This is a genomic window from Arenicella chitinivorans (genome assembly GCF_014651515.1).
GTDB classification, from domain to species: domain Bacteria; phylum Pseudomonadota; class Gammaproteobacteria; order Arenicellales; family Arenicellaceae; genus Arenicella; species Arenicella chitinivorans.
In genome coordinates this window covers 519,042-576,712 of sequence record NZ_BMXA01000001.1, presented here as the reverse complement: position 1 = coordinate 576,712, position 57,671 = coordinate 519,042, and the positions used below count along the sequence as shown (strand labels likewise).

The following is a 57,671-nucleotide window of genomic DNA, read 5'->3' as shown; positions in this document are numbered from 1 at the left end:
GGTGGTATTGATAACCAAGTTTGCCTGACCGTCGATGATCATGTCCACGATGTGCGGACGGCCTTCTTTCACCTTATTCACTACTTTGGTTTCAATGCCCGCGTCGCGGAACACTTGTGCTGTTCCTCGAGTAGCAACAATATCAAACCCCGCACCCGAGAGATAGCTTGCTAACTCAGTTGCAATCTTTTTATCGCTGTTGCGGACGCTGAACAAGACCGTCCCAGTATGGGGAATATTGGAGCCCGTACCTTGCTGGGCCTTATCGTAAGCCTCGCCAAAGCTACGCCCGACGCCCATCACCTCGCCCGTAGATTTCATCTCTGGACCCAACAACGTGTCGACACCAGGGAACTTGACGAAAGGGAATACTGCCTCTTTGACAGAATAGTACTCCGGAATAATTTCTCCCTGAATGCCCTGCTCTGCCAACGATTTGCCCGCCATGCATAATGCCGCCACCTTAGCCAATGGGCGAGATGTCGCTTTAGATACGAATGGCACCGTACGTGATGCGCGAGGATTCACTTCCAGTACAAATATGTCCTCACCTTTGATCGCGAATTGCACATTCATCAGACCAACCACATTCAGGGCGAGCGCCATTTTTGCAGTCTGTTCACGCAGATCCGCCTTGATGGCTTCCGTAAGGCTAAATGGGGGCAACGAACACGCTGAATCACCTGAGTGCACACCGGCCTGCTCGATATGCTCCATGATACCACCGATAACGACCTGTTCTCCGTCGCAAATTGCATCCACGTCGACTTCGATCGCATCATTGAGGAACCGATCCAACAATACTGGCGACTCATTGGACACTTGAATCGCTGACGCCATATAGTTTTTCAACGCTGCCGTATCGTGCACAATCTCCATGGCACGACCGCCTAATACATAAGAGGGGCGCACGACCAAGGGGTAACCAACTTCTTCGGCCATCTCGAGCGCATCTTCTTCGCTCGAAGCAATACGATTAGGTGGCTGCTTTAGGTTCAATCGATTAAGCAAGGCTTGAAATTGTTCTCGGTCTTCCGCATCGTGAATCGCTGTTGGAGACGTACCGATGATCGGTGTGCCTTGCGCTTCCAGTGGACGTGCCAGTTTTAATGGCGTCTGTCCGCCGTACTGCACAATAACACCCGTAGGATTCTCTTTGTGTACGATCTCGAGCACGTCTTCCAACGTTAGGGGCTCGAAATACAACCGATCTGAGGTGTCGTAATCAGTGGATACGGTCTCCGGGTTGCAGTTAACCATGATGGTTTGATAGCCGTTGTCACGTAACGCCATGGCCGCGTGCACACAACAATAGTCAAACTCAATCCCCTGGCCAATTCGGTTTGGACCGCCCCCCAACACCATAATTTTATCCGTGGTTACGGGTTCAGCCTCACACTCCTGCTCGTAACTTGAATACATATAGGCCGTTGCCGTGGCAAACTCGGCTGCGCAGGAATCGACCCGCTTATAAACTGGTCGAACAGATAAAGCGTGTCGCTGCGCGCGGAAATCATCCTCGCTACAAGCCAGCAACTGACTTAAGCGGACATCGGAAAATCCTTTGCGCTTCCAAGAGAATACTTGCTCCTTGGTCAGTTCAGCCAGCGTTGCCTCAGCGACGTCAGTCTCAGTTTGCATTAAATCAGCAATTTCCGCCAAAAACCATGGTTCAATGCCAGTGGCTTCGTGCACCGCTTGAACGCTCATGCCTTCACGGAACGCATCACCGATGTACCATAAGCGCTCAGCCTTTGGCACACGCAGCGCCTGACTTAAGCGTGTCTCACGCATGGTGCCCTCGAGGTCGCCGAGCTGCGGCTCAAAACCATGACTTCCAATTTCCAGACTACGCATGGCTTTTTGCAGTGATTCTTGGAAAGTTCGACCAATCGCCATTGCCTCACCAACCGACTTCATCTGCGTGGTCAGGGTGTCGTCAGCTTGCGGAAACTTGACAAAATCAAAGCGTGGAATTTTGGTTACCACGTAATCAATGCTTGGCTCAAACGATGCCGGTGTTAACCCGCCAGTGATTTCGTTGCGTAGTTCATCCAGCGTATAGCCAACCGCCAGCTTTGCGGCCACTTTAGCGATTGGGAAACCAGTCGCTTTGGAAGCCAGTGCCGACGAACGTGATACACGAGGATTCATTTCAATAATGATCATGCGACCGGTTTTGGGGTCGACCGCGAACTGCACGTTGGAACCACCGGTGTCGACACCAATCTCGCGCAGTACCGCCAAACTGGCATCGCGCATGATCTGGTATTCTTTATCTGTCAAGGTCTGCGCCGGCGCGACCGTGATGGAGTCACCGGTGTGTACACCCATGGCATCGAAGTTCTCAATGGAACAGATAATGATGCAGTTGTCCTCACGGTCACGCACCACTTCCATCTCATACTCTTTCCAGCCAAAGATGCACTCTTCGATCAATAATTCATTGGTTGGTGACGCATCCAAGCCGCGCTGACAGATTTCAACGAACTCTGCTTTGTTATACGCAATACCACCGCCGGTGCCTCCCATGGTGAACGACGGACGAATAATGACCGGCAGACCTAAGTCTTCAAGAATTTCAAAGGCCTGATCCATACTGTGTGCAATATCGCCCCGCACTGTCTCCAGGCCGATCTTCGTCATCGCCGATTTAAACTTCTCACGGTCTTCGGCTTTGTCGATGGCTTCTTTGGTTGCCCCAATCATCTCGACGCCATGCTTGGCCAGTACGCCTTCGCGCTCCAGATCCAGCGCACAGTTCAGCGCGGTTTGCCCCCCCATCGTTGGCAGCAACACATCGGGCTTCTCAGCCTCGATAATCTTTTCTACCGCTTGCCAGCTAATCGGTTCAATATAGGTCGCATCAGCGAAACCGGGGTCAGTCATAATGGTGGCGGGATTCGAATTGACCAGCACCACACGAAAGCCTTCCTCTTTTAGCGCTTTACACGCCTGCACACCGGAATAATCAAATTCACATGCCTGACCGATAATAATCGGGCCGGCACCAATAATCAGTACGGTTTGAATATCACTGCGTTTGGGCATGCTTAGTTCTCCTCGGCTACGCTGGCCTTTTGTGCCTGCATCATCTGGATAAATTGTTCAAACAAAGGGGCGACATCGCGCGGTCCGGGACTCGCTTCGGGATGACCTTGAAACGAAAACGCAGGCACATCGGTTCTACGAATACCTTGAATAGTGTTATCAAACAACGACCTATGTGTCACTGTGAGTGTGTCTGGCAGGCTGTTTTCCGCTACCGCAAAACCATGATTTTGACTGGTAATCATGACCTTTTTACTGGCCAGGTCCTGGACCGGGTGGTTAGCGCCATGATGACCAAACTTCATTTTCTCGGTCTGTGCCCCCGATGCCAGCGCCAGAATCTGATGACCTAGACAGATTCCAAAAATTGGTTTACCGGCTTCAATAATGGCTTGAGTCGCGTCGATGGCATAATCACATGGTTCCGGGTCACCGGGGCCGTTGGACAAAAACACACCGTCCGGGTGCATTGCCAACACTTCTGCCGCAGGGGTCTGCGCTGGCACAACGGTGACATCGCAACCTAAGTCAACCAGAATGCGCAGGATGTTATGCTTGACCCCAAAATCATAGGCAACAACTTTATAGTCAGACTTCGCCTGCTGTTGATAACCTTGCGTCAGTGACCACACCGATTGCGACCATTCGTACGCTTCATCGGTGGTGACTTCTTTAGCTAGGTCCATCCCCTTCAAGCCTGGGAAACCTTGCGCCGCCGCGATCGCCTGTTCAGGGTCAATATCGTCGCCCGCCACAATACACCCATTCTGAGCACCTTTCTCACGCAGCATTCGCGTTAACTGACGCGTATCAATGTCAGCGATAGCAACCAAATTATTTTCTGCCAGATACTCGTCTAGGTTTTGCGAGTTTCGCCAATTATTGGCCATGCGCGGCAGATCACGAATGATAAGTCCTGCTGCACTGACTGAGTCGGACTCGATGTCTTCGCCATTCGTGCCGGTGTTGCCAATGTGTGGATAGGTCAATGTGACCAATTGTTTGGAATAGGAAGGGTCAGTCAGAATTTCCTGGTAGCCGGTCATTGCGGTATTGAAAACAACCTCACCGACAGTTTGCCCGGTGGCGCCAATCGACTGCCCCCAAAACAAAGTTCCATCTGCTAATGCCAATAATGCGCTGTGTTTCATTGGGTGCCCTGGTCATGTTGAATTACATATGTAACTCAAAATTTGCTTAAAAAAAGGGAGAAGCCCTATTGGTGGCTTCTCCCTTTTTGGGTTACTTTTTCGGCTTTTGTGGTGGCCTTTTCATCGCGCGGTATTTTAGCCGAAGCAATGAGCGGCTTGCAATGTGATTAGACGCTAAAAATGTAATTAGTTTCCTGCATCACGCATTCAGGTTAAGTCTCGCAATCCCAGCACATCGTGCATATCGTACAAGCCGGGCGCCTGCCCACCGAGCCAGCCCGCCGCTCGCACCGCACCTTTGGCAAAGGTCATCCGCGAAGAGGCCTTGTGTGTCAATTCGATCCGCTCACCCTCACTGGCGAACAGTACCGTATGATCGCCAACCACGTCTCCTGCACGCACGGTCGCAAAGCCGATGGTGTCCCGATCTCGCGGTTCGGAAATCCCTTGTCGCCCATACACGGCACACGCATCCAAGTCGCGCCCTAAAGACTGCGCTATCAACTCACCAAGCCGCATAGCCGTGCCGGAAGGCGAGTCCACCTTATGCCGGTGATGCGTTTCAATAATTTCGATATCGGAATCGGCTGCCAGAATTGGTGCCATTTGCTGGACTAAATGAAAACAGAGCGTCATACCAACGCTCATATTGGCGGCAAACACCAACGGAATCGTAGTACCTGCCGCATGTATTTCAGCTTCCTGAGCACGCTCAAATCCGGTAGTGCCAATAACAGCGGACTTCTGATTCGCGACACAGTAACGCAAATTACGCAAACAAGGCTCAATGGGGCTGAAATCAATCAGCACATCAAACTCGGCCCGCTCAATACGGGACACGATGGGCACATCAACTTTGCCTACGCCGGCCACTTCGCCAACATCCGCGTTCAGCAAACTGCTGTCCGGGCGATGGATGGCTGCAGTCAAAACCAGTTTTTCATCATTAGAAGCCTGCAGGGCCTGAACAATGGCACGCCCCATCCGGCCGGTGGCACCGGCTACCGCAATTTTCAACAAACCAACCTCGTATGCGTATCAAATAGACTATGGAAGATTAACGAAACACATCCTTAATTTTTCCGAACATGCCGTCTTCATTACTCGCTTCCGAAAACGCTTCAATCTTAACGTCTTCAGGGCGACGCAGGATACCGAGTTTATGACATGCGTTCATCAAACCAAAAACCACGTGGCGACTGTAGCCCGATTTCTGCATCAAACTATAAGCACTCTCTGGATTAACAAACAACAAGGTGCACAACTTGAGCAACACATTGTCTAATTCCAGCAAATCAAACTGGGGCCATCGCTCGAGTATGTACTCACTGGTCTCATCCAGTCCGCGCGCTAGTGATTTGGTGTGCGTCGCAAGGGTATGAGCAAAAATGAGTCGACTGGTTGGGTAGGCTTTCAGTCCTTCGGTTGGGTGCCAGTCACTGCCGATCGGAATCTTAGTAACTTGCTCGACACTCAACGCTTTAGCCCATTTAGCGGGCTCTTTGTGTGAATAGACCATGTCGCGACCAGGCTTAATAAACAACAGGCTTTCACGTTCAGAATAAATTTCTAAATCGTATTCCCAAAAATCATCCCCTGGATTGACCGGTGTGCCAGTTAGCAAACGCTCAGTCAGCGCTTGCTCAGCTTGTTTATCCGGAGCATCTTCGATCTCCTCTTCTTCATCGGTAAGAATAAGGTTAGTGACAGTATGGTCTTCGTCGAGTTCAGACTCGGACATTTCCCAAGCGTCGAGCGTATTCGTCTCAATCACCAACACACTGCTAGCAGAGCCACTCTCGTCGTCGGTGGTCAGCACTACGCTCTTGGCTGTTTCGACTTCCGCAACGCCTTCGTCGCCATCGGCAAAGCCTCGCACGTCGTCGACCACCTTCATGTACTCACTATTCGTGAAACTGTGGTAATCGACGCTCATGTTGTCGAGTTCGTAGTCATATTCGGCAGCATCGGAGAAATCAGCCTCCTCCGACGCGGGCACATCCGACTCGCTTTTTTCGTCCATCTCGGCAATGACGAACTGCATTTCATCTGGCAGCACACGCTCAGCATCAGGCTGAGCTTCGCCGTTAGCACCAAACTCCAATCGTGTAAGCTCGGTCTTAAAATCACTCCATTGAACAGGTCGAGAAAGATAACCGATGCCACTTTCTTCGACATTGTTACCTACCTTAATCGATGGCAAGGCGGCAACCTCATCTTCAGCATCACCAAACTGGTAGCTGGCATCCACGATGGCAATATCGGGTTCGGTGTCATCACCGTCTTTCAGTATGACAACTTGATAGGTGAGTTCATTCTTCGCCAGATTGAGGAACGATTTAAAAAGAATCTGTTCTTTTTTCTCAATTCCTTTGAATACAAGGTGTTTAATCTCGGTGGTCACTGACTGTGTCTCATTATAATTACAGGTTATTGATCGAGCATTTGTTCGGCACGCACTGAGCCAAGGCACTCGACCTAATGAAAGCTTTCCCACTGCCCGCAGTTTGGACAATGCCAGTACATGGCTTTAGTGTCGAAACCGCACCCATTACAAGTATACTCAATCTGACGGTTTTTTTCTCTATTCAACAAACTGGTGAGCAAACTATCTTTATGCACCGAAGAAAGCCCCGCTTGTTTCAGCATTTGCAACAGGTATGCACTGACTGGCGCACTGTAACCGAATTCGGTCACACGATCACACACGGTTGTTATCGCGCTTGCCTCTCCCAGCACATCCTTTAATGCGCCAGACCAAAGCACAAAGGATAATTTATCGCGCGGCACACTGCGCTCTTCCAGTAAATACAGGGCGAGACCGTCGGCGTTACCCATCGCTTGATACCCTTCGACCAGATTCCCGATCACCCTATGCGCCAAGGCCGGATGCACTTTGCGCACACGATGCCATGCCTCCAGTGCGGCCGGATAATCGCCTTGTGCAAAATACAGCGCACCAAATAGATAATCTACTCGCCCGATCCCGGCACCCTGTTTATGGGCCGACTCAAGAGCCAATAGAGCTGGAGTAAATTTCCGCAACTCGATAAACTGCTCGGCAAGTTCACAATAATAATTCGCGATTGATTTACGCCTCGCCTGCTGTTCACTTTGTGGCAACCTAAGCAGGCTTTCGATGGCTTGTTGCCAGTCGTTTTCTTGATGATAAATCGCCACCAGGCCATCGGTGGCCAAAACTTGGTAATCGGAGATATCAAGCAACTCACGATACAAGTTTTCTGCCCGATCCAGCCAACCGACCTTATGGTAATCCTGTGCCAACTCATAGACGGCATTCGCCCGCTGAGCATCGGTTAGATGCGGTCGAGCGATCAAGTTTTGGTGAATACGTGTTGCGCGATCGAATTGCCCTGATTTTCGAAACAACCCGCCCAGCGCAAGATGCAACTCGACGGTATCTTTATCAACCTCGATGGCTTTTAAAAATAAGTCGATGGCTTTATCAGTCTCTTCGTTTAGAACGAAATTAACGCCCCTCAAATAATCCAGCGGTGGTGCAGAGGTGCGATAGCGCCGATAACCGAACCACAGATTGGCAAACAACGCCACCAACAATACGACAAACAAGACTGGCCAGAGCCAATCCATTGACGTAATCAAAACATCACCTCGTGTTTGCGAGGCCAGCCTGAATCAGGAATTATCAGAGCCTGGTAACGCAGGGCCAGAAGACACGGGCATGGCTCGGAGATTCTCGACTTCTTTTTCAACCTTAGCGAGTTGTCGCTTGCTACGCCCTGCCGCCATCTTGTTTCGAAACACTGAGATACTCATTAACAGCGCTCCCAACACCAAGCCAATGAGGAATGGCACAACTAGCACGACATACAAGTCTACTTGCGCCTGCCAGCCAAAATAATAGTTCAATGTGATCGAGCCTGGATTGCGCATATTGATGGTTAACGCAAGTACCGCGAAAAGGAGAAATATAATCGTAGTGACAATGAACTTTTTCATACAAAAAATTTGGGCATCAAAACCAGGCTCTGTGATCAGTTTAGTATAAATCCTTTTTTGACGACTCGCTGTGCGAGTTGCTTAAAATTAGGAATTGATTGAGTCAACTCGCTCCTTGAGCTCTTTGCCGGGCTTGAAATGCGGCGAAAACTTGTCTTCCACTGAAACCGATTCGCCAGTTTTTGGATTTCGGCCGACGCGCGCAGGACGATAGTGCAATGAAAAGCTACCGAACCCCCGAATCTCAATTCGCTCCCCCTCTTCGAACGCGTTACCCATTCGTTCAAGCACAGCCTTAACTGCCAGCTCGACGTCACGATGCGCTAAATGCGGTTGTTTTTCAACTAGCACCTCGATGAGTTCCGACCTCGTCATTGTTGGTGTTTTAATCATACCCTGTACCCTTTGATTAATTTTTAGCCGAGAAAGTATAGAGAGTCCCCGCGTTCCACGCAACTAATCCAGAACAAAAAAGCTGGCTAAGTGACTGATATTACTAAATTTATCGTCATAATTGACGATTGACCACCAAGTTCTGGCTGACATAAAAAAACCGCAGCCCCCGAATCGGCGGGCTGCGGCTCTTTTCAAAGATGCTTGAATAAAGGTCTATTTATTCAATTTTTCTTTCAGTTTCTCAGCCAGCAAGCTGCTACCAGATTCATCGCTGCCACGCGCATATTCTTGGATCGCCTCACTTTCGTGCTGCGCTTCCAATGCTTTAATGGACAATGAAATTCGGCGAGTCTTACGGTCGATTGACGTGACTTTTGATTCAACTTTATCGCCAACACTGAACAGGTTGGAAGCATCATCAACGTGGTCACGTGAGATCTCGCCCGCACGCAGGTAACCCTCAACGCCCTCAGTTAATTCAATGGTGACACCACGTGAATCGACTTCTTTCACGGTACCAGTGACAACCGCGCCTTTATTGTTGGCGGCAACGAAGTCACTGAATGGGTCACCAGAAATTTGCTTGACACCCAATGAAATACGCTCACGCTCTGGATCTACAGCCAAGACAACGGCTTCCAGCTCATCGCCTTTAGAGTAGTTGCGGATGACGTCTTCGCCTTCTTCGTTCCAAGACAGATCGCTAAGGTGAATCAAACCGTCAATGTTGCCCTCAAGACCAATAAACACACCGAAATCAGTGATTGATTTGATCTTACCAACAACTTTGTCGCCTTTCTTGTGTGTCGCGGCGAAGCTATCCCATGGGTTCGCACGGCACTGCTTCATACCCAGTGAAATACGACGACGCTCGGCATCGATCTCCAGCACCACAACTTCGACTTCGTCATTAACTTGGCACACTTTACTTGGATGAATGTTTTTGTTGGTCCAGTCCATTTCTGACACGTGCACCAAACCTTCAACACCATCTTCCAGCTCAACAAAGGCACCGTAGTCAGTGATGTTAGTCACTTTACCGTAATGACGCGAGTCAACGGTGAAACGACGTGCCAGATCTTTCCATGGGTCATCACCCATTTGCTTGATGCCCAAGGAAACACGTGCTTTTTCTTTGTCGAACTTCAGTACGCGTGCTTCGATATCTTGGCCAACTTCCAAAATTTCAGACGGATGCTTAACACGTTTCCATGCCATATCTGTGATGTGCAACAGACCGTCAATGCCACCCAGATTGATAAACGCACCGTAGTCAGTCAGGTTCTTAACGATACCTTTAACGATTTGACCTTCTTCGATGGTTTTCAGCAACTCTTCACGCTCAGCACCCAACTCGTTCTCAACCACAGCGCGGCGAGAAACAACAACGTTGTTACGTGCTTTATCGATCTTGATTACCTTCAACTCAAGGTCACGATTTTCAAGATACGCAGAATCTTTAACAGGACGCACATCTACCAATGAACCCGGCAGGAACGCACGAACGTTTTGCAGTGATACGGTGAAACCACCTTTTACTTTGCCAGTAATCTGACCAACCACGATATCTTCGTTTTCGTGTGCCTTCTCCAGCTCCGCCCATACGCGGACACGACGTGCTTTATCGTGTGACAACTTGGTACGGCCGTAACCGTCTTCGACGCTCTCGATAGCAACCTCTACTAGGTCGCCTGCGTGTACATTGTACTCGCCTTCGATTTTAGCAAACTGGGAAAGGGGAATTTCGGCTTCAGACTTGAGGCCCGCAGTGACGGTCACATAATCGCCGTCGACAGAAACAACTTCAGCTTTGATCACCTCACCGACGGTCATAACGGTGTTCTTTAGGCTCTCTTCAAACATTTCAGCGAATGATTCGCTCATAACTTCTTACCTTCGATACTGGCTTCCGTTGCAGAAACTGGCATCTTATCTAGCGTCACATTCGGTCCGAACGAAGATCAGCGTTGATTTACATGATCCATTATACACGCAACGACTTCATCAATAGACAGCGCTGAAGTATCAAGCACATACGCGTCATCCGCAGGTTTAAGCGGAGATTCTGCGCGGCTCGAATCTCGGACGTCACGGGCCTGGATCGACTCTAACAGGCGCGCGAGGTTAACATCGAAACCTTTTGATTTCAACTGATCGAAACGCCTTTGTGCCCGAATTTCCGCGCTTGCGGTCAAAAACACCTTAAATTCTGCATCAGGGAACACGACCGTGCCCATATCACGGCCATCCGCGACCAAACCAGGCGTGCGTCGACACCGACGTTGCATTGCCAGCAAGGCTGCTCTGACCGACCCAAGTGGCGCAATTTTACTGGCCATTTCGCCGGTCTCTTCTGTGCGCAAATCGTCTGTGACAATACGCCCATTAATTTCGATTTGAGCCACGTCGTCGGTCTGCACATGACACACCAGAGACATGCTCTCGGCAAGCGCCACGAGACCTGCAACGTCATCTGCAGCGACGGATTTGGAGTTCGCCAGCCAAGCCAGTCCACGATAAATCGCGCCACTATCTAAGTAGTGCCAACCAAATTTTAACGCACATATTTGCCCAATGGTTCCTTTTCCAGAACCGCTCGGTCCGTCCAGCGCCAGCACTGGCGGCAAAGGTGTTGTCTTACTCAATGCGCAACCCTACCGCCGTAGCGAGTTTTACAAAATTTGGGAACGACGTGGCTACTGTTTCCGCGCCATTGATAACAATTTTATCAGTACAAACGCCGCCAGCAATCGCAAACGACATGGCAATACGGTGATCGTGGTAACTCTCAACCGTGCCGCCGCGAATCGCACCGCCCTGAACCAACATACCATCCCGGCGCTCTTCGACTTCCACACCAATATTACGCAAACCTTCGACCATGCTGGAAATACGATCGGATTCTTTGTGTCGTAACTCTTCTGCACCGGATATCACGGTTTGACCATCAGCACATGCGGCAGCCACGCACAATACGGGAAACTCATCGATGGCGAGCGGCACCAAATTAGGGTCAATTTCACACCCTTTCAGCCCAACGTACTTCACTTGGATGTCCGCTACCGGCTCTCCACCGATAGCACGCGGGTTCAACAGTTTAATGTCCGCGCCCATGGCCTTAAGAATATCGATGACTCCGGTCCGAGTTGGGTTAATACACACATGCTCCAAAACAATTAATGAACCCGGCACGATGGATGCTGCCACCATAAAAAAGGCAGCAGACGAAATATCGGCTGGAATATCAATATCCGTGGCCGTTAACTTGCCACCACCAGATAAGCGAATCGTGGTGACCTGGTCATTGACCTTTTCTGAGTCACATTCGTAGCCGTATGCTTTTAACATTCGTTCGGTATGGTCACGCGTTGGCGCGGGTTCCGTGACGGAGGTTTCACCATCGGCATACAAACCGGCCAACAACACTGCAGACTTAATCTGTGCACTCGCCATAGGCAACTTGTAGCTAATCGGTTGCAAACGCTCAACACCGCGGATATGAATTGGTGGGCAACCATTATCATCGGTCGCACAACGCGCTCCCATTGAAGTCAACGGAACTGTGACGCGACGCATGGGCCGTTTTGACAGCGATGCATCACCAACCAGCTTGGAAGCAAAACTTTGTGCAGCAAGAATCCCGGTCATCAATCGCATAGCGGTACCGGAATTACCCATATCCAGATCCACTTTAGGCGCGTTAAGTCCACGCATACCGACCCCATGGATCACCAGGTCACCGTTATTTGGCCCTTCGGCTTGCACGCCCATCGCACGAAATGCTGCCAGAGTGGCCATAACATCCTCGCCTTCAAGCAACCCAGTAATATGACTCGTGCCCTCGGCCAAAGATGAAAACATCACTGCACGGTGAGACATAGACTTGTCGCCGGGTACACGCAAGGCACCGTTCAATGCATTCGCCGCCTTTTTAGACGATAATGTCGAATTCACACTCATAGTTAATCGCTCTTCTCTCTGGCGCTGGGCGCACTGTCTCAATTGTCTCGTTAATCAGTATCCTGAGCCTGCGCAATTGCCTCTGCGCGCTTTATCAGCCCGGCATCGCGTGCCGCTTTCGCCGCGCCGAAATACTCAAGGATGGCCGCCTGGTCTGCGTTGGCCACCAGATCACGAATGCCTTCAATTTGCGCATGAAAACCATCGAGCGCGGCGAGAACTTGTTCACGATTGGTAACACAGATATCACGCCACATCTCAGCATTGCTTGATGCGATGCGCGTAAAATCGTAAAAACCTGCGGCGGCCAAGTCAAATAATCGCTCACGATCGGGCTGATGACTCAAAAAATTAACCAAACTAAATGCAATCACGTGTGGCAAGTGACTGGTTTTGGCAAAAATTGCGTCATGTTCCTGCAAGCTCATGGATAACACGTGAGCGCCCAAACGCTGCCACATGTCCACCACTATCGATGTCATCTGCACATCAACTTCGGTTGTCTGCGTGATGATCACATGCTTATTTTGAAATAGCTTAAGCTTAGATGCCGATACACCAGAGTTTTCGCCACCTGCAATCGGGTGAGCCAAAACAAATTGCGGCAGAATATCCGGCACCTGCTGCTTCAATTGGTTATAAAGGTCCGTTTTAACACTACCGACGTCGGTTATGATCGCAGCGGGCGGCAAATGTGTTCTCATCTCAGTGATGACGGACAGCATCGCCTGCATCGGCGTTGCAAGCACCACCAGGTCAGCATCCTGTACCGCTTGAGTGAGCGGCAGCACCACGTCTACAACGCCTGCGTCCAATGTTTCTTGCGCGGTTTCGCTTGATCGGCATACACCGACAAGAAGCCTAGCCAACCGCTGCTCACGCAGGTCACGTGCCAGCGAACCACCAAGCAAGCCTGTTCCGACAATCGTGACTTGATTAAACATAAGAAAAAGAAACGACGACCGGGGTTATAAAACGCCGACCGGGTAAGAACCAATTAGCTTAAAGTAGGCGGATTTGGCCTTTAACTCTTCCAGAGCGGCCGACACCCCTTGGTCATCGACATGCCCAATGAGATCGATGAAAAACACATACTCCCAATTGGTTTGCCGACTCGGTCGAGACTCAATTCGACTCATATCGACGCCGGCATCGTACAAAGGCTTTAATAGTTCAAACAGGCTGCCCACTTTATTCGGTGCCGATACCATAATGGTGGTTTTATCTTCACCGCTAGCCGCATAGCTGTCGGTGCCGATAATCAAAAACCGCGTGGTATTGTTGCGCTCATCCTCAATGCCGGAAGCTAGGATATTGATATTGTATAAGCGCCCAGCAATGTCACTGGCAATGGCCGCCACTGCCGGGTCTTTAGAGGCAATAATCGCCGCCTCTGCATTACTGCTGGCGGTCAATATTTCGGCGTCCGGCAAATAACGTTCCAACCACTCACGACACTGCGCGAGCGCCTGAGGATGCGCATACACTTTCTGCACATTTGTCAGACCATCAGCATTACTCAACAATTGATGACTGATTGGCAATTGAACCTCACCACAGACCTTGAGATTGGATGAAGAAAAGCAATCCAGAGTGTGCGTGATAATACCTTCTGTTGAGTTTTCCACCGGCACAACGCCAAAATGCGCTTTGCGCTGCTCAACGACTCGGAATACATCCGGAATGGTTTTTACATCAAGACTACGCACTGCTTGACCAAAATGCTTAACCACCGCCGCTTGAGTATAGGTCCCTTCCGGCCCTAAATAGGCCACCGTCATCGGCATTTCAGCCGCCAGTGATGTCGACATGATCTCGCGCATGAGGCGCACCATTTCATCATCAGACACTAACCCATGCAGCTCCTCGCGCAACACGGCATTGCGCTCGCGAACCCGACGCAAGACCTGCGCTTCACGCTCTGGGCGATAAAACGATGCATCAGCATCACTCGCGACCTTGGCCTTGGCGATATCCGCCGCGACTAGCACGCGCTGTTGTATCAGCCGCAATATTTGCTGATCGAAAGCATCAATTTTTGCGCGCAATGCGACCAGCTCGTCGGAGTCAGTTTGTGGTTTATCACCCATGAGACGTTACGATTATCGTGCGAAGCCTAGGCTTGGATTGTGCGAGCTATCATAACACCATCAAGCTGTTTGATCGTGCTAATAACATCGCTGGGAATGGCACTGTCGACATCGACGATCGTGTAAGCCACATCACCACGCGACTGGTTGATCATGTCGTTAATATTTAAGTTAGCATCGGCCAGAATAGTCGAAATTTGACCGACCATGTTTGGCACGTTCTGATTACAGACTACCAAACGATGATCGGTACCACGCGGCATCGACACATTCGGGAAGTTAACCGAATTAGTGATATTGCCTGTTTCCAGATAGTCTCGAACCTGATTCGCCACCATCACCGCACAGTTGTCTTCTGCTTCGCCGGTCGATGCACCTAAATGTGGCAGACCAATCACTTTCGGCGTTTGCTTGGTGCGATTATTGGGGAAATCGGTGACGTAGCAACCCAATTTGCCTGCATCTATGGCATCGCACACCGCGGCATCATTGATAATACCGCCACGCGCCAGGTTAATAACGACCGCAGTCGGCTTCATTTTCTGCACATTGTCAGCGTTGATCAAATCACGAGTCGCATCAATCAAGGGAACATGTACGGTTAGAAAATCAACCTTTGATAACATTTCATCAACACTGTTAGCACGTTCAATCTGAGCTGATAACTGCCACGCACCGTCGACGGTTAAACCTGGATCAAAACCAACGACATTCATACCTAGGTTGACACAGGTATTAGCGACCATGCGTCCAATCGCGCCCAACCCGACCACACCAATGGTGCGACCGGGCAATTCAAAACCGGCGTATTTTTTCTTGCCAGCTTCCACCAACTTGCCGAGCTCGGCATCTTCACCTTGCAACCCTTCGGTGTATTTGATGGCTTCACTGATGTTTCGCGCCGACAAAAATAAGGATGCGATCACTAACTCCTTAACCGCATTGGCGTTTGCGCCTGGCGCATTGAACACCGGAATACCGGCTTTACTCATGGCATCCAACGGAATGTTATTGACCCCTGCACCGGCGCGCCCAACCGCCTTGAGGCTGGCGGGAATCGGCATATCGTGCATTTTAAATGAACGCAAGATGATGGCATCCGGCGATGCCACGTCGTCAGAAATCTGATACAAATCAGTCGGAAACTTCTCGAGCCCGACCGCTGAAATGTTATTAAGTGTAAGAATTTGATACATGTTATGTCCTGCCTCTCTCGCGCGCCACCAGACACGCGATCGGAATATTTGGTTATTGGTGCTTGGCTTTGAACTGATCCATAAAGTCGATCAATGCGGTAACACCATCTACCGACATGGCGTTGTAGATGCTGGCACGCATTCCACCGACCGAGCGATGACCTTTGAGGGCGTGTAAGCCAGCAGCGTGAGACTCCGCCAGAAAAGATGCGTCTAATTGATCATCAGCTAGGATAAAAGGCACGTTCATCCACGAGCGGCTGTCCACGGCCACCGGATTGGTATAGAAACCATTTGAATTATCAATGTAGTCGTACAACGCACTCGCTTTCTGCTGATTGGTTTGCGCCATTGACTCAACACCACCATTGGCTTTTAACCAAGCAAACACCTTACCGGCCAGATACCAAGCAAAGGTTGGCGGGGTATTATTCATACTGTCGCTCTCAGCCATGACCTGGTAATCCAATAGTCGTGGTGCATCCGCAGGGAAGTGGCCCAACAGGTCGTCACGCACAATCACGATCGTTAACCCTGCCGGGCCAATATTCTTCTGTGCACCCGCATAGATAAGCCCATATTTACGCACATCGATCGGACGCGAAAGAATGGTTGACGACAGGTCGGCGCAAATTGGCGCCTGAGTTTCAGGTAGCCAGTCAAACTCAACGCCCGCGATCGTTTCATTTGGGGTAATGTGCACATACGCAGCGTCATCACTGAGCTGCCAACTGCTGGCCTCGGGCACATGCTTGTAACCCTCTTCGGACGTGTCACACACCACATTCACATCAATAAAGCGCTTTGCGTCCGCAATTGCCTTTTTACTCCAATGCCCAGTATGTGCATAGTCGGCACGTTTACCGGCAAAACCCAGGTTTAGTGGAATTGCAGAGAACTGCATCGTGGCACCACCTTGCAGAAACAGGACTTTGTAGTTATCCGGGATGCCCATCAAATCGCGCAAATCCTGTTCTGCTTGTGCGGCAGTCTGCATAAAGGGCCCACCTCGATGTGATACTTCCATCACCGACGCACCGGTATGCCCCCATTCCAGTAGCTCAGCTTGCACTTCTTCAAGCACAGCCAATGGCAGTACAGCTGGACCTGCACTGAAGTTATAAACACGACTCATTATAAGTCTCCAAGAAAGTTAAAATCTTGTCTTGCGATCAGACACCAACCACCACCGGCTGGGCTTCATTCGCTGTCATGTCGGGCCGCAGATGGCAGAATTTGAAGCGCTGCCAGTCAATGCCATGAATAAGCAGAGTATTCTACACAAGGAAGACAAAAATCCATATGACTAGTTGGCCATAATCACTAGGTTTTATGGCCAACCATGTTGGGTATTCAAGAAATCTATACGGTGAGGCGAACCAAACTAGTCATCGTCGCTTAGTAACAGCATCAAAACGGACAGTAATGACATTTTGCGCACGGTAAGTGGCACACCACCAGAACAGTTATTGTCGGTACCTGACTCCCCGTTGACCTCAGTGACACACACACCAATCCAGTATTGCCCCTCTTCACGCGGCGCTTTAAAAGACAAATCAACAGCCAGCTCCTCACCACCGGCAAGCGCCATGACAGGCGCACTGCCAGCCACGGGATCTGCAAGTGATATCACCGAATCAGCAGACACGCGTACGGTAACCGTCGTCGACGGTGCATCCGCGCTCCCCACATTACTCACCGACGCGGAGAGACTCACATTGCCACCGACTACTGTTTTCAGATCTTCTGTCACTGTAATTGATGAAACCAGATCGACAGTTGCGGTGAACATAGGCAAAGACGGGGTATTTTCCGCAAAATACTCATGACTATCTGCATTTCGTACCGCATCAGCAGGGCGTGTTCGCGCCAAGCTTCGAGCTGCCGACTGCCCATATTCTATGTCGTCGGTTGCCGCCACCACGTTAAAGTGACTAACCTCATGGATAATCGTGCCCGCCTTGGAATCAGTGCCAGTCATCGGCGCACTCCAGAATGCTTGCCCCAGATAGACATCGTAAGGTTGACCAGGGTAAACGTAAGCAAAATATGGCACGCTGTCGTCACACTCGAACGTGATTGTACGGCCGCTGAGCGTTGAGAAAATACGATCAAAATTTCGTTGCACAGCGTTCCATCGGGTCGCTGTATACGCCCCAAACCATTCTTTGTAGCGTTGCACCGAACGACGAAACGCGACCGGCGTTGCCCGCATGTCATCGCGCGCACGTTTTGCCAAACTCTCAGCGGCACCCAAGGCGGAATCAATTTGATCTGGACGATCACCATCACAACTGTTGATAATCGGCGTTTGTTTCAGACTTACTGGGCGATCCTTGCTCAAGATCAATTTGACAGGCGGTGACTTTTGCGCCACGGCAGCGCCCTTAGGGCTAATAAGGTACTCCCCTTTGTAATCGAGGTGGTAGCCTGTATTAATATCGACGACCTGACTGCGACTTTCGCCCGGCGCTAAACTGATGTAATCGGCTGAAGTCGCCGGAGCACGCTTATAGTGACGCCCCATATAGGGCAACACGCGACCTTCATGAGTGACGGTCAAAAAATCTTCATCGACCCGCCCCTCGAACGCGGTCTCCCAGCGCAGGAGTTGCTTGGGTGTCGACCCGACATTGGTGTACGTGACTTTTACCAAGGCTTGCTCACTGGGACTGACTTTACTTTGCACCACATCCACGCTCATCGCGATGCCACTTGGCAAATCCGCGTAAACATTAGCGCAAACCAGTAAGAGTCCTAGCGCCAGGATTCGAAATACAGCCTTGTTTTTAAACACCAACATCAACTTAGACATAGTCGAAATTCTCCTGATTGGTACGCGACACAGTTCATCTACCATGCCCCGTACTGGGTAGATTAGCACTGGGGAAAACTGGGCCCAGTTGTAAAATTCAATATATTATTACGAGTCGGTACGACGTTGTTGTCACGCGACACAAATACGCCGATATACTCTAGTCGGTAAGCGCGATTGGCACAGAATGAGTACCCTTCGCTTAGACGCTGAGTATTACGTAAAACTTCGCCGGCCTTCAGCACGACATAGTCGTCCACCTCCGGTGCCGCGCGCTTCACCATTCGCCCAAGGTAGGGCAAAGCTTGCGCATCGACCGCAGCATCATGTGTAATTCGGTAGAGATCGCCTAATAAAGTCGCTTCCATTGGCGTATTCCAAGGCAACAGTTCGACAGACTCTTGACCGTTATTTTTCAGCTCTGCCTCCAGCACCACCTGCCCTGCCTCAAGTTCAGCTAGGTTGAGACTCAAGGTCAATTGCATAGATTGTGCATTGCAGGCTGCCAACAATAAAGTCGTACACGATAGTATCATGGCGAAGTAAAATTTTGAGGTCATTTATTTGCCCACGGAATAAATATCAACGTTCGTTGCCAAGCAGCAAGTCCACAATCGGCACCAGAATGCGTGGTATTGATTCCGGCTCCGGCGGAATCAATGGATCAAGCAGAGAACCAGGCTCATCGCCCTCATCACCACCTCCATTATCACCATCACCACCCTCTGTTGGCATTGGCAGGCCTGTCGGGTTGGCAGCAAAATACTGGTAATTAGAGGCAGCCCCGACGGCACGATCAGGGTTGGTTATTGCTAACCCCACAGCCGCGCCTTGGCCGTAAAGCGCACCATTAACACCATGGGGACCATCGTCAGTGTTTGCCGTATCATTGAAGTGGCTGATTTCATGGACCAGAACGGATGCCTGAGAATCCCCACCCGCTCTCGGCATGCCAAAGAATCCGTCGCATAAGAAAATTTCAGACGTACGCGCACCATACACATAGGCGATAGTGCGGTTAGTTCCAGCTTCGCAAGCACAATCAAACGTAAATCGTCGGCTGCTAGCTGCGCTGTAGATTCGAGTCATTCCGTCTTGCACGCGATTCCAGCGTGGCTGACTGTATTGCCCAAACCAATAACGGTAGCGACGCGCGTCCGACCGCGCACTTATCAATGTGTTTCTGAGGTCATCGCGGGCGTGGCGTGCGTAAGTCTCCGCGACACTCAACGCTCCGTCCGCCGCGGCCGCCTGCGCAACACTGCAAAAGCGTGCAACCGAAGCCTGCTTAGGTGCGACCTGCTGAGGTGAGGCCTGCCGAGGTAATGCGGGTTGTGCTCGCGATTCGGTTAACCAAAACTGCGCACCACCACTTTCTATAGCACCACCTTGGCCATCCCGATGGTAAACTTGATACCCTCCAACCTGTCGTACACCGTAGCTTGCCTCAATATCGACTTCGGCAGTCACTGACTGCCCGGGCACCAAAACAGTGTAATCATTGATTGACGGCGGAAACCGCATGGCAAGAATTCCTTGATACGGCTGAGGCTCGCCATTACGCACAACGATGAGAAAATCTTCCGCCACCGAACCTTCGAGCGCCGTGCCATATTGAAGCAAACGCACCACCTCAGAGGATTGATTTTGGTAAGTGACTGAGATCAATACAGAGTCCGTTCGCGCTATCTGCGTCTTCGTAGGTGAGATCGATACGGAGATATCTGGCGGCAAGCCTGCCGAAACCGACGCAAAACACCCTACGCTGAGCACTAGGCTCAGCAACAATCGAACCCAGCTTGTTTGCCGTACAATCTGAACCAATAAATGCTCTCGAAATACTGCCAATTTACTCGTTATCGTGCGTCTCCTCGTCCGATTGTACACCACCGGCATCGCCGTCAGCGAGTTCATCGTCGCCTGATTCGTCGTCGTCCGACTCCGCGACCTTCTCTATACTGATGAGCTTCTCACCACCAGAAACACCAATAATTTTCACGCCCTGCGTATTGCGACCAATCACTGACACCTCGCAGACCCGGGTGCGAACCAGCGTACCACCATTGGTAATCAACATTGCTTCGTTACCTTCTTGCACCAAAATTGCGCCAACCGCATTGCCATTCCGATCACTGGTCTGAATGGAGATCACGCCTTGGCCGCCGCGGCCTTGCGTATTGTATTCCGACAGCATCGTGCGTTTGCCAAAACCGTTTTCAGTTAGGGTCAATACCGCCGACTCTGCATCACCTGCGTCACAAATAATCATGGCATTCACTTGATGCCCATCACCGACTTTAATGCCACGTACGCCGCGCGCAGTGCGACCCATTTGGCGAACATCCTGTTCTGCAAACCGAATAGCTTTGCCCGAGCTACAGAACAACATGATTTCTTGTTCTCCACTGGTCAACCCGACACCGACCAACGAGTTACCATCCACCAGATCCAGCGCGATGATACCGTTAGCTCGAGGACGCGAAAAGTCCATCAATGATGTCTTCTTGACCGTGCCGTCGCTGGTGGCCATGAACACGAATTGACCTTCGGTAAACTCTTTCACCGGCAAAATCGCAGTGATGTGCTCACTATTTTCGAGCGGCAAGAGATTCACAATTGGCTTACCCCGCGCATTGCGCCCGGCCTGTGGCAACTCATAGACTTTCAACCAATAAACCTTGCCTTTGTCCGAAAAGCACAGAATGGTATCGTGCGAATTGGCAACAAACATACGTTCGACAAAATCTTCGTCTTTGGTTTTGGTTGCACTTTTGCCCTTACCGCCACGACGCTGCGCGCGGTAGTCACTCAGAGGCTGTGACTTGGCGTAACCTTCGTGCGACAAGGTCACCACCAAATCTTCCTCGGCGATCATGTCCTCTAGCGTAAGATCGAGCTTCTGATCAATAATCTCGGTGCGCCGCTGATCGCCATACTCTTCACGAATAGCAACAAGCTCTTCGCGAATCACTTCCATCAATCGGTCCACGTTTTCCAAGATATTTATAAATTCGGCGATTTTCTCGAGAACTTCGGCATACTCTTCACGAATCTTGTCTTGCTCGAGGCCGGTCAGACGATGCAAACGTAGATCCAAAATGGCCTGCGCCTGCTTTTCAGACAATCGGTATTCATTCCCGTGCAAACCCAGCTCAGGATCTAATCCAATCGGCTTGGAGGACACCGCACCGGCGCGCGCAATCATATCGGCCACCACACCCGGCGTCCAACTGCGCCCCAGCAGTTGCTCTTTCGCCACAGCGGGGCTGGCTGATTGTTTAATCAACTCGATCATCTCGTCGATGTTGCTCAAGGCAATGGCCAGGCCTTCCAGAGTGTGGGCCCGGGCACGCGCCTTACGCAAATTGTAGATGGTACGACGGGTTACGACTTCTCGGCGATGTTTAATAAACTCTGCCAGCAATTCCCGCAGGTTAAACAGACGCGGCTGATTGTCCAGAAGTGCAACCGTATTGATACCGAACACCGTTTGCATTTGTGTCTGTTGAAACAACTTATTGAGAATGACCTCAGCAACTTCGCCACGACGCACTGAAATAAACATGCGCATACCGCTCTTGTCAGATTCGTCGCGCAGCTCCGTAATACCGTCGATTTTTTTAGTCTTGACCAGTTCGGCGATCTTCTCCAGCAAACGTGCTTTGTTCACCATATAAGGCAGCTCGGTCACGATAATCGCCTGCCGACCATTGCTCTCATTAGTCTCAATGTGCGTACGAGCACGCATGTAGATTTTTCCACGTCCGGTGCGATACGCGTCTCGGATCCCTTTGGCACCGTTGATAAAACCTGAAGTTGGAAAATCCGGACCGGGAATATGCTCCATCAATTCATCAACGGTGATGTCCTCGTTGTCGATCATTGCGACACAGCCGTTGATAACTTCCGTAAGATTGTGCGGTGGAATATTGGTCGCCATTCCAACCGCGATACCGGAAGAACCATTAACCAACAACGTCGGAATTTTGGTCGGCATCACCGATGGCTGCATCTCGCTTTCGTCGTAGTTCGGATAAAAATCGACGGTTTCTTTATCAAGATCGGCGAGAATTTCGTGTGCGATCTTAGCCAGTCGAATCTCGGTATACCGCATTGCGGCGGGCGAATCGCCATCAATCGAACCAAAGTTACCCTGACCATCCACCAACGGGTAGCGCATAGAGAAATCCTGCGCCAATCGAACAATCGTGTCGTACACAGCTGTGTCACCGTGCGGATGGTATTTACCGATCACATCGCCCACGATACGCGCCGATTTCTTGTACGGCTTGTTGTAGTCATTATTAAGCTGCGACATGGCGAACAACGCGCGTCGATGCACCGGCTTTAGGCCGTCTCGAACGTCTGGCAACGCTCGCCCAACGATTACACTCATCGCGTAATCAAGGTAGGATTGACGCATCTCCTGCTCGAGATTAGCGGGGATGGTTTCTTTAGCAAATTGGTCGGTCATATAGAGGCAGTTGGCAGTACAAATGAACCCCAGTATTATAACGGACTAAGGGCTCATTTGCATGGCTTAGCGTAATTTGCAACGCCAATCATGGTGATCTCAGCGTCACCTCGACTGCCAAGATTATGCTTGCCCTACTCCTAGCTTCCAACGCGCCTTCAGAATTTCCTCTGCGGCGTTATAGAGCAGTAGGTCAGCTTCATTTTTCTCTAAGAATTGTGCATAGAGACTCTCTCCCAAATCATCCCTCACACGCTTGACAGAATCGGCAACACAGACAGGAGCTCCGCGCGAACTATTCTGTATTTCATAAGAAAGATCAATACCAGGAAAATCATTCTCAAGCTCACACTTAAAATACGCCATACTTGCATCAAAGTACTCCACTAGCCCTACTAATGGTGTGCACTCTATTAAATTAATGGCACTTTTCAATAATTCATTAGAAGAAAGACCCAGCCTACCCGGCACACACGCCGTCAAGTAGCTTGTATGGAAATTGCGAATCGTCTTCGGCACATCATCGCGAAGTCGCCATCGAACATACTCTGAAAACGATAACTCCTTTGCCTTAACCGCACCCGGGGTCTTTGCATTTTGTTTTCTTTCGAAATCATACACACTTCTAACACGGGCCACCGGATGCCGCAGAAAGAACAATAGATGGAATCGATAACCAGGCACATCAGCCAAAGGTAGACGAATTGAGTGACTTGAAATTGCCTTCAGCCCCTTGTTCTCTCGCAGAACCTCGCCCATGTACCCCGGCTCCATACGCATCCGGTCATCGTTTCGGTCATCTAGAAATGCCCATTTAAAATTTTTTTTTAGTATCCAGTCAATGGTTGAACCCGCGTTTTTAAACAAATGCGCGTGCACTATCACCGGGGAGTCCTCACTACTCATTTGATAACGTGCTCTTTGATTTCAGCAGCGCGTTCTTTATTCCAAGTTGAAACACAAGGAATCTTAGCCTGGTCACAACGCCCAGAATACTTTTCCGCAATATCTCGGACCTCAGACAACAAACCCTCCTTTAAAGTAACCGGTTCAAGGCCATGCGACAAAAACTTATCATTCTTAACGTGAAGCTCGTTCTCGTCCGCCTCATTTCGTGGGTTAGTCAGATACGCAACCTCACAACCAGTTAGATCAGAAATCATTTCGGCCAAGTCGCGAACTTTATGCGTCTCCGTCATTTGATTAAATATCTCTACCTTGACACCTTTTTTAGGCGGATTCCGTAAGGCTATCTCGATACATCTGACGGTATCTTGGATGTGAATAAACGCGCGCGTCTGCCCGCCAGTCCCATGCACCGTCAAAGGGTGTCCGACCGCTGACTGCATTAAAAATCGATTTAATACAGTCCCGTAGTCGCCATCGTAGTCAAACCTGTTTATTAGTCTTTGATCAAGCTCAGTTTCTTTAGTTTGAGTTCCCCAGACGATCCCTTGATGCAAATCTGTAACTCTAACGTGGTCATTCTTATTATAGAATGCGAACAACAATTGATCCTGGGTCTTTGTCATATGATAGATACTTCCTGGGTTAACTGGATAGAGTATCTCATTTTCAATAACTTGCCCTTCGTCACCTTCACACTTAATATTCAAGTAGCCTTCTGGAATTTTCATGCCTGCACTACCGTACCCATACACCCCCATAGTCCCTAGATGAACAATATGCGGATCCAACCCTGCATCCACAACCGCTGCAAGCAAATTGTGCGTGGCACCGATATTGTTCATCACCGTGTAACATTTATGCGCGGCGCTTTTCATAGAGTATGGAGCGGCTCGCTGTTCTGCAAAATGGATTACCGCATCTGGTGAAACCTGTTCCAATACCGCCTTAAGACCAGCGTAGTCTTCAGCCATATCTATATTCGCGAACTGAATCTCTTTTCCAGTTATTTCGTACCAGGCTTTTAAGCGTGCATCCATAGACGCAATTGGAGTCAGCGAAGAACACCCCAGCTCATTATCAATATTTCGGCGAGAGAGGTTGTCAACAATCGTGACATTGAAACCAAGATTGGATAAGTGAAGAGCGGTGGGCCATCCACAAAACCCATCCCCCCCAAAAACAATAACATTCATAAGCTTGCTAAAACAGAATTAATTAATTAGTTAAAATGAGAACGTGGAGTATACCCAAGCGGCGAGTGAATAACCAAAGGAGTTGAACAAACATAAACGTTAAAATCATAAGAGTGATCAAGCTTTGTAAGAATCGACTCCACAATACCCCCCACCCGACCACTCAATTCGCCAAGAGCATCACTCAAACCCAGTGCGTACATTTGCCAATCCACACTATGCACGACCCCATCACGAGCAACCAACCCTAATAGCTTCCTAGCGCCTTTTGGTGACAACAAGTAGCCGTCGCCGCCAATAGCACGACAATCATCAGACAACTTCCGATTCGCATATTGCGCTTTCTCGAATTGATATTTGCTCAAGTCATTGGACGTCCATCCCCCAGCCGCGCGATCGTTGACAAAGCAATAATCCATATCGCTCGGCAGCGAAGCTAGAAGCTCTGAAACATTATATTGATGAGACGGAAGCGCATCATCCTCCAAAACCAAGACAACCTGTTCATCATCTAACTTAGCCACTTTATCCCAAACAGAAATATGGGACATTGTGCAGCCAATCGCATTCAAGGGCCTCTTTGATTTAAATATTGAGTCCACGGCTATTTGGGGAACGCTTGCACCAAATATTCCCGGGTGGCGCTCAGGCTGAATTCCAATCTCCTTATAAAGTGCTCTCAGAAGCAGAAATCGTTGCGCATCCCGATCGAGGTTGATACAGACAACAGAAAAAACACCTGAATCAGCGCCTCGCGCGATCTCAAGCGGGGAATGACGCTGCATATTCTTACCACCGGAACCCTGAAAACCTAGCAACGCCTTCGCAAGGACCATTTTACCTTTCAGCGCTTTTTGACCCACCATCGATAAACCCGCAGCCTCGATACCCAGAGGCACATTATTGACCAAAAGATCTAATAACGCGTAATGACGTGTAGCCGATGCCATTTCCAGCACGGCGTTTGCTACCCACGGGTCTGTCGCCTGCGAGTATCTATCCAACTCACCCCTCACCTCATCAACACGCCCCTGCCTGAGCTTCACACGGCATTGACACAAATGGAGTGCTGTAACCTCGGGAAATTTGCTTGACAGCCCAACAGCGAGCTCTAAAGCTTCCCGCAGCCGACCTCTTTTTATAAACGAATTTGCCAACTGATTTGCCAAAAGGGCTACCTTCGAAGAAGGCAAATCCCCTACGGCACCACATAAACCCGACACGACCTGCCATAGCTCATCATACGCGACACAATCGTCACACAAGAATTGCCCAATCGAGGCCCAGTCATCCTTGGTTCCAATTAGGTCTCCGGAAGAAACCCAAGAAAAATCACCTGAAATTAGCAGCTTACTCCCTTGCTCAGGAGTAATCTCTTGAGGTAATGCCCTGCGATTGAAAAACATTTACATAAACTCCAGCACAAACTAAAACAGCGCTGGCACCCTCTGGCACCAACGCTGCTGTATTTATAGCAGAAGTTAACACTCCTGCCATCTGCTCAACTACTATTAAGAGGCAGACATAAACACGCTTTGGATGGGAGTACCAAATCCTTCGCAGTCAGCGCCACCAGATGGCACTTCTAACTGTACAGACTGTTCCAACGCATACGCTGTCAAAAGAGAAGCGATAACAGTTTTAGCGCCAGCGCCATCAGAGTTTACACGATAAGTAGTAGTGCAAGCCGCGCCGCCAAGCAAATTTGAGTCCAAAGTTACGAAGTATGCACCCGTGCTATATGGACGCATTTTAACAATTTTAGCAACTGCAGTACGAGGCTCAGCGTTAGCCGTACCTGCGAACAATGTCATACCCAACGCAGCAATCGCTAACGATTTAACTTTAGTTTTGATATTCATCATAATTTCCTTTTTTAGAAATGGTTAGTATCGATACAAGCAATATACCTGATATCCAACTCCTGACACAAGAAATTAGCCTGATTTTGTCAAGTTAAGTTTCCAATGCATGAGGCTGAATATACCGGCACTGCGTTAGCTTAACATGTTTATCTCGCAAAAACGCTATCGATTAACCTTTTAATTGTCGGAGCAGAATCGTAATAAACCCTGTATGCCAACAGCAACATGCCATCACGGCTCAGAGGTGGAACACACAAATTCTTTTGTTTGGACACGCAAAACTCAAGCACCTTTTGCTTTACCTCATCTACATTAAAACGAGGTTCTGAACTAAAGGGATAACCTGAAAAATCAGTCGAGAATAACTGCTCATTTGATAAAAACCGCTCAGCTACTCGTCTGTTACCTGCATTGTATCGACGAAGAAATGATTCCGCATCTGATCTCGCCGGCAGCAGCTGAGGCCCATCAAAGCACGCGACCAAATACTCAGACAACTGCCTTTTTAGCCATATATGATATCCAGATTGGACAGAAAAGATCCGATTAAACCAGACAAGACCATACTGCGCTTGGCCCGGCAGCCCGCGATTAAACATCTCCGGATATTGATATCTAACATCCGAAGGCAAGCCCGCCGCATCACAAAAATCGAGCAGCAATGCATTGGCCCCTCGCCGGGGTCCTTCGAAACGTCGTATCACGAGGGCTTCTTCACCAAAAACCTCTGACCACCGCTCAAGAAGAGCATAATAGTCATAGTAAGAGTCCACGTTTGAAGATGCCTCAGGCAGAATTTGCAATGAAGAATTTGTTTCTTTACATCGAGTACTAAAGAGACTTACCGCTACCTTATCTTGTCGCCTCAGGTAAACCACCACCGAGACCTTAGAGGCATACGGTGAAAGCAAGTCAGCCAACGCCTTCACCTCCTCAACGCTCTTTAAGCGAGAGTGGAAATGCTCAGAAGAAATTACAACTGTATTGCTGCTCTGTTTCAACCAGGCTAACTCAGAATTCAACCTCCGACACAGTGTTCTCTTCCACCGAATTCGTTTCGCCACGTCGTCAATCCCATTCGTTCGGGTGTAGACATCTGACCTAGAATTGCTCATGCAATAAGCGACTAAAGCTCTAGCATTCTCCCTGCCCAAACATGACAAGTGCCGCACACCTGCTGCACCAATGACCCTTCGGTTTGTGCGCAGGAATTTTTGAATTGTGGTACTGCCAGTTTTCTCAGTCCCGATGTGAATGATTACGCGCATTCTAGTTGCTAACGCAGCCTTCCTCGTTGCCACTCAGTTTTAGCGGACTCAGATCCACTCCGTCAAGCTCAGGCATAGTGGCACGCTGACTTAACAATCGCCCTAGTGTTACACTGCACTCTCGCGCGTAGACAAGTGAAAATCGCATGCAGAACACCAGAACAATACCGCCAATACTAATCGTGGCGCCATCAGGTCTATACATAAGGTACAGAAAAAAAATCGCTACCATCATAAAACCACTAAGCATATCCGAAACAAGCCCATTCTGCCGCTCCTTCGCGAACTGGTAGTTTTGCTTTCTGATAGGCTCCAAGTACTCTTCATCACTTAGTCTTCCCAAATTTTTTCTTGCCGCCTGAGCCTCTTTAGATAAAAAAACGTGCTTCCTTTGTCTCAAAACCAAATACACAGTCAGCAACGGAATAGTTGAGATAACCAATCCTCCCAACAAGGGACTGATATAAAATAGTGCAACGACCATCAACGAGAAAAAGAGCGTTATTTGTATGAGTTTAGTTGCCGCATCATACCCTCGAGGCAATTGATCCATTGCGTACTTGCGGTTATCTAACTTCTTGTCAGACAATAAAAGATCAGGACCTCGCTGCTGAAGAAGGCGTCGCACACTAAGTAACAGTCGCAAATTGACTTGACCATTAACATACGCTCCAAGAGAGACCAGCCCGAGGCATGAAATTAACACGTAGGACACCGATTCTGGCGCAATCACAAACTGCGAGGGCAAGTACGAGTTCACTGTCTCAACTATTGGAGTCACGGAGTTCGGACTGACTATCGAAAGCAATGTCTTGAATATGAATACAAATGTAGCAATCCCGAATAATCGGCCTATAAATCCAGTAAGGATAATGCACATCGAACGAATTGGCATCACAACCACCAGTCGTAAATAGAACCGTAGGACCGAGGCCGACCGTTTGATCTGTATATTTGGAGTCAACGCCTTTTTCATTTATCAAAAACTAAGTTTAGAGTATTGTCAAGATCACCCTCGCGTCGAACCGAACACCAATATTCATTGAATGACGAGCTCTAGCAAAGGCGGCGTGATTGTCGCACAGTTACCAGCAAGCTGAACAGACTCTTTTAACCGCGGGTTGGTCGACTGTCATTAAAGTACTGCACGGACACCATTTTGGGCACAACCAAATTTTTATTGCGCCCGTGAAAAAAGTCCCGGCTGGCCGATAACAAGTACTTAACTAGCTGCGCACGCCCCGAACACAATAATAAAAACGCACGCACAGGCGCTCTAAAAACAAGAACCCAAATGAACATACTAGGACGATGCGTGCGATAAAAATCTAACATACTCCATGTTTCATGGTACAACCTGAGAGGTGCCAATGAGCCTTCACCGGAGCTACCTGCTCCCAAGTGGGTTAACTTTATATTATCTATAAAAATCTGCGTAAATCCATGCGTACGAGCTCGCGATGCGAAATCCAGTTCTTCAAAGTACAGAAAGGTGCGCGGGTTGAGGCAACCTATCGCTTGGAAAACACTTTGATGGACCACCATATTAGCGCCACTCACATACAGATTTTTGTCGGCCAGCGAGTCTAACTCACTTCTCAACATAACCGGGCGGTATCGAGTCGTCCAAGGGTTGAATTTATAAAAGCCAGTGAATTCATATTTTCCCGCTTCAGCAACTTGAAATCCATATATATTTGGGCTCTTTTGGCGCAACGACGCCACCAAACTTGATACAGTGCCCTGCTCAACCATAACATCATTGTTCAGCATCCACACCCAATCAACACCCTCCTCTTGCAATTTCGCGATACCAAGATTCATTCCCAATGAAAAGCCAGAATTAACTTCATTGCGAATTAGTATGAATTTGGGTCCTCGCCCTGAATTTAAGCGTTCGATACCCCTTAAAAACAGCTCAAGCTTTTCAAAATCCTGTTCTTCAGAGCCGTTATCAGTCACGACCACCACCTGCAAGCCAGACTCGAGAGCCAGAGACTTCAACAACGCGATCGTCAAATCCGCCCGCCCCCACTGGAGTAATGCAACACCGACTTTGCTATCCATGGTCACTTCCTTTGACGCATAGCGCGGAATATAGCGCCTCAGTTCTATCACAAAAAAGTGTGTAATTAAACTCACTCTTCACACGACGCTCAGCTGCCTCCCCACGTTGATCAACCAGTTCACAATCATAAGCGAAACGTTGAATAGCCGCGCTCAGTTCCTCGACATCATCAGCTGTCACAGTGATAGCCTCCCTTCCATCTCGAGCCACCCAAGGAACACCGGAACTCAGGTTAGTATTAATAACAGGCCTTCCATGAGCCATAGCTTCGATCTGGACCAACGCAAACGCTTCACTAGGCAAAGTTGACGGTAAAATCAAGCAACGAGAAGCACGCAACAAGGTATCAACATCTTGATCATCCGCGTCGACGACGAACCGTACGCGGTCCGATATGCCAAGTGACTTAGCCAATGTTTGGTGTTCACTCAAAAGCGGCCCGTTTCCGACCAAGACCAAGCCAGGTAAATCGCACTTGACTAACTGATGCACACATCTCGAATACGCCTTCAACAAGACATCAATTCCTTTATATGGCACGTGTCGACCGATCATTAGCATGTAATTGGATTCACTAGGTGCTATATATTCTTTAGAATCACTCGCTTGTGGTATACCAAAAGGGAGTACTACACACTTGTGTCTATACGCATGGAGCATTTTTGAGTGCGTCAACAATGGCGGTGAAGAAACCACTACCTTAGCAGCCTTGGCTAGCATTAGTTTGGTGAAAGGCCTCACTAACAGAGAGCTTAGTTTTTGTGACACGATTTCCGAATGCCAGTAGACGACCACGGGCGCGCTCTTTCGTCCAATCAAAAGAGCGGCCACATCTGCAATGGGAAATGGATAGTGAACACAGACAATGTCGCAAGTGCTAGCAAGTTTACGCACCTGCCACAATAAGCTAGGCGCGATTGGCATCGAAAAAAGCTCCAGAAATGAGCGGACCGTCCTCAACTGGGTCTTGTCCTCCAAAACACTGGTGCTGTCACGATCCGCGGTAGTCAGCACAGAACTACTCCACCCTCTGGGGTTGAGTCCTGCGCATATTCGCTGAATAACTGTTTGAACACCACCTTGCGTCGGGAGGTAAACTTTGCAGACGTGCAGTACGCTCCCAACCTTGCCCTCTTTCATGCTAACCATAAAAATATCATAAAACTCTAACAAAACTAATACGCCAGAACGTGAGTAACTAATATTTGTCCACACGCCACGACGCGAAAGATACCATGCATCCACGGCGAATACTGGCTCGATAGAAATAAAGGTTTGACCCGGTCTCTCCTGTCAACTCTTGTTATTCAACTAGACCCTCTTCTACAACAACCAGTAAACTTGAACTCAAACTCTAGAGACACGTATGGATACTTTATAAAATGGGCAACGTATTAATTGAATGTTAAAATCTCGAGCATCGAAGACACAAGATAGAAATTGAGAATAACCGAGAGCACCAGTACCATTCATAAACTTCAATTGAGACTTTTCATACATGCAACTCCCTCCTCTAAAAACTCCTTCACTTTTAGCTATTCTGATTGCTACAGGCACCCATTCACTTACACATGCTCAAATCCAAGCCTTTGAACTTAAAGATGTAAGGTTGGGCATGAAGAAGCAAGAGGTGATCGATCTTCACGAGCTATGCGAGCATGAAGCTCAAGAGTCTGTCACGATAATCGACTGCAGCGACTCCCCGAGCAGGGTCTTAAAGATCGCGTTGGACGAGCCTAGCGATTCAGTCTACGAAGTCTTCTTCAGCAAGTACTTTGACTTTAATCCGAGTTGGACAGAGCTAAAGTCACAGATTGAAGCGCGATATCAAGAGGCCACAATGGAGTCTGGCGGAGATTTCGAGGAGGGCGGCTTCTCGGGCTTCAAATATTCCATGTGTTATGGCGCCTGTGAGAAAATTGAAGACCCGGGTTTTGACGACAAAGTCTCAGGTGCCCCATCAGGTAAAAGTCTAACCGTTTATTACAGCAGCGTCAGCACTTACAACGAAGGCTATCTATCTTTCAAGCTTGTCGATGAAACCCTTAAAAGGAACGCATTGAAACGCAACAAAGCTTTAAAGCAGATAAAGAAGGCTGAGAAGAATAAAACAAAGTCAACTATCGATTAATACGCCTCTGTCATTTACTTCACCTAACACCTTTAAGAACAAATTACGATGCTCTGCCCGACATCGCTCAAGATCTTTAGAACCCGAAGTCGAGTTGAAACGAGGTACATACTCACAGCGACAAGAAGATATTTTTTGGAAAGAATCAGCGATTTGATGAACCGACTTAGGATCAAACCAAACTTCTGCGTCAGCAAACAGCTCTTGGTAAATGGGAATTGCGGAGATGCACAATGGCAAACCGAAGGCTCGCGCTTCCAGCAAAGGCAAGCCAAAGCCTTCATCCAAACTAGTTGACACCAAACAAAAAGCTTTCGTATACAATTCCACCAGCTTCTGGTCTGTGACGTCATGCATTACGTGAATACGCTCTCGGTACGGTGAATCATCTAATTCTCTGTACATAGCTGCAGTCTTCCAACCATCTCTCCCAACGATCACTAAGTCTTTTTGTCCTCCAGAACGGGAATACAAATTGAACGCTCGGATTAGACGAACATAGTTTTTGCGTGGTTCCAGAGTACCTACGGCTAGAAAATGATTACGGTCTTGGTGCACGCACGATGAATAATCAGCAGATCTTTTGACTAAACTAGCATGCTTAATGACGCATACCTTACCATTTGAATACGGCAGGCTATCCTCTAATGTTGACCGCGTAGTCTGGCTAACCGCGATGATTGCATCTGATTTTTTAACTGAGCTAGGCATCCAGACACGCTCAGATAAGCGTTGCAAGAATGGCATAGTTTTAGGATGGGTCTTCCATACCAGATCATGCACGGTCACCACAGATTTCGTGGAGCTGGGCATCCAAATTGGCAGGTGCTGCCGGGGGGACCAAAAAAGGGCGGGTTTGTCCTCTAGCAGCCACAAAGGAACTACCAAATGCCAAACCCATGAAGACCCAACCCTCATCCGTAAGTTTCTCACCCTTGGGCTACCAAGACTGCGCAGAATCCCACTCGGGATAGGTTGGTCAGAATACAGAATCAACTCCACATTTGGCAGTCCCAACAAAGAAGGCAAAGCCAGCAGAGTGTAGCGCGATATCCCACCTCCCCCCCTCGTCAGGGGTCTCGCGTCAACTACGACCAAGGAACTAGTTTTGGCTGGATTGTCTTTCAATTGAATTTCTCGACCCAGGCAGCAGTCCCAATTCCCTCAACGTATCCGCATAAACTTCTTTAAATTGCTCTCCAATAAACTGAGCAAATCCCAAAGAAAGATGATGTCCATCGTAATACATTGGCTCACCTCGCGCGTCAACTACACAGGACTCATTAGTTAGATCCGAATCCCCGCAAGCCGCCAAAAACTTATCAAGATAAACATAGTCAACACCTTCTGATAGCTTCTTTGCCTGGTTTGATCGTGACTCACCTCGTCCCGAATATGAAAGATACTCTGTTGCCTTGCATGCATCAACTGACCCAAAACGGTTTGCGACTTCCGCACACTCTTGCTGTGTATTGAAATACGTACCGATAACAACCAAACCAACATCTGGATTCATTTGCTTCAACCGCCGAAAGGCATCCCAATCGCCACGCTTGTTGTCTGCAAACGGCTTGTTCGAACTATAGACAATGTAATCTAACCCCTTTACAAACTCTAAATTGAGGCTGCTGACTCTATCACTACATGCTCTCTTCTTCACATCAGAAACAATGTCTCCCTTTTCGCTAACATGAATATGACAAAAATTCGTTCCTCCGAACATAATAAGATTGACGTCGCTTCTATCAGCCATAATCTCCGTCAATATGTTGTATCCATCGGGCTCATGAGAGTTTCCATAGACAAGCACTTGTATTGGTTTACTGAAATCGCAGTTGCGTGATTGTTGGTCTTTGATGGTACACGCTTGACGAGTCAACACATACCGCTGTTGCTTCCCTAGCTTCACCTGATCCTGAGAAAACAGCTCATCTTTAATCCCAGACAGGCCAGAACTGAATACCATCAGACCGCCCAGACCTGCAGTAAGCACCATCATCGTAGTACAGCCTACAAGAAAACCTTGATTTTCTCGGAACAAAGTTTGTTGATTGCGCGATACGCCGCTTGGCTTCCTCAGAGGCTTCTCTACGCCATAATAAATGCAAAGGCTTATCAGCACCATCAATACAACAGCGAGCCACATACTCTCCTGAATAACGCCTCCGAACTCCAAGTGCCTCAACACTACAATCACTGGCCAATGAACCAAGTAAAGAGTGTAGCTTATTAAACCAATAAACACTGCGACGCGGTTACTTAGTATAAGTTGTGACAATATCGATCGCCCGCTTAAAATCAACAACAGGGTACCGGCACAAGGAAGCAATGCATAAAAATATGGGAACGGCGTCTCAGAATCGTAAACCCCAATCGAGACCACAACAGCGATAACCCCGCACAAAAACATGAGTTCTTGGTGTATTCTGCTTTGACTAACTCTCTCAACTATCCAAACACCTGCGGCTCCAACAATGAATTCGTAGACCCTAAAAGGTGTTAGAAAGAAAAGCGCCTCTGTTTGATTTCGAAACCAAGCTAGCTCTATATGAGCTAACAATATCGCTGCAATCAAGGACCCAGAAAAGAGTATTAAGAGCAGCAAAAATTGCGTTCTTCTAGAAAAACGGGCGGCAAAAAAAACCAATACGCCCGGCCATATCAAATAAAACTGTTCTTCTACACTCAACGACCACATATGCAACAGCGTCTTACTTTCAGCAGCAGTATCAAAGTAGCCGCTTGAATTCCAAAACAGCATATTGGCCAATGAAAAAATTCCCGCAATCAATTCATGCGAATAGCTTTGTAATTGGGAAGAAGAATACAGTGGTATGACAACTAGAGTCGTTAAAATCAACGTCGCGATCATCGCCGGGAGGAGCCGCCGAGCTCTGCGTAGATAGAAGCCAGCAAAACTAAACGAACCGGAATGACTCACTTCATTAACGATTATTCGTGTAATCAGAAACCCACTGATCACAAAGAAAATGTCGACTCCCACAAATCCTCCACTTAGCTGATCGATGCCAAGATGGAATAGAATCACGCTTAAAACTGCAACAGCACGCAAGCCGTCAATGTGAGGATAATAAGTCATATTTCGTGAAGAGATATTCAGTTTAGCCGTAGCCTACGAAAAATACGCTACCACTACAGTGATAAGATGGCAGGCGTTAACCCCGCGCTTGACCTAAAATCTCACGTATTGCCGTTAGGGCGGACTGTCGCGAGTAACTTTCAAGTAAAACCGAGTCTGACATAGATATCTTGGTAGCACATAATTCGTCGTCATCAAGAAGTCGGCGCAGTTGCAATGCATACTCATGAGGATCGTCACTCACGGTTAAATAGTCCCCCACGATGCCTGGCAACCCTTCCGCTCCGATTGTCGTCGTAAGCACGGGCACCCCATATTTCATACTTTCAATTACTTTTCCTTTTACCCCCGCACCATAACGCAGTGGCACGATCGCCACGCGAGCTTCCTTGTATGCCTGAATCAACTCATCTTCGGTTACGTAGCCCCTGATATCCACTAACTCACTCCGCAACGCTTCTACCTGCGGCGGACAGTTCGAACCGATCACCGTCAATTTAGTATTCGGGTGTGACTCAATGACGTGAGGATATACGTTATCCATAAACCACATCAACCCATCCAAATTGGGAGGATGACCGAACCCGCCAACAAACAGCAAGTTCGGACACTTTGCGACACCCCGAAATTGGCTAAGGTCCTCTTTTTCGAACCAATACATAGGCATATAACTGCAATTTATCGAAGGATCCTCGTTTGCCACAAGGTTTACCTCGCCTGCCGACAACCACATCGACACATCACAACCGCGCATCAGCTCATATTCAATCTTCTTCCATTCCTCTGACGACAACCCGCCATCAGAGTTAACACCCAGTTTTTCTTCACGGGCGACCCGAATGTAATGCAAATCAGCTCCGTGATACGCAATAAATGGAACCTGCTCAACGGACTTGATTTTATGCAAATAGTTGATCGAAATGTGTGGTCGATTCAAGTAAACCGCGTCAATTCTGCTCGCATTGGCTCGATACCATTCAAACCAGTTTTTCTTGTAATGGTCGCCGTACAGCACTTCGACACCGAGCGCTTGTAGCTGTGCGGTGTATGGTTGATGGGGATAGAAGTTATCGCCAAGAAAAATAACGTGAACGCCCTGCTCAATAAACAGCTCGATATAGCGTTGAGCGACTTTCGAGCCGGCATCCTTATCGTAAAACGGCACGTGATGATCAATAAACAACAAGACTGGTTTGCCACGCCCGTGAACGCGAGCAGAAAATAACGCCTCTGGGCCCACGTAATGCTGATCGGCAAGAACTTGCTTCCATTTGTGAGCAAATTTTTCCTTATTTACGACCTGATACTGCTTTATACCGGCGGTTTCATCATTGCCATGAGATACACCTTCAAAATGCACCACGCGCGCCGTTGGTACATAACGTACCCGTTGACCTTTATCACGTGCGGCAAAACAGAAATCCGTGTCTTCATAATAAGCAGGCGCAAACCTGTCATCAAAACCATTAACCTGGTGCCACAATGCCATTCGGAAAACCAAACATGCGCCAGAAACGTAATCCACATCTCGGGCAAAACTGTATTCCGGCTTCTCCGGCTTGTCCAAACGCCCGTAATTCCAGCCAGACGCATCATTAAATATAATCCCGCCCGCTTCTTGAACGCGACCATCCGGGTACAAGAACATGGGTCCGGTAATGCCAATGGAAGCATCTTCTTCTAACGGCGCAACCAGCTCGGTTAACCAGTTTTCTTGAACATTTGTGTCATTGTTCAACAGGACAGCAAACTCACCCTTTGCGTGAGACATCGCGTGATTACAGTTTTTCAAAAAACCTACGTTCTGTTTGCCGCGAACCACGGTCAAGCCACTTACGCGGTCCTCAATCGTCGCAGTCTCATCGGTCGAACAATCGTCCGCAATAATAATCTCGAACTCTATCTCATTCGACGCCGTGTGCTTAGCGATGCTGTGCAGACAGGACAACGTCGTTAGGTAGTTGTTGTAAACGGGAATAATGATCGATACCTTCGGGCACACTGAAGGCTCGAATGTGAGTGGCTGATCACGCCACGCATTTGCTTCATCAGGATCAAAAATGTCCTGCGTCGCAGAGTGCGGCAGATCAGCACTTGAGTACTGCAGCAGCGCATGGTCGAGACTTGCACTGACCTCACCGCGCCCCCAAAGCAACGCTAAACCTTTTCGAAGGCGGTTTACGCTCAGCTTGCGCAGGAATACCCCCGGGTTGCGGATCAACATTGAAATGAGCAACCTTCTGGCCGAGACTTTTGGCAAAACCTGCTCCAAATCAACAGCGGAATGCCCATACGTAGCAACATCCATCGCATGATACAAATTGGGCCCCGGCTGCAGTCGGAAAAGTTTCTTTAATTTCCCAATGACCGCACCAACAAAGTAACGCTTAGATCCCATGTAGGTCTTCACTTCACCACCGATTTCGAGTAACCGCCGATTCAGTTCCGCCACCACGTCATTGAATTCAGAGATCTCACGTTGTGCGTCGCTCAGCTCTGTTTGTGCGTCGCGCAGCTCTGTTTGTGTGTCGCTCAGCTCTGTTTGTACGTCACTCAGCTCACGATGTGCAATGCTTAGTTCAAGCCGCAAGTCTTCTAGGTTGTCGCGCAGACGCGTCTGTTCATGCTCAAGGTTCGCGATATGCTCAGCAGCAAGGGTGTGATCTCTCGCCTGTTTTTCAATTTGACAGTGCAGACTAAAACTGGAATCCAATTCACGCCAATCAAATGTACCCAAAGCAATGACGGGGAGTTTTGCAAGAGATTCTAACTCATTCTGTTGAACCAAACTCCAGGCGTGTGCGACTTGTGGAAAGGAATCAAGTAGGTCACTCTCCTTCGCATCCTGGCTCACTAGCTTCGGGTCAAAAACGGCAGCTACATCAGCGGCATCCAGTTGCGCAAGATCAACATCACTGTCTAAAATTTGGTTGATCACCTGCTGGAACGTCGATGTATCTGCCTCAATATCATTGAATATCAACTGCTTGACCTCGAGCCCCGTTAGGGCCGCAGCGATCATTCGTGTTTGGTGATACCAAAACACCAAGCCATGAGATAGAGCGATGCCATTGCGCTTCTGTAAAGAACGAGCCACTGAGACCGGGTGACGGTGTACAACCAGATGGTCAGTGACATTCAAGAAACGCGTCCAAACTGGCCAAGTGATGCTCATCCGAGGATCTTTTAAAAACCAGCTTTGGTGGCGTGACAGTCGCGCCGAGATAACTTCTATCTGCGGCGCGAACAATGCACACAAACGATCAATCTCTGCGGCTTGTATCTCAGGTCGCAAAGTAAACCAATTCATGTCTAGTTCTGCGAGCATTTGATCGTTCAAATCGACGACATCAGTACGCTCCCAAAATCCACGTTTATTATCGTCCGCTGCCGCCATTCGGTAGTCGTCTTCGGCGTACCAGCAGCCGGCGGCAGATATGAGACTGGCAGTCAAAGAGGTCCCTGACCGGTGAACCCCGTGAATTACTATTCTTTTACTCATAGAGGATACTTAAAAAGCGCTGTACTTGAGAAATTATGGTCACCGGTCGATTTACACCTGCAGCGTGAACCACAAAAGACCTTGCTGCGCTGATAAAACCACCGAGTGGTAGGCGGATATCGAACATATTAAAGCGCGTCACCGCGAATTCGAACTAAGGATGAACAAACACATTAATGAATGTTGAGGTATTACTATTCTTACTCTGGGCAGGAGTATAACAAAAGGCATATTTAAATTATAATTTAGTTCATTTTTTGCCAATCATTCGGCGCCAACCAAATAACCAGAGATACAACTTTGAGCATTCCCTTCATCGATTTAAAAACCCAGTACAACCGCTACAAGTCTGAGATCGATCAGCGCGTCCTTTCTGTATTGGAGCATGGGCAGTACATCATGGGACCAGAAGTCTCTGAGCTCGAGTCACAGCTCGCTGACTTTCTCGGCGTCAAACACGCTCTGGCTTGCTCTAGTGGCACTGACGCCTTGGTTTTGCCATTGATGACCAAGTCTTTAACAGCCGTCGACGCGGTGTTTATTCCGACCTTTACATTTTTTGCCACCGCGGAGTCTGTCTCGTTGGCAGGTGGTACGCCGGTCTTCGTTGACATTGATCCGCAAACGTACAATATGTGCCCAGAAAGCCTCGAAGCGGCGATTAACCGGGTAACGCAAGAAGGTCGATTGAATCCACGCGGCATCATACCAGTCGACTTATTTGGCATCGCGGCGGATTACAAACGCATTCAACCGATTGCTGACAAACATGAGTTGTTTGTTTTGGAAGATGCCGCGCAAGGGTTTGGCGCGGGCTATTTTGGGCAGCGCGCTGGCGGAATAGGCGATGTCGGTGCGACCAGCTTTTATCCAGCCAAGCCACTCGGCTGTTATGGCGATGGCGGTGCTGTCTTCACCAATGACAGCAGTTTGCACGAAGAGCTCATATCACTTCGAGTTCACGGCCAAGGCCATACAGGAGACAAATACGACAATATTCGCATCGGGATGAACGGCCGCATGGACACCATTCAGGCCGCGATTTTGATCGAAAAATTGGCTCATTACGCGGAAGAGATCGAACTCAGAAACAACGTTGCACAACGCTATACACATCGTTTGCAAGGTGTTGTGGAAACCCCGATTGTACCCGAAGGCCAAGAGAGTGTCTGGGCGCAGTATTCTGTGCAAGTGGCGAATCGAGACGAGGTCAGAGAAGCACTCGCACAGGCTGGCATCCCGACTGCGGTGTTTTACCCCACCCCGATCCATCGCTCAACCGCGTATAAATCGCTGGGTTCTGAGAATTCCTCGTTCCCAGTCAGCGAGCATGTTTCAACGCGTATATTCAGCCTGCCGATGCATCCCTACCTTAGCGAAGAGCAGATAGATACCATCTGTGCGGTTCTGGTTCAAACAGCAAAAATTTAACGACGCATCATGAATCGTGGCACCATTCGCAGTGTGCGAAGCCTATTGATACTGGTTTGTGATCTCGTTGCACTATTGACGATTTTTTCAGGCGTATATCAGTTACGTCTGAAAAACCTACCGGACTATCTCTCTGCGGACCTTTGGTTAATTGTGTTCACTTTCATCAGTACGCTGTACCTGTCCGGCACCTACGTCAAGGAAAAATCAGGTCGACTGCCAAGGCTGCCCATTCGAACCTTCTTCGTATGCATTGTCGGCGGCGGCTTATGCGTCCTATGGGTGTATTTGCTTGGCCCCAAAGAATTCAATAACTATTTTGGCCGTGGCGTGCTTCCGCTTGGAACTCTGCTGTTCGGTATCGCCACCACGCTCGTGCGCTATGCCGTCAACAGCTTATACCATCTACAAGAAAGCCGGATTGAACTACTTTATGTTGGTTATTCACCAAGCACACATGCATTTCTTGATGAACTGCGAAACCATCAGGAAAACCGAGGGCTTTCCATTCTCAGCACCGAAAAAATCGATGTTGAACAACTCGGAATTACTCAAATTAGCGAGTTTCTCAGCGCCGAAACACTAAAACAAGGTTGGCAGGCTATTATTATTGACCCAGAGTTCCATCCCACCACTCAAGAGAAATCAATGTTGATTTCAGCGAAGCTGTCTGGGGAGTCCGTGATATCACTGGCCGATTATTACGAGTCGCACTGGTTTATGGTGCCGGTGAATCACATCAGCGACGAATGGTTTCTGCATTCACAGGGTTTTTCAATGCTCGGTAGCGCCATCTCGGCAAGGATAAAACGATTGCTGGATGCGGTGTTAGCGGCGGCGCTATTGATATTGACCGCACCAATCATACTGTTCTGCTGCTTAACCATTAAAGTGACTTCTCGAGGCCCAGCGTTGTTCAAACAGCGTCGAGTTGGTTTACGCGGCACTCAGTTCACCATATACAAACTCCGCACGATGCATCAACACGCTGAAGCTTCTGGTGCACAATGGGCGCAAGAGGATGACCCACGCGTGACGAGGGTCGGACGTTTTATGCGTCAGACGCGACTGGACGAACTGCCGCAGTTTTGGAACGTGCTACGCGGTGAGATGAGTTTTGTTGGCCCTCGGCCGGAACGACCGGAGTTTACCGACACGCTTGCCGACGAGATTCCATATTATAACTTGCGCAACCTTGTGAAGCCTGGCATCAGCGGCTGGGCGCAAGTCATATTTCCATACGGCGCGTCAACCTCGGATGCGTTACGAAAATTACAATATGAACTGTATTACATCAAACACCAGTCGTTATTGTTGGACTTAAACATCATGGTTCGTACTTTACTGACTATTTTCCAGCGTGGCGGTCGCTAGCGCTGTCAAGAAACCGAAACAGCATTAAGTATTCACCGTCGAACTCCAACGCGGCAAGACCCTGGTAATTATTGATGAAAGCGCGGCGACGCTGCGATAAGCAATCATTCTGCATATTGTTGTTATTTTGATCTTTATTGACTACAAAATACTGCCCAGAACTGACGCCATGAGGCTTTCCCCGTTTGAGCATTGCCGAAAATTGAAGCGCCAACGCAGACTTGTTTTCTTCTTGATCCAGGTAACAAAGCCGGCGTAAAACTCTTTCCCAATAAGACCGCGATGCCATACGATGGTGAAGGTGTAGGTTCTTGACTGTGATTGGTAGTTCAGCAGCAAGATAGTAGCTGGTGGAAATGTCTGTCAGCACTATCGCGCCGACCGGCAACAGTCCGCGTAAAGAATCGATATCAGACTGGTATTTAAACGAAGCACCGGTGTACACGTAATGTTGTCCGTAGAATACGCTCCAATGGCGCTGAGCAGAACTCGACTGTTGCTTCAAATCAACACGCCGACCATCGAAATGTACCAGTGCATGTTTCGCCACAATCAGTGCTAAGGCAATTGTTAAACCGCCTGCCATTCTGCGTGAACCCTTCGAGTAGGATTTGTCAGTAGCTCGGGCCCAGAGAAAAAAGATACTCTGTGCCAACACCAAAGGCGTAAACAGCAATATGGCAACACGCCATGCCGAATGATAGCGCAACACATCAGTCAACCACTGATAAAAATAGGGAGACACACAAAAGGCAAATGCCAGCACCGCGTTTACCGCCAAGAACAAGTTCATCACAGTGGGCTTCAGGTATGCCATAACCACCGCGATAGGGATTGCCAATATCCCAGCAAACAAGAACCCCTCGCGCAGCTGGAGATGCCAGCCTGGCACAAATAAAACACCGTCAAATAACCCCTCTGCAAGCAGCGGTTGTTGTCGGTAACCTTGGGACGGCAACGCCATATCAGGAACGAATAACGACACCAGATGCTTATAATCTACTGTAAACAGAAACAGCACGGCAGCGACAATAAGTATCCCAACAGAGACACGTCGTCGTTTGAATATCAATGCAAGGGAGCAGAGACCTAGCACCGACGCCGGTATAATATGTGCCAGCGCTTTATCAATTGAAACACCACGGGTGATGGCTTTTTCGCCAAGCAGCAGCATCGTGTAACAGACAATTACCACCACCGACAACTGAAAAAACCAATATAGCGTTGCGCTATAGGAGCCAGCCAGGTTTCCGCCGGCACTGCGCTGACACATACTTTGCACAAAGGCAAAACCAAGCATAGCGACAAAAAACCACACCAGCTCTAGTTGGTGCGTCAATGCGATCTGGATCAGCAATACAACCGCCACAGCCACCGCCGCATGATGACGGGCGAAGAGCGATTTGAGCTCACCGACAACACTCCCTTGAACCTTAGAGGTAACGCTATACAGAGTACAAAAAACGACATAAAACAATGCAAACCACAAAGCATACGCCACATGCGACGGCCAAGCCGAGACACGCATATACGAAATCCCGATGCCCGGGAGCAGCATAAACATGACCGCCGCCAGCACCGCTAAAGCGGTGTTCCTGCCCAATGCTAGGGCGAATAGATAAACCCCCATTAACTTCAGTACGGCGCCCCACGCAGTAAACGAATTCCAAATAACTGGTAACTGCTCGCCGGATAATGACCTGAGCAAGGCCAGATTGCCGTGCCAAAGCGGCGGATAGTAACGTTGTGAAATACCATCCAAATGGCCTCGCTCCAACGTAAATGAACTGGAGTGAACCATTTCGTTCGCCAAAGACATATGCCACCAAGCGTCCGAAATTTGTTCAATCAGTCCTCCGTTATAAAACAAAATAACAAATGCCAATAGATATAGGCCCACTCGAAACCAGAGGATTCGATCGAATGTCAGTGCCCATTGGCGGCAAACCAGAAACCGGTAGCATGTCAGAATGAGCGCCGCCGAGGTAACACACACAAAAACCGGTAACAGGTTTTGCCATGACATCGCCAGGGTGTCAGCAACCAACAAAACCACGCCGTTGAGACCGAGAGAAAGCGAAAATGCGGCTAAAACCTGGGCTTCGAGATTTGACACCAGCTCGCGATACCCAACCGACCAAGTCGCTAAACAATAACTCAGTAAAAATCCATTAAGAAAAAGTAGATAAGCAATCCAGAGATGAGATTCCAGATTAAAAAAAATCGGCATCATTGCACGTAATAATCCTTATACCATGCAGCGAATTGCGCCAATCCGCGATCAATTGAAACACTGGGGTTGTAATCGAAGTCGCGCACCAGCGCCGTGGTATCGGCCATTGTCCTCGGCACATCGCCGTCCTGCATCGGCAGCATATTAATGTTCGGCTCAACCCCTAAATGCTTGGCAAGAGTCTGGATAAAATCCATCAACTGCACCGGCTCCCCGCGACCAATGTTATAGACCGCATAACCGGATGAATTGCACTGACTCTCGGATACTCTCAGCACGCCTTCCGTGATGTCGTCAATGTAGGTAAAATCACGAATCATGTCGCCGTGGTTGTACACTGGGATCGGCTCCCCTTTGAGCATTCTCGAGGCAAACCGAAACGGCGCCATGTCTGGCCGCCCCCACGGGCCATACACCGTAAAAAAACGCAGTCCGGTACAACGAAATCCATACAGATCCACGTAGGCATGTGCCATCAGCTCATTGGCTTTTTTGGTAGCCGCGTAAAGTGACACCGGGTTATCGACGCGGTCACTCTCTTTGAACGGAAAATTCTTATTGGCACCATAAACCGAGCTCGATGACGCATACACCAGATGAGATACCGCATGGTGACGACAAGCCTCCAATATATTACCAAAGCCCACTAAGTTCGAATCAATATATGAGTTTGGATTCTCTATCGAATAGCGCACACCAGCCTGCGCTGCCAGGTGAACAACCACGTCGAAACGCTGGCGAGCAAACAGCGCACCCATCGCATCTCGGTCGACGATATCCATCTCTTGCATGGAGAAGGCATCTGCTCGGGCGTGGTTTTGAATACTGGCGTGCCGGGCTCGTTTCAGCGCCACCTCGTAATAGTCATTAAAATTATCGACGCCGACAACGGAATGACCTTGAGCGAGTAACTTTTGGCTTAAATCAGCGCCAATGAATCCGGCCGCGCCGGTGACTAGAATGTGCATTTGGGTAGAAAGCTGAGTTGGGATTGTTGTCCAACAAAGGGTGAATTACATTAGGCGCACAAGTATATAATACACGGCGACACAAATCGCGATGGCTTTGAATAAGCCACTTATTAAACAAAACGCATTGACACCATGTCCGTAAAATCCATTATTGCCGCCCGCTGGGTAATTCCAGTTCAGCCGCGCCAGCAAGTACTCGAGAACCACGCGTTGGTTATCGAGAATGGTCGAATCACCGACATTCTTCCGACCAAAGACATCAGGTCCAAATACCCGGATACACCCGTCACGGAGCACAATACGCACGCGCTGATACCGGGCTTCATCAACGCCCACACGCATGCCGCCATGAGTCTGTTCCGCGGCATGGCAGACGACGTGCCATTAATGGACTGGCTGAATAACCATATCTGGCCCGCCGAAACCAAATGGGTTGGGCAGGAATTTGTGCGGGACGGTGTTGAACTCGCGATTGCCGAAATGCTACTGGGCGGAACCACCTGCTTCAATGACATGTACTTTTTTCCAAACATTGTTGCCCACATCGCACAGGAAATGGGCATACGCGCCTTTGTTGGTTTGATCGTGATGGATTTTCCAACTTCTTGGGCGGATTCGCCTGATGCCTACTTTGATAAAGGCTTACACGTACATGATGAAGTGCGCTCATTGTCGCGCATCGGCACAACCCTTGCACCGCACGCGCCATACACTGTCTCAGATGCACCGCTTGAACAGGTCCGAACGTATGCCGACGAGCTCAATATACCGATTCAAATGCATGTACATGAGACCCGCAACGAAGTGTCTGACGCAGTCGCTCAAAATGGTGCTCGTCCATTGGCTCGATTACATGCACTTGGTTTACTGAACCCACGCATGATGGCTGTGCACATGACGCAATTGACAGACGACGAAATCGCACTGTGTGCCGAGCAAGGGATCTCGATCGTTCACTGTCCTGAGTCGAATCTAAAATTAGCCAGTGGGCAATGCCGGGTTGCAGATTTGTTAGCTGCGGGAGCCAACGTCTGCTTAGGCACCGACAGTGCCGCCAGCAACAACGACCTGGATATGCTGGGTGAAATGCAAACGGCAGCATTGCTGGCTAAAGTCACCGCGCAGAATGCACAGGCTCTGCCCGCCTGGCAGGCGCTCGAAATGGCGACCATCAACGGCGCTCTCGCCCTCAACTGTCAGGACCAGGTGGGCTCGCTGTGCATCGGGAAATCAGCTGACTTTATCGCCATTGATTTAGACCACATCTCCACACAACCCGTGTATGATCCGGTGTCGCAGATTGTCTACAGTGCGTCGCGTGAACAGATCACCGATGTCTGGGTAGAAGGCATTCAGCGAGTAAAACATAAGCAGCTGGTAAACATCGACATCGAACACCTGCTGCAAACTGCCCGCATGTGGGGCGAAAGGTTATCTACGTCATGACGAAACCCAATACGGTCGGCGATAACGTCGACGCCAGCGAAATCCGCAAATTTGAAGAACTGGCTTCGCGCTGGTGGGATCCGCAGAGTGAATTCGCGCCGCTGCACGCCATTAACCCGTTGCGAACCGAGTACATAAATCTCCGTTCACCAGTAACCGGTTTACGCCTACTGGATGTCGGCTGCGGGGGCGGCCTGATCAGTGAAGCCATGGCACACTTCGGCGCTAAGGTCACCGGAATCGACATGGGGGAAGCGCCTTTAAATGTCGCAAAACTCCATCTGTTAGAAAGCGGAGAGGACGTCGAATATCTACAAATCACCACCGAACAACTGGCGGAACAACGCCCCGGCGAGTATGACGTGGTAACTTGCCTGGAAATGCTCGAACACGTACCCGACCCAGCGTCGATTGTTGCCGCCTGTGCTAAATTGGTCAAACCCGGTGGCGATGTGTATTTCTCTACCATCAATCGCAACCCTAAAGCATGGTTGTTTGCCATCGTTGGCGCGGAGTACATTTTAAATTTGCTGCCACGCGGTACACATGAATACGACAAACTCATCAAGCCCTCTGAACTGAGTGACTATGCGCGTCAAGCAGGCCTGAGCCTAAAAGACATGACCGGGCTACATTACAACCCGTTGACCAAGCATTACAAGCTCGGCCCCGGCGTAGACGTTAACTACATGATCCACACTAAGAAAGAGCACTAGACAATGCAGTTACGAGCCCTTTTGCTCGACCTAGATGGCACCCTGGTCGATACCGCGCCAGACATGGTCGGCGCCCTAAATCGCCTACTCGATGCCCACCAACGACCAGCCTGCGATCTATCCGCCGCGTCGAAATTGGTCTCGAATGGCGCGCGCGCACTGATTGAATTTGGCTTCCCTGATATTCAAAACGAGCGAGAACAGCAAGCGCTTATCGAACAGTTTCTAAGCACCTACCAGCAGCATGTGTGCGTGGACAGTGCTTTATATGACGGCATGCATGACGTGCTTTCGTATTGTGAGTCGAATGATATTAAATGGGGCGTCATCACCAACAAGCCGCTGCATTTGGCGAAAGACGTGATGGCGGGGCTTGGTTTACTCGAGCGCTGTGCCGTTCTGCTTGGTGGCGACAGTTTACCGGTCAAAAAGCCCGACCCGGTTCCCATGTTGCACGCCTGCATGCTACTCAGCGTGGCGCCCAGCGAATGCCTATACATCGGCGACCATGAGCGAGACGTTCAAGCTGGCAATGCCGCCGGCATGGACACCGGGGCTGCAGCGTGGGGATACTTACCGCACTCAGTGAACCTCGAAGACTGGAACCCCACCTGCATTTTCTCGACCCCCGCCAGCCTCGACGAGTACATGACTGGGCGCGGCAATACCTGATTTCACTTAGTCTCCATGCAACTCCATTAGAGAGTGAGTTACTCGATTAAACATAATGTCACAGCAAACATCTCAAGACATGCACACCGTAAAAAATAAAACCATACTCATTACCGGGGCCGCGAGCGGTATTGGTCGCAGTGTATCCGTAGGGTTAGCGGAAGCCGGAGCCACGGTGCTTATGCTTGATAAAAAGTCGCGGCATCTCGAAACACTGTCGGATGAGATCTTGGATCGCGGGTTCACTTCCCCAGTGATTTTACCGGTTGATCTGATGACCATCACGCCAGAAACCGCCACCACGCTCGCGCAGGCGGTATACGATGATTTTGGCAAGCTCGACGCACTGCTGCACAACGCTGCTGAGTTGGGTTCACCGAGCCCTATGGACCAATACGATATGGATTACTGGCAAGCGGTCATGCAGACCAATTTGCATGCGCCTTATCTGCTGACTCGTGCTCTACTGCCACTGCTTCGTCAAGAAACTGACACCCAACTGCTTTTCACCTCGGCTGATGTCGGCCGTGCGCCACAAGCGTACTGGGGCGCTTACAGTATTGCCTACGCGGGGATTGAAGCACAAATGAAAATTTGGGCTGAAGAACTCGAGAACACGTCTCACATCAAGGTTAACTCTATCGACCCCGGTCCGGTTCGTACACAATTACGGCGTCGCTCACACCCTGGAGAAGATCAGGCTTCGCTGCCAACACCTCAAAGCGTGGTTCCAACTTACTTATCTATTCTCGCAGGGGGCCATCGCCACCACGGGCAACAACTCAAGGCCTAGTGCCGTGCTTGTCGTTACTGACGTAATAACTGAGCCGCCCGCTGCCATCCTAGCAGCCTGACCAACTTGATATACGCTCGGTGTTGCAATGTTTTGCGTTGATTAATTCGGATCGACATCGACAGAAACGCACGGGCTTCGCTGCTCAATTGATGGCGAGCACAAGCACGTCCATAACGAAACAAGAGCAGACTGAGTGCTACTCGATCAGCTTTACCTTGATCTGGCAAAGTTGGCAGGAACGCATCGACAAGCTCAACCACTCTGCCTGCCTGAATAGCCAGCGCTTGCAGATAGTCTGCTACCGCCGACTGATCGTATAAACGCCGAGACTGCCACGCCTTCGGTTCAAAACTCGGCGTCTCACCCAACGTCGATGCAGCAGCTACAAAGCCTTGTGTCCACGCACGGACCAAGTATTCCCATGCGGTACTAATGGGTAGTCCCATCCAGGGGCCAAGCAAGTCCCACCGCGCACGACGTACTACCCAACCATGAACGGCGACATCCGGATTCAATAAAAGAGCAGATCGATCCAACGCACTGCCTGGTGCTGCCACTGCGTCACAGGCAGTATGTTCATCCAGATAACGGCACGCGTTTTCAATGTACGACTCGCTGGGCAATGACAGTGCGTCGAGATACATCAGGTAAAGGCCGCTCGCATTTAACCGGCCAGCCTCGAATCCCGCCGCACGACTTGGCGCTGATTCGAAGCATCTGACCTGTTGTTGTTGACGTACCCAGTTACTAAAATCCGAGCTTAGACTGTGTGAGTTTTTAAAACTGACTAGTATCAGTTCAGTATCTTGTGGCAATTGAGCCAACATGCTCAAGATGCTTTGCTCGCTCGCTTGCACCGCAAATTCAACCGGAGCAACAACCGACAGTATCGGCATGCCTATGCTCGGCCGCGACGAAAAAACTGCGGCAGTTTTACACTGAACTTAAGGAAGAAGTAGCTAAGCGGAGAACGCTTAAGACCGAGCTCACGCAAGGCATGATACGACTCCCAGTTACCACGCCACATCGTCTTGAAGCTATTATTGGTCACACCACCAAGCCGCATTCTTACCCAAAGCGAATCAATATAACGACTACGAACTGCATGTACTTCAAACGCGCGCGCGCAGAACTCCAAATCTGACTGATAGCGCAGATCAGTACGGTACGCACCGACCTTATCGTAGGTAGAACGGCGTAAATAAAACGTGGGATGTGCCGGCATCCAACCGGTGAAGCAAAGTCCAGGCGTATGCGGCCGCGATTGCCAATAGCGCGTAACATGACGCGTATTGTCGGCTTTCACGTAGACCAAATTCGCATGACACGCATCGTACTCCGGATCGCGCAGCGCCTCAGCGACTTGCGCTAATACAGTCTCATCTTGAAACACATCGTCTGCGTTGAGAAGACCGATGACCTCACCGGTCGCCAGCGCAATGCCTTTATTCATCGCGTCGTAAATACCGGCGTCTGGTTCAGAGACAAATTTAGCTGGCTTAACTGTGGCCGCGTTTATCCTAGCGACAGTGCCATCGGTCGACGCGCCGTCGATAACAATATGTTCGACGTAAGGATAAGTTTGGCTGGCAACCGACTGCAAGGCTTCAAGAATCGTTTCCTGCGCGTTGTACACCACCGTGATGACGGAAATTCTCATCTAAGCGGGGGCGTCGTTGCTGGCAAACCCGCAATCACGACTTAGTCGAACGCCTTCTGGCAGTTGTACTACCGGCACGGGAATTACCTCGTGTTGACTTATTGGGTGATTTTTTTGTCGGTCTAGGGGAACGGTCGGTAGACGCTCGCTGCCCTCGGCGCGTCGTGCTTGATGCTCTGGCGGGCTTGCCCGATGTGCGCGAGCCGGGGCCGTCACGACCCGCAGAATAAAGCTGTCCGGCAAACGCATCGCCGAGCCCAACAGAGCGCACCAGTTTTTCTAACTGCTTTGGCGCTAATTTGCTACTTTGCCCCTGTTTCACATCGCGTGTAAGTTTGACCGTACCATACCGAATACGTTTCAAGCGACTGACCGTGTGGCCCACAGCGTCCCACATACGGCGGACTTCACGATAGCGACCCTCGCGAATCACCACGCGATACCAACGATTGGTCCCTTGCTCCGCCATATCCGCGGGCTGAACGCTATCAAACTTAGCTTTACGACCATCGATCATAACGCCATCACCGGTCAGTTTTTGAACCGTTTCATCGCTGGCTACACCTCGAATTCTGACCAAATACTCGCGTTCAAGCCCGGTCGATGGGTGCATTAATTTGTTCGCCAACTCGCCATTGTTAGTGAATAGCAACAGACCACTTGTATTCAAATCCAGTCGCCCTACTGAGACCCAGCGTCCATTTGGGATGGCTGGCAACTTCTCGAACACAGTCGGCCGTCCTTTGGGGTCACTGCGTGTACAAATCTCGCCCTCAGGTTTGTGATACATCAAAGCCCGAATCGGTTCCGTCGCAGCCGAGTTTAGCGACACCAAGTTACCATCCAGAAGAATACGATCTCGCACCGTGGCCCGATCACCCAACTTGGCACGCTTGCCATTGACCGTGATTCGCCCGCTTTCAATCCATGTCTCAATTTCGCGACGTGAGCCATGCCCGGCGTGAGCCAACAGCTTCTGTAGTTTATCGCTCATCGTCTTCGTCACGCTGTGAAGCCGTTGCCGAATCAACACCACTGATCTCGTCCAATTCGACGCTCTCGGTATTTGCTGATTCGTCATCCTGCGCCGCGTCACTCCGTCGCAATGTAATTACTTCCGCGGAACTCTTGGCATCAGGCTCATTTTCATTATCTGGCGCCACACCATCCATCGGCAGGGTCAGGTTCATATCTTTGGCAATCTCACCAAGTGCGCGTTTATCCATTAACTCAGGTAGTTCGCGCAAGCTGGTCATATTGAAATATTCCAAAAAACCTTGCGTCGTGCCAAACAGCGCGGGGCGACCAGGCACATCGCGATGGCCGATCTGGGTAATCCAGTCCCGCTCTTCGAGCACGCGAATAGTATCACTGCTTACCCCGACACCACGAATTTCTTCGATATCGCCCCGCGTCACTGGTTGACGGTAGGCAATGATCGACAAGGTTTCGAGCAAAGCGCGCGAGTAACGCGGTGCTTTATCGCCGCGCAGTTTACGAAGCCATGGCGAATATTTTTCTCGGGATTGAAAGCGCCAGCCATTACCAATCCGACGCAGCTCAATTCCGCGTTTAGCATAACGTTCTTCGAGTGCCAATAACACATTCTGAATGTCTACCTTAGTTGGCTGAGCGTCTTCCGGAAATAACGAGATGATTTTGCGCACACCCAGTGGCACTTTGGACGCGAACAGCGCAGCTTCGATAATATTGGTTAACTCGCTGTCAATTTGCTGGTCATCGGTTGTTTCATCTGATGTCGATTCGACCTGCTGATCCGCCTCTTTTTTCGCCATATTTAAATCTTTCTGTTTCATGTTTCTACCAGCTCGACACCCTGCTGTGACGAACACCACACTGCTTACGCAGCGCGCTTAATATGAATCGGCGCCAGCGGTTCGGTCTGTACCACCACCAGCATGTCATCGCGAAATAATTCGAGTAACGCGATGAAAGTCACCACAACGCCCAATCGCCCTTCCGCATGGGTAAATAACTCCTCGAAGCGAAGATAATCTTGGTTCTGTAAGCGACTCAATATGTTCGTCATTCGCTCGCGCATTGACAACATATCGCGTGAAACTTTCATATGCTGATTTGCATCCGCTCGTTCGACCACCGCTTGAAATGCTTTTACCAACTGTTCCAGACTGACCTCTGCCTTCACTTCCGGCGGATTCGGATCGTCGAACACAGCTTGTGAAGCGAAAATATCACGTTCCAGTCGCGGTCGATCGTCTAGCTCATTTGCGGCCTGGCTAAAACGCTCATATTCCTGCAGGCGACGAACCAAAGCCGCCATTGGGTCCTCCTCATCTTCTTCCTCGGCTTTGGGACGCGGGAGTAACATGCGAGATTTAATTTCACCCAGTAGCGCCGCCATCACCAAATACTCGGCCGCGAGGTCAAGATTCGCCGCGCGCATAATTTCAACATAGGTCATATATTGACGCGTTATGTCGGCAACTGGGATATTTAAGATATCCAGATTTTGTTTGCGAATCAGATACAAAAGCAAATCCAGTGGACCTTCGAAACTCTCGAGCACCACTTCGAGCGCATCGGGCGGAATAAACAAATCCTGTGGCCATTCTCGCATCACCTCGCCCATCACCACAGCACGCATACTCTCAGTATACATCTGCACCTGTGCTTTCTCGGCCTGCGGCGACGGTGCCTGCTGCGCAGACTCTGAACCCAATGGTTGTTCAGTCGAGCCTGAAGTCGGGTTTTGCGGATCTTGGTTACTCATGAGTTTATTTTAGCAGACGCGGCAGACCGTTCGGCTCAGTAGTAGTCTAAGTTCATGGTGGAACGCACTTGCTCCATGGTTTCGTCTGCGGTTTCACGCGCTTTTTCACAGCCGTCGGCAATGATGTTACGAACCAGCGTAGGATCATCTATGTAGGGTTGCGCCCGCTCCGCAATCTCGGCTTGCTCTTTAAGCAAGGCTTCAATCAGGGGCTGTTTGCAATCAACACAACCAATACTGGCGGAACGGCAACCTTCGTTCACCCAGTCCCGCGTGCTCTGGTTTGAGTACACATGGTGGAACTGCCAAACCGGACACTTATTCGGATCACCTGGATCATTCCGGCGGACCCGAGCAGGGTCAGTAGGCATGGCACGAACCTCCTTCTCGACACGCTCCGGGTCGTCCCGTAGAGCAATTGTATTGCGGTACGACTTGGACATCTTCTCTCCATCCAGACCCGGCAATTTGGAAGTTTCAGTCAACAATGCTTCCGGCTCGGTCAGGATTGTGCGACCACCGCCCTCCAAATAACCGTACAGCCGTTCTAACTCAGCATTGGTAATATTTTGATTACTTGCGAGTAGTGCCTGGGCTTTTTCAAGCGCTTCATGGTCGCCACGTTCTGTATAAGCATTCTTCAAGTTTCGGTAAAGCTTAGCCCCGCGCTTACCGAGTTTACGAATAGCTTCTTCGGCTTTCTCTTCAAACCCGGCTTCGCGACCGTACAAATAGTTGTAGCGTCGAGCGATCTCGCGCGTCAGTTCAATATGCGGGACCTGATCTTCACCAACCGGCACCTGCGCCGCATGATACAGCAAGATATCCGCCGCCTGTAACACCGGGTACCCCAGAAAGCCGTGCGTCGACAAATCACGCTCGCTCAGCTTTGCCTGCTGATCTTTATAAGATGGCACGCGTTCCAACCAACCAAGTGGCGTAATCATCGACAATAACAGGTTGAGTTCGGCATGCTCCGGCACACGCGACTGAATAAACAAGGTTGCACGACTTGGGTCTACCCCCACTGCCAACCAGTCAATCACCATCTCCCAAACATTATCGTTGATGGTTTCAGAGTCTTCTTCGTAGTGCGTGGTCAGTGCGTGCCAGTCCGCCACGAAAAAGTAACAGTCATATTCGTGTTGCAACTGCAACCAGTTCTTTAACACGCCGTGGTAATGGCCTAAATGAAGTCGACCCGTTGGTCGCATACCAGATACAACGCGATTAGATTGTCCAGACTTGGAGATCATGAGTTTTGGGATTCGTTTTACAAAAGGTGAGTTTACCGTTTAGGGCCTAGCAAGACTAGCACCAGCGTTGCGCAAAGCGCGCTATTGCATCAGAAAGGCGACGTCACCGGCACCCTGGCGTACAATCCGCAGACGATCATCGTGCCAGTCAATGACAGTGGATGGTTCAATAACCCCAATTCCACCGTCTACCACCAAATCAACCTCATGCTCAAGTTCAGCACGAATTTGTTCTGGATCAGCCATTGCCATTTTCTGGCCAGGTAAAATAAGACTGGAGCTCATAATCGGTTCGGCAAGGTCGGCCAACAGAGCGCGAACAATCGCGTTATCAGGAATACGGATACCAATGGTACGCCGTTTTGGATGAACTAAGCGATTGGGGACCAGACGTTTTGCGGCTAGGATAAACGTGTAAGCACCCGGCGTTAACGATTTGATGAGACGATATTGCTCATTATCAATTTTGGCGAACTGAGCAACCTGCTTGAGGTCTGCCGCCACCAAAGTGAAATTATGGTGTCGATCGAGTTTACGAATGCGTCGTATACGATCCACCGCGCGCTTATCATCAAGATGGCAACCTAAAGCGTAACTGGAATCGGTTGGGTAGGCGATCAAACCGCCCTGACGCACAATTTCGCTGGCCTGTTGAATCAGACGCGCTTGGGGATTTTGAGCATGAATTTGAAAATACTGCGCCATCGCTAAACTCTAAGGAGAGACACAAACTGCCCCTCGAACCGGGAAGGTTCTGATACTAACTTAGTCGGGCTACCGATCAAAGCGTGATGATTATCCGCTAGCAACTCGGCCAGTGGCAAAAGCACGAACAATCGCTCTTGCAGCCTCGGGTGGGGCACCGTCAAGCGTTCAGTATTCTGTATGTGATCACCATAAAGCAGCACATCGATGTCAATGGTGCGCGGCGCATTTTGGTTGCCCGCGTCCCGTCGACGCCCCAGTTGTTGCTCAAGTTCTTGCGTGTACACGAACACCTTGTCCAACGGGGCCCTGGTTTGCATTTCCACCACGCAATTTATAAAGTCGGGCTGCTGAGCGTAGCCCACCGGCGAAGTCAGATAAAAACGTGAGCATCGAAGTCCAAGACAGTGATGCCAACACCGTAGCGCGCTACGCGCGTCCACCAGTTGCTGCATCGGGTCACCCAAGTTCGCACCTAACCCCAGATAGACGTTGACCGTTTGTTGACTCACTGACTCAACCTTAGGTCAGGACAAAGTTTTAGCGCGGTGGCTAAAAATGCGGCGAATCATCAACTGAGAGTTTGCGTTTGCGTCGAACTTTTACTTTCTTCTTGCTGGCACCACTCGACGTTACGCCAAATTCATCTGCGGGTCGTGCATCAACATAACGCTGATCGCCAGCAGACGCACGCCGACCAGCGCCTGGCCCGCGGCGAGTGGCTTTCTTGGCGCGTTTCTTACGCCGCCGTCCGCCTTCAGTCTGAGTGCGCGCATTGCCTGCACCACCATTCAAGTCACCGCCATTAGAACGCGCATTGCGCTTCGCCTTTTTACCGCGTCGAGTCCCGGTCTTCTTCTTGCCACCGCGACGCTGCTGCGGCTTTGGTTTGGCTCCATTGCCAAACCCGTCATCGACGCCACCAACATACACACCCTCGTAATCCGACGTGCTGACATTGTAATTAACGCTGTTAAAATTCGGCTCTTCATTACCCTGTTGTGGCTGACGTTGTTGCTTGTAAATTTTTCCGACTTCCGCAATCATTTCATCGCGTTCGTCTGCATCCACTTCCTGAACACGGGTCCACCACTCACTGATTTCTTCATCCACTTCGTGCACGAGAGTACGAAGTAATAGAAAATCATAAGCAGCCCGAAAGCGCCGATTATTCAAGCTTGCTTTCACCATACGCGGGTTGCGCTTAATGAGACGAAAATGAATATTCCAGATATCCAAGATGATATCGGCCAAGCGTCGTGGTACAGCAACGTATTGATTTTGATCGCGCAGCGCATCATTCATCGCGACGCGCCATGCATGAGACTCGCTCGCACCATCGTCCATGAGTACTTGGGCGTCAGCCTTGACCGGGTCCCACATCATACAGGCAAACAAGAAGGCTGGAATAACGGGCTTGCCCTCTCGGACCCTGCGGTCCGTATTTTGCAATGCGCGTTCCGGCATCCCTTCCACACCATCGACCACCATCGTGTCGGTGAATGGAAAAAGATACTTGAACAAACCGTACTTGCGCAGCAACAGATAGGTGTCGTACGCCGCGCCGCCGTGGAACAGTTTAAGGACTTCTTCGAACAGCCGCGCACTGGACACATGCGACAATAGCTTTCCCTGATTTTCGATCATTTGCATTGCTTCTGGCTCCATATCGAAACCAAGTTTTGCGGCAAATCGAATCACCCGGAGCATCCGCACTGGATCTTCAGTAAAGCGTTGCTCAGGTTCACCAATACTCACTAGCTTTTTTGCGCGAATGTCCTCTATACCGCCCATAAAGTCGAGAATTTCCTGGTTGACACTGTCGTAGTACAACGAATTGGCCGTGAAATCACGACGCACTACGTCCTCTTCAATGGAACCATAGACGTTGTCGCGCAACAGCTGACCTTGATCACCTTCCGACATTTCGTGACTCGACACACCGTCTCGATCGCTGGCATCAGCGCGAAACGTAGCGACTTCAAGGACTTCGTAGCCGAAGCGAACGTGGACAATTTTAAATCGCCGACCAATTATACGTGCATTACGACCAAAGGCTTTCTTGACCTGCTCAGGTGTGGCATCCGTGGCGATATCAAAATCCTTTGGTTTGGTACCGATGATCAAGTCACGCACACATCCACCAACAAGGTAGGCCTGAAACCCGGCATCTTGAAGCTCTTGCACTACGTGCAGTGCTTTTTCACTGATATCTTGGTTATCAATTCCAGCTTCGACCGCTGGCATTACATTTGCTGTTTTCAAGGTAAGTCTCTTACATATTACGGGCCATTGCCTACGAGCACAGCGTGCCGGTCAGCCCTATCTGAAATTGCTATGAATTAAAAGAATCTGCTCAAGCTAAACGCGAGCATTCACTCAATTAGTATGTCCCGATTTTTGATTATTCTTAACATAGTCTCTCTACAACTAAGACCAGTATGTCCAGCAGGCCATACAAGCCGCAACCCTATTCACACACACGGCTACGCTCGAGACCTAATCATGA

The 57,671-nt window shown here is 49.6% G+C and carries 47 protein-coding genes (1 of these 47 only partly in view); 7 read left to right on the top strand and 40 right to left on the bottom strand.

The window, feature by feature from the left end; genetic code table 11:
• From carB to IE055_RS02430, 26 genes are all read right to left on the bottom strand, one after another.
• Positions 1 to 3,051 carry the 5' portion of a carbamoyl-phosphate synthase large subunit gene (gene carB / locus IE055_RS02555; RefSeq protein WP_189398431.1) on the bottom strand. Its footprint begins 177 nt before the window's first position, so 3,051 of the gene's 3,228 nt are visible here — the first part of the coding sequence; the start codon lies at positions 3,049 to 3,051; its stop codon lies off the left edge, out of view.
• A gap of 2 nt (positions 3,052 to 3,053) precedes the next feature.
• Complete coding sequence (gene carA, locus IE055_RS02550; RefSeq protein ID WP_189398430.1) at positions 3,054 to 4,202, bottom strand: glutamine-hydrolyzing carbamoyl-phosphate synthase small subunit; 1,149 nt, start codon at positions 4,200 to 4,202, stop codon at positions 3,054 to 3,056.
• A 207-nt stretch (positions 4,203 to 4,409) separates the two neighbouring features.
• On the bottom strand, positions 4,410 to 5,222 hold the full coding sequence (gene dapB, locus IE055_RS02545) for a 4-hydroxy-tetrahydrodipicolinate reductase (protein WP_189398429.1): 813 nt from the start codon (positions 5,220 to 5,222) through the stop codon (positions 4,410 to 4,412).
• 37 nt (positions 5,223 to 5,259) lie between these two features.
• Complete coding sequence (locus tag IE055_RS02540) at positions 5,260 to 6,606, bottom strand: hypothetical protein (RefSeq protein WP_189398428.1); 1,347 nt, start codon at positions 6,604 to 6,606, stop codon at positions 5,260 to 5,262.
• Positions 6,607 to 6,680: 74 nt separating this feature from the next.
• Positions 6,681 to 7,826 carry a hypothetical protein gene (locus IE055_RS02535; protein ID WP_229794091.1) on the bottom strand — a complete coding sequence of 382 codons (1,146 nt, stop codon included), beginning with the start codon at positions 7,824 to 7,826 and terminating at the stop codon, positions 6,681 to 6,683.
• A 33-nt stretch (positions 7,827 to 7,859) separates the two neighbouring features.
• On the bottom strand, positions 7,860 to 8,183 hold the full coding sequence (locus tag IE055_RS02530) for a LapA family protein (protein ID WP_189398426.1): 324 nt from the start codon (positions 8,181 to 8,183) through the stop codon (positions 7,860 to 7,862).
• An 87-nt stretch (positions 8,184 to 8,270) separates the two neighbouring features.
• Positions 8,271 to 8,576: an integration host factor subunit beta gene (locus IE055_RS02525; protein WP_268244523.1), complete on the bottom strand. Its 306-nt coding sequence runs from the start codon at positions 8,574 to 8,576 to the stop codon at positions 8,271 to 8,273.
• 216 nt (positions 8,577 to 8,792) lie between these two features.
• Positions 8,793 to 10,463: a 30S ribosomal protein S1 gene (gene rpsA / locus IE055_RS02520; protein ID WP_189398425.1), complete on the bottom strand. Its 1,671-nt coding sequence runs from the start codon at positions 10,461 to 10,463 to the stop codon at positions 8,793 to 8,795.
• A gap of 77 nt (positions 10,464 to 10,540) precedes the next feature.
• Positions 10,541 to 11,224 carry a (d)CMP kinase gene (gene cmk, locus IE055_RS02515; protein WP_189398424.1) on the bottom strand — a complete coding sequence of 228 codons (684 nt, stop codon included), beginning with the start codon at positions 11,222 to 11,224 and terminating at the stop codon, positions 10,541 to 10,543.
• Positions 11,217 to 12,539 carry a 3-phosphoshikimate 1-carboxyvinyltransferase gene (gene aroA / locus IE055_RS02510; protein WP_189398423.1) on the bottom strand — a complete coding sequence of 441 codons (1,323 nt, stop codon included), beginning with the start codon at positions 12,537 to 12,539 and terminating at the stop codon, positions 11,217 to 11,219. The genes cmk and aroA overlap by 8 nt, the downstream gene beginning before the upstream one ends.
• Before the next feature lie 50 nt (positions 12,540 to 12,589).
• Positions 12,590 to 13,483: a prephenate dehydrogenase gene (locus IE055_RS02505; RefSeq protein ID WP_189398422.1), complete on the bottom strand. Its 894-nt coding sequence runs from the start codon at positions 13,481 to 13,483 to the stop codon at positions 12,590 to 12,592.
• A gap of 24 nt (positions 13,484 to 13,507) precedes the next feature.
• Positions 13,508 to 14,629: a prephenate dehydratase gene (gene pheA, locus IE055_RS02500; protein ID WP_189398421.1), complete on the bottom strand. Its 1,122-nt coding sequence runs from the start codon at positions 14,627 to 14,629 to the stop codon at positions 13,508 to 13,510.
• A gap of 26 nt (positions 14,630 to 14,655) precedes the next feature.
• Complete coding sequence (locus IE055_RS02495; protein WP_189398420.1) at positions 14,656 to 15,825, bottom strand: phosphoglycerate dehydrogenase; 1,170 nt, start codon at positions 15,823 to 15,825, stop codon at positions 14,656 to 14,658.
• Between the two features lie 52 nt (positions 15,826 to 15,877).
• Positions 15,878 to 16,960 carry a 3-phosphoserine/phosphohydroxythreonine transaminase gene (gene serC, locus IE055_RS02490; RefSeq protein WP_189398419.1) on the bottom strand — a complete coding sequence of 361 codons (1,083 nt, stop codon included), beginning with the start codon at positions 16,958 to 16,960 and terminating at the stop codon, positions 15,878 to 15,880.
• Between the two features lie 249 nt (positions 16,961 to 17,209).
• Entirely contained in the window at positions 17,210 to 18,640 is a 1,431-nt protein-coding gene (locus IE055_RS02485; RefSeq protein ID WP_189398418.1) for a M35 family metallo-endopeptidase, read from the bottom strand.
• A 62-nt stretch (positions 18,641 to 18,702) separates the two neighbouring features.
• The gene (locus IE055_RS02480; RefSeq protein WP_229794090.1) at positions 18,703 to 19,125 is read right to left on the bottom strand and encodes a hypothetical protein; all 423 of its coding nucleotides are present in this window, start codon (positions 19,123 to 19,125) and stop codon (positions 18,703 to 18,705) included.
• Between the two features lie 97 nt (positions 19,126 to 19,222).
• Entirely contained in the window at positions 19,223 to 20,488 is a 1,266-nt protein-coding gene (locus IE055_RS02475) for a M35 family metallo-endopeptidase (RefSeq protein ID WP_189398416.1), read from the bottom strand.
• 1 nt (position 20,489) lies between these two features.
• A complete protein-coding gene (gene gyrA, locus IE055_RS02470; RefSeq protein ID WP_189398415.1) occupies positions 20,490 to 23,114 on the bottom strand; it encodes a DNA gyrase subunit A in 2,625 nt (874 codons plus the stop codon).
• Between the two features lie 123 nt (positions 23,115 to 23,237).
• On the bottom strand, positions 23,238 to 24,020 hold the full coding sequence (locus IE055_RS02465; RefSeq protein WP_189398414.1) for a hypothetical protein: 783 nt from the start codon (positions 24,018 to 24,020) through the stop codon (positions 23,238 to 23,240).
• Positions 24,017 to 25,216, bottom strand: a complete 1,200-nt coding sequence (locus tag IE055_RS02460; protein ID WP_189398413.1) for an NAD-dependent epimerase/dehydratase family protein — start codon at positions 25,214 to 25,216, stop codon at positions 24,017 to 24,019. Before IE055_RS02460 ends, IE055_RS02465 begins: the two co-directional genes overlap by 4 nt.
• 26 nt (positions 25,217 to 25,242) lie before the next feature.
• Positions 25,243 to 26,622: a glycosyltransferase family 25 protein gene (locus IE055_RS02455; RefSeq protein ID WP_189398412.1), complete on the bottom strand. Its 1,380-nt coding sequence runs from the start codon at positions 26,620 to 26,622 to the stop codon at positions 25,243 to 25,245.
• Between the two features lie 105 nt (positions 26,623 to 26,727).
• Complete coding sequence (locus tag IE055_RS02450) at positions 26,728 to 27,078, bottom strand: hypothetical protein (protein ID WP_189398411.1); 351 nt, start codon at positions 27,076 to 27,078, stop codon at positions 26,728 to 26,730.
• Between the two features lie 149 nt (positions 27,079 to 27,227).
• Positions 27,228 to 28,103 carry a hypothetical protein gene (locus IE055_RS02445; protein ID WP_229794089.1) on the bottom strand — a complete coding sequence of 292 codons (876 nt, stop codon included), beginning with the start codon at positions 28,101 to 28,103 and terminating at the stop codon, positions 27,228 to 27,230.
• A gap of 247 nt (positions 28,104 to 28,350) precedes the next feature.
• Positions 28,351 to 28,902, bottom strand: coding sequence for an ABC transporter ATP-binding protein (locus tag IE055_RS02440; protein WP_229794088.1), 552 nt, complete (start codon positions 28,900 to 28,902; stop codon positions 28,351 to 28,353).
• Between the two features lie 557 nt (positions 28,903 to 29,459).
• The gene (locus IE055_RS02435; RefSeq protein WP_189398408.1) at positions 29,460 to 30,311 is read right to left on the bottom strand and encodes a glycosyltransferase family 2 protein; all 852 of its coding nucleotides are present in this window, start codon (positions 30,309 to 30,311) and stop codon (positions 29,460 to 29,462) included.
• A 97-nt stretch (positions 30,312 to 30,408) separates the two neighbouring features.
• Complete coding sequence (locus IE055_RS02430; RefSeq protein WP_189398407.1) at positions 30,409 to 31,662, bottom strand: glycosyltransferase; 1,254 nt, start codon at positions 31,660 to 31,662, stop codon at positions 30,409 to 30,411.
• A gap of 370 nt (positions 31,663 to 32,032) precedes the next feature.
• On the opposite strand from IE055_RS02430, the gene IE055_RS02425 reads away from it, so the two are divergent.
• Positions 32,033 to 32,548, top strand: a complete 516-nt coding sequence (locus IE055_RS02425) for a hypothetical protein (RefSeq protein WP_229794087.1) — start codon at positions 32,033 to 32,035, stop codon at positions 32,546 to 32,548.
• On the opposite strand, the gene IE055_RS02420 is transcribed toward IE055_RS02425, so the two are convergent.
• The 3 genes from IE055_RS02420 to IE055_RS02410 form a co-directional block, all read right to left on the bottom strand.
• Complete coding sequence (locus IE055_RS02420; RefSeq protein ID WP_268244522.1) at positions 32,534 to 33,466, bottom strand: glycosyltransferase family 4 protein; 933 nt, start codon at positions 33,464 to 33,466, stop codon at positions 32,534 to 32,536. The two genes, IE055_RS02425 and IE055_RS02420, sit on opposite strands and share 15 nt — an antisense overlap.
• A gap of 184 nt (positions 33,467 to 33,650) precedes the next feature.
• Positions 33,651 to 35,648 (bottom strand): acyltransferase family protein, encoded by a 1,998-nt coding sequence (locus IE055_RS02415; protein WP_189398404.1) that lies wholly within the window; start codon positions 35,646 to 35,648, stop codon positions 33,651 to 33,653.
• A gap of 76 nt (positions 35,649 to 35,724) precedes the next feature.
• On the bottom strand, positions 35,725 to 39,150 hold the full coding sequence (locus IE055_RS02410; protein ID WP_189398403.1) for a glycosyltransferase: 3,426 nt from the start codon (positions 39,148 to 39,150) through the stop codon (positions 35,725 to 35,727).
• Positions 39,151 to 39,450: 300 nt separating this feature from the next.
• Between IE055_RS02410 and IE055_RS02405 the strand changes: the two genes are divergently transcribed.
• Both IE055_RS02405 and IE055_RS02400 read left to right on the top strand, forming a co-directional pair.
• A complete protein-coding gene (locus IE055_RS02405) occupies positions 39,451 to 40,581 on the top strand; it encodes a DegT/DnrJ/EryC1/StrS family aminotransferase (protein WP_229794085.1) in 1,131 nt (376 codons plus the stop codon).
• Positions 40,582 to 40,590: 9 nt separating this feature from the next.
• Positions 40,591 to 41,955: an exopolysaccharide biosynthesis polyprenyl glycosylphosphotransferase gene (locus IE055_RS02400; RefSeq protein ID WP_189398402.1), complete on the top strand. Its 1,365-nt coding sequence runs from the start codon at positions 40,591 to 40,593 to the stop codon at positions 41,953 to 41,955.
• On the opposite strand, the gene IE055_RS02395 is transcribed toward IE055_RS02400, so the two are convergent.
• Positions 41,930 to 44,188, bottom strand: coding sequence for a glycosyltransferase family protein (locus IE055_RS02395; RefSeq protein ID WP_189398401.1), 2,259 nt, complete (start codon positions 44,186 to 44,188; stop codon positions 41,930 to 41,932). The genes IE055_RS02400 and IE055_RS02395 overlap by 26 nt on opposite strands.
• Positions 44,185 to 45,156: an SDR family NAD(P)-dependent oxidoreductase gene (locus IE055_RS02390; protein WP_189398400.1), complete on the bottom strand. Its 972-nt coding sequence runs from the start codon at positions 45,154 to 45,156 to the stop codon at positions 44,185 to 44,187. Before IE055_RS02390 ends, IE055_RS02395 begins: the two co-directional genes overlap by 4 nt.
• Positions 45,157 to 45,291: 135 nt before the next feature.
• Between IE055_RS02390 and IE055_RS02385 the strand changes: the two genes are divergently transcribed.
• Genes IE055_RS02385 through IE055_RS02370 form a run of 4 tightly spaced genes read left to right on the top strand, consistent with a single transcriptional unit; the run spans position 45,292 to position 48,786 of the window.
• Positions 45,292 to 46,605 (top strand): TRZ/ATZ family hydrolase, encoded by a 1,314-nt coding sequence (locus tag IE055_RS02385; RefSeq protein ID WP_189398399.1) that lies wholly within the window; start codon positions 45,292 to 45,294, stop codon positions 46,603 to 46,605.
• Positions 46,602 to 47,321, top strand: a complete 720-nt coding sequence (gene ubiG / locus IE055_RS02380; RefSeq protein ID WP_189398398.1) for a bifunctional 2-polyprenyl-6-hydroxyphenol methylase/3-demethylubiquinol 3-O-methyltransferase UbiG — start codon at positions 46,602 to 46,604, stop codon at positions 47,319 to 47,321. The genes IE055_RS02385 and ubiG overlap by 4 nt, the downstream gene beginning before the upstream one ends.
• Positions 47,322 to 47,324: 3 nt before the next feature.
• Positions 47,325 to 47,993, top strand: coding sequence for an HAD family hydrolase (locus IE055_RS02375; RefSeq protein ID WP_189398397.1), 669 nt, complete (start codon positions 47,325 to 47,327; stop codon positions 47,991 to 47,993).
• 55 nt (positions 47,994 to 48,048) lie between these two features.
• Positions 48,049 to 48,786 (top strand): SDR family NAD(P)-dependent oxidoreductase, encoded by a 738-nt coding sequence (locus IE055_RS02370; RefSeq protein ID WP_189398396.1) that lies wholly within the window; start codon positions 48,049 to 48,051, stop codon positions 48,784 to 48,786.
• Positions 48,787 to 48,800: 14 nt separating this feature from the next.
• On the opposite strand, the gene IE055_RS02365 is transcribed toward IE055_RS02370, so the two are convergent.
• The 9 genes from IE055_RS02365 to pcnB all read right to left on the bottom strand — a co-directional run bounded on the left by IE055_RS02365 (position 48,801) and on the right by pcnB (position 57,427).
• Complete coding sequence (locus tag IE055_RS02365) at positions 48,801 to 49,685, bottom strand: glycosyltransferase family A protein (protein ID WP_189398395.1); 885 nt, start codon at positions 49,683 to 49,685, stop codon at positions 48,801 to 48,803.
• Positions 49,686 to 49,687: 2 nt separating this feature from the next.
• Positions 49,688 to 50,449: a glycosyltransferase family 2 protein gene (locus tag IE055_RS02360; protein ID WP_189398394.1), complete on the bottom strand. Its 762-nt coding sequence runs from the start codon at positions 50,447 to 50,449 to the stop codon at positions 49,688 to 49,690.
• 34 nt (positions 50,450 to 50,483) lie between these two features.
• The gene (locus IE055_RS02355; protein WP_229794084.1) at positions 50,484 to 51,443 is read right to left on the bottom strand and encodes a pseudouridine synthase; all 960 of its coding nucleotides are present in this window, start codon (positions 51,441 to 51,443) and stop codon (positions 50,484 to 50,486) included.
• Positions 51,433 to 52,266, bottom strand: coding sequence for an SMC-Scp complex subunit ScpB (gene scpB, locus IE055_RS02350; protein ID WP_229794083.1), 834 nt, complete (start codon positions 52,264 to 52,266; stop codon positions 51,433 to 51,435). Before scpB ends, IE055_RS02355 begins: the two co-directional genes overlap by 11 nt.
• 44 nt (positions 52,267 to 52,310) lie before the next feature.
• Entirely contained in the window at positions 52,311 to 53,201 is an 891-nt protein-coding gene (locus tag IE055_RS02345; RefSeq protein ID WP_229794082.1) for a segregation and condensation protein A, read from the bottom strand.
• 35 nt (positions 53,202 to 53,236) lie between these two features.
• The gene (locus IE055_RS02340) at positions 53,237 to 54,457 is read right to left on the bottom strand and encodes a tryptophan--tRNA ligase (RefSeq protein ID WP_189398392.1); all 1,221 of its coding nucleotides are present in this window, start codon (positions 54,455 to 54,457) and stop codon (positions 53,237 to 53,239) included.
• Between the two features lie 81 nt (positions 54,458 to 54,538).
• Entirely contained in the window at positions 54,539 to 55,162 is a 624-nt protein-coding gene (locus IE055_RS02335) for an L-threonylcarbamoyladenylate synthase (RefSeq protein ID WP_189398391.1), read from the bottom strand.
• 2 nt (positions 55,163 to 55,164) lie between these two features.
• Positions 55,165 to 55,674, bottom strand: a complete 510-nt coding sequence (gene folK, locus IE055_RS02330) for a 2-amino-4-hydroxy-6-hydroxymethyldihydropteridine diphosphokinase (protein WP_189398390.1) — start codon at positions 55,672 to 55,674, stop codon at positions 55,165 to 55,167.
• 40 nt (positions 55,675 to 55,714) lie between these two features.
• Positions 55,715 to 57,427, bottom strand: coding sequence for a polynucleotide adenylyltransferase PcnB (gene pcnB, locus IE055_RS02325; protein ID WP_189398389.1), 1,713 nt, complete (start codon positions 57,425 to 57,427; stop codon positions 55,715 to 55,717).
• Positions 57,428 to 57,671: the final 244 nt, after the last annotated feature.

What these genes read in the sequence shown, in the direction of transcription:
- IE055_RS02410 (WP_189398403.1), bottom strand. Translation starts at nt 39,150, where the DNA reads ATGAGTAAAAGAATAGTAATTCACGGGGTTCACCGGTCAGGGACCTCT.
- carA (WP_189398430.1), bottom strand. Translation starts at nt 4,202, where the DNA reads ATGAAACACAGCGCATTATTGGCATTAGCAGATGGAACTTTGTTTTGG.
- IE055_RS02425 (WP_229794087.1), top strand. Translation starts at nt 32,033, where the DNA reads ATGAAGAAGCAAGAGGTGATCGATCTTCACGAGCTATGCGAGCATGAA.
- IE055_RS02400 (WP_189398402.1), top strand. Translation starts at nt 40,591, where the DNA reads ATGAATCGTGGCACCATTCGCAGTGTGCGAAGCCTATTGATACTGGTT.
- pheA (WP_189398421.1), bottom strand. Translation starts at nt 14,629, where the DNA reads ATGGGTGATAAACCACAAACTGACTCCGACGAGCTGGTCGCATTGCGC.
- IE055_RS02415 (WP_189398404.1), bottom strand. Translation starts at nt 35,648, where the DNA reads ATGACTTATTATCCTCACATTGACGGCTTGCGTGCTGTTGCAGTTTTA.
- gyrA (WP_189398415.1), bottom strand. Translation starts at nt 23,114, where the DNA reads ATGACCGACCAATTTGCTAAAGAAACCATCCCCGCTAATCTCGAGCAG.
- IE055_RS02360 (WP_189398394.1), bottom strand. Translation starts at nt 50,449, where the DNA reads ATGAGAATTTCCGTCATCACGGTGGTGTACAACGCGCAGGAAACGATT.
- IE055_RS02335 (WP_189398391.1), bottom strand. Translation starts at nt 55,162, where the DNA reads ATGGCGCAGTATTTTCAAATTCATGCTCAAAATCCCCAAGCGCGTCTG.
- IE055_RS02340 (WP_189398392.1), bottom strand. Translation starts at nt 54,457, where the DNA reads ATGATCTCCAAGTCTGGACAATCTAATCGCGTTGTATCTGGTATGCGA.
- IE055_RS02440 (WP_229794088.1), bottom strand. Translation starts at nt 28,902, where the DNA reads ATGGATCAATTGCCTCGAGGGTATGATGCGGCAACTAAACTCATACAA.
- IE055_RS02420 (WP_268244522.1), bottom strand. Translation starts at nt 33,466, where the DNA reads ATGAGGGTTGGGTCTTCATGGGTTTGGCATTTGGTAGTTCCTTTGTGG.
- IE055_RS02385 (WP_189398399.1), top strand. Translation starts at nt 45,292, where the DNA reads ATGTCCGTAAAATCCATTATTGCCGCCCGCTGGGTAATTCCAGTTCAG.
- aroA (WP_189398423.1), bottom strand. Translation starts at nt 12,539, where the DNA reads ATGAGTGTGAATTCGACATTATCGTCTAAAAAGGCGGCGAATGCATTG.
- IE055_RS02455 (WP_189398412.1), bottom strand. Translation starts at nt 26,622, where the DNA reads ATGTTTTTCAATCGCAGGGCATTACCTCAAGAGATTACTCCTGAGCAA.
- scpB (WP_229794083.1), bottom strand. Translation starts at nt 52,266, where the DNA reads ATGAAACAGAAAGATTTAAATATGGCGAAAAAAGAGGCGGATCAGCAG.
- IE055_RS02345 (WP_229794082.1), bottom strand. Translation starts at nt 53,201, where the DNA reads ATGAGTAACCAAGATCCGCAAAACCCGACTTCAGGCTCGACTGAACAA.
- IE055_RS02370 (WP_189398396.1), top strand. Translation starts at nt 48,049, where the DNA reads ATGTCACAGCAAACATCTCAAGACATGCACACCGTAAAAAATAAAACC.
- IE055_RS02480 (WP_229794090.1), bottom strand. Translation starts at nt 19,125, where the DNA reads ATGCAATTGACCTTGAGTCTCAACCTAGCTGAACTTGAGGCAGGGCAG.
- ubiG (WP_189398398.1), top strand. Translation starts at nt 46,602, where the DNA reads ATGACGAAACCCAATACGGTCGGCGATAACGTCGACGCCAGCGAAATC.
- IE055_RS02460 (WP_189398413.1), bottom strand. Translation starts at nt 25,216, where the DNA reads ATGAATGTTATTGTTTTTGGGGGGGATGGGTTTTGTGGATGGCCCACC.
- IE055_RS02395 (WP_189398401.1), bottom strand. Translation starts at nt 44,188, where the DNA reads ATGATGCCGATTTTTTTTAATCTGGAATCTCATCTCTGGATTGCTTAT.
- IE055_RS02485 (WP_189398418.1), bottom strand. Translation starts at nt 18,640, where the DNA reads ATGTCTAAGTTGATGTTGGTGTTTAAAAACAAGGCTGTATTTCGAATC.
- IE055_RS02495 (WP_189398420.1), bottom strand. Translation starts at nt 15,825, where the DNA reads ATGTATCAAATTCTTACACTTAATAACATTTCAGCGGTCGGGCTCGAG.
- IE055_RS02505 (WP_189398422.1), bottom strand. Translation starts at nt 13,483, where the DNA reads ATGTTTAATCAAGTCACGATTGTCGGAACAGGCTTGCTTGGTGGTTCG.
- IE055_RS02530 (WP_189398426.1), bottom strand. Translation starts at nt 8,183, where the DNA reads ATGAAAAAGTTCATTGTCACTACGATTATATTTCTCCTTTTCGCGGTA.
- IE055_RS02465 (WP_189398414.1), bottom strand. Translation starts at nt 24,020, where the DNA reads ATGAGTAGTGAGGACTCCCCGGTGATAGTGCACGCGCATTTGTTTAAA.
- IE055_RS02355 (WP_229794084.1), bottom strand. Translation starts at nt 51,443, where the DNA reads ATGAGCGATAAACTACAGAAGCTGTTGGCTCACGCCGGGCATGGCTCA.
- IE055_RS02390 (WP_189398400.1), bottom strand. Translation starts at nt 45,156, where the DNA reads ATGCACATTCTAGTCACCGGCGCGGCCGGATTCATTGGCGCTGATTTA.
- IE055_RS02525 (WP_268244523.1), bottom strand. Translation starts at nt 8,576, where the DNA reads ATGATTAAAACACCAACAATGACGAGGTCGGAACTCATCGAGGTGCTA.
- IE055_RS02375 (WP_189398397.1), top strand. Translation starts at nt 47,325, where the DNA reads ATGCAGTTACGAGCCCTTTTGCTCGACCTAGATGGCACCCTGGTCGAT.
- rpsA (WP_189398425.1), bottom strand. Translation starts at nt 10,463, where the DNA reads ATGAGCGAATCATTCGCTGAAATGTTTGAAGAGAGCCTAAAGAACACC.
- serC (WP_189398419.1), bottom strand. Translation starts at nt 16,960, where the DNA reads ATGAGTCGTGTTTATAACTTCAGTGCAGGTCCAGCTGTACTGCCATTG.
- IE055_RS02365 (WP_189398395.1), bottom strand. Translation starts at nt 49,685, where the DNA reads ATGCCGATACTGTCGGTTGTTGCTCCGGTTGAATTTGCGGTGCAAGCG.
- IE055_RS02450 (WP_189398411.1), bottom strand. Translation starts at nt 27,078, where the DNA reads ATGAATATCAAAACTAAAGTTAAATCGTTAGCGATTGCTGCGTTGGGT.